Source organism: Pseudomonas sp. CCNWLW23 (genome assembly GCF_037095675.1).
GTDB lineage: Bacteria > Pseudomonadota > Gammaproteobacteria > Pseudomonadales > Pseudomonadaceae > Aquipseudomonas > Aquipseudomonas atacamensis.
The window spans coordinates 1-57,671 of the sequence record NZ_JBAWKM010000022.1 but is presented as its reverse complement, the minus strand read 5'-3'; the positions used below and the strand labels follow the sequence as shown (position 1 = coordinate 57,671).

General features: G+C 60.9%; 47 protein-coding genes and 1 pseudogene. 21 read left to right on the top strand and 27 right to left on the bottom strand.

Annotated features, from left to right (window positions below; genetic code table 11):
* Nucleotides 1-61: 61 nt before the first annotated feature.
* Both phaC and V8J63_RS23240 read left to right on the top strand, forming a co-directional pair.
* On the top strand, nucleotides 62-1,744 hold the full coding sequence (gene phaC / locus V8J63_RS23245; protein WP_258717412.1) for a class II poly(R)-hydroxyalkanoic acid synthase: 1,683 nt from the start codon (nucleotides 62-64) through the stop codon (nucleotides 1,742-1,744).
* A 30-nt stretch (nucleotides 1,745-1,774) separates the two neighbouring features.
* Complete coding sequence (locus tag V8J63_RS23240; RefSeq protein ID WP_024011259.1) at nucleotides 1,775-2,395, top strand: TetR/AcrR family transcriptional regulator; 621 nt, start codon at nucleotides 1,775-1,777, stop codon at nucleotides 2,393-2,395.
* 254 nt (nucleotides 2,396-2,649) lie between these two features.
* Here the strand turns inward: V8J63_RS23240 and V8J63_RS23235 are convergent, their stop codons facing one another.
* The 3 genes from V8J63_RS23235 to V8J63_RS23225 form a co-directional block, all read right to left on the bottom strand.
* Nucleotides 2,650-3,543: a phasin family protein gene (locus V8J63_RS23235; RefSeq protein WP_125925766.1), complete on the bottom strand. Its 894-nt coding sequence runs from the start codon at nucleotides 3,541-3,543 to the stop codon at nucleotides 2,650-2,652.
* 10 nt (nucleotides 3,544-3,553) lie between these two features.
* Nucleotides 3,554-3,976: a phasin family protein gene (locus V8J63_RS23230; RefSeq protein WP_016772067.1), complete on the bottom strand. Its 423-nt coding sequence runs from the start codon at nucleotides 3,974-3,976 to the stop codon at nucleotides 3,554-3,556.
* 229 nt (nucleotides 3,977-4,205) lie between these two features.
* Entirely contained in the window at nucleotides 4,206-4,481 is a 276-nt protein-coding gene (locus tag V8J63_RS23225) for a polyhydroxyalkanoic acid system family protein (RefSeq protein WP_130887646.1), read from the bottom strand.
* Nucleotides 4,482-4,635: 154 nt separating this feature from the next.
* Here V8J63_RS23225 and ubiE point away from each other — a divergent pair, with 154 nt between their 5' ends.
* The 11 genes and pseudogenes from ubiE (at nucleotide 4,636) to V8J63_RS27885 (ending at nucleotide 12,852) form a co-directional block, all read left to right on the top strand.
* Nucleotides 4,636-5,406 (top strand): bifunctional demethylmenaquinone methyltransferase/2-methoxy-6-polyprenyl-1,4-benzoquinol methylase UbiE, encoded by a 771-nt coding sequence (ubiE, locus tag V8J63_RS23220; RefSeq protein ID WP_016772069.1) that lies wholly within the window; start codon nucleotides 4,636-4,638, stop codon nucleotides 5,404-5,406.
* The gene (locus V8J63_RS23215; RefSeq protein WP_016772070.1) at nucleotides 5,406-6,029 is read left to right on the top strand and encodes a ubiquinone biosynthesis accessory factor UbiJ; all 624 of its coding nucleotides are present in this window, start codon (nucleotides 5,406-5,408) and stop codon (nucleotides 6,027-6,029) included. The genes ubiE and V8J63_RS23215 overlap by 1 nt, the downstream gene beginning before the upstream one ends.
* On the top strand, nucleotides 6,026-7,630 hold the full coding sequence (gene ubiB / locus V8J63_RS23210) for a ubiquinone biosynthesis regulatory protein kinase UbiB (protein WP_024011256.1): 1,605 nt from the start codon (nucleotides 6,026-6,028) through the stop codon (nucleotides 7,628-7,630). Before V8J63_RS23215 ends, ubiB begins: the two co-directional genes overlap by 4 nt.
* A 120-nt stretch (nucleotides 7,631-7,750) precedes the next feature.
* Nucleotides 7,751-8,152: a phosphoribosyl-AMP cyclohydrolase gene (gene hisI / locus V8J63_RS23205; protein ID WP_130887645.1), complete on the top strand. Its 402-nt coding sequence runs from the start codon at nucleotides 7,751-7,753 to the stop codon at nucleotides 8,150-8,152.
* Nucleotides 8,145-8,477: a phosphoribosyl-ATP diphosphatase gene (locus tag V8J63_RS23200; RefSeq protein WP_003220849.1), complete on the top strand. Its 333-nt coding sequence runs from the start codon at nucleotides 8,145-8,147 to the stop codon at nucleotides 8,475-8,477. Before hisI ends, V8J63_RS23200 begins: the two co-directional genes overlap by 8 nt.
* A 25-nt stretch (nucleotides 8,478-8,502) precedes the next feature.
* A complete protein-coding gene (locus V8J63_RS23195) occupies nucleotides 8,503-8,784 on the top strand; it encodes a twin-arginine translocase TatA/TatE family subunit (RefSeq protein ID WP_016772073.1) in 282 nt (93 codons plus the stop codon).
* Nucleotides 8,785-8,794: 10 nt separating this feature from the next.
* Nucleotides 8,795-9,238 carry a Sec-independent protein translocase protein TatB gene (gene tatB, locus V8J63_RS23190; protein WP_125925769.1) on the top strand — a complete coding sequence of 148 codons (444 nt, stop codon included), beginning with the start codon at nucleotides 8,795-8,797 and terminating at the stop codon, nucleotides 9,236-9,238.
* Nucleotides 9,235-10,026: a twin-arginine translocase subunit TatC gene (gene tatC / locus V8J63_RS23185; protein ID WP_016772075.1), complete on the top strand. Its 792-nt coding sequence runs from the start codon at nucleotides 9,235-9,237 to the stop codon at nucleotides 10,024-10,026. The genes tatB and tatC overlap by 4 nt, the downstream gene beginning before the upstream one ends.
* Nucleotides 10,023-10,730, top strand: coding sequence for a 16S rRNA (uracil(1498)-N(3))-methyltransferase (locus V8J63_RS23180; RefSeq protein ID WP_110602565.1), 708 nt, complete (start codon nucleotides 10,023-10,025; stop codon nucleotides 10,728-10,730). The genes tatC and V8J63_RS23180 overlap by 4 nt, the downstream gene beginning before the upstream one ends.
* 205 nt (nucleotides 10,731-10,935) lie before the next feature.
* Nucleotides 10,936-11,997, top strand: a pseudogene (locus tag V8J63_RS27890) (methyl-accepting chemotaxis protein); the annotation flags it as partial.
* Nucleotides 11,980-12,852, top strand: a complete 873-nt coding sequence (locus tag V8J63_RS27885; protein WP_371917811.1) for a methyl-accepting chemotaxis protein — start codon at nucleotides 11,980-11,982, stop codon at nucleotides 12,850-12,852. The pseudogene V8J63_RS27890 and the gene V8J63_RS27885, both read left to right, overlap by 18 nt.
* Before the next feature lie 250 nt (nucleotides 12,853-13,102).
* Here V8J63_RS27885 and mdoH read toward each other — a convergent pair whose 3' ends face one another.
* The 15 genes from mdoH to hutC form a co-directional block, all read right to left on the bottom strand.
* Complete coding sequence (gene mdoH / locus V8J63_RS23170) at nucleotides 13,103-15,673, bottom strand: glucans biosynthesis glucosyltransferase MdoH (RefSeq protein WP_024011251.1); 2,571 nt, start codon at nucleotides 15,671-15,673, stop codon at nucleotides 13,103-13,105.
* The gene (locus V8J63_RS23165; RefSeq protein ID WP_177433377.1) at nucleotides 15,666-17,447 is read right to left on the bottom strand and encodes a glucan biosynthesis protein G; all 1,782 of its coding nucleotides are present in this window, start codon (nucleotides 17,445-17,447) and stop codon (nucleotides 15,666-15,668) included. Before V8J63_RS23165 ends, mdoH begins: the two co-directional genes overlap by 8 nt.
* Before the next feature lie 305 nt (nucleotides 17,448-17,752).
* The gene (dtd, locus tag V8J63_RS23160; protein WP_122601419.1) at nucleotides 17,753-18,190 is read right to left on the bottom strand and encodes a D-aminoacyl-tRNA deacylase; all 438 of its coding nucleotides are present in this window, start codon (nucleotides 18,188-18,190) and stop codon (nucleotides 17,753-17,755) included.
* On the bottom strand, nucleotides 18,187-19,158 hold the full coding sequence (pip, locus tag V8J63_RS23155) for a prolyl aminopeptidase (protein WP_073471584.1): 972 nt from the start codon (nucleotides 19,156-19,158) through the stop codon (nucleotides 18,187-18,189). The genes dtd and pip overlap by 4 nt, the downstream gene beginning before the upstream one ends.
* A 243-nt stretch (nucleotides 19,159-19,401) precedes the next feature.
* Entirely contained in the window at nucleotides 19,402-20,205 is an 804-nt protein-coding gene (gene hutG, locus V8J63_RS23150; protein WP_125925772.1) for an N-formylglutamate deformylase, read from the bottom strand.
* Between the two features lie 10 nt (nucleotides 20,206-20,215).
* Nucleotides 20,216-21,421 carry an imidazolonepropionase gene (gene hutI, locus V8J63_RS23145; RefSeq protein ID WP_125925773.1) on the bottom strand — a complete coding sequence of 402 codons (1,206 nt, stop codon included), beginning with the start codon at nucleotides 21,419-21,421 and terminating at the stop codon, nucleotides 20,216-20,218.
* Between the two features lie 244 nt (nucleotides 21,422-21,665).
* Entirely contained in the window at nucleotides 21,666-23,198 is a 1,533-nt protein-coding gene (gene hutH / locus V8J63_RS23140) for a histidine ammonia-lyase (protein ID WP_336464674.1), read from the bottom strand.
* A 116-nt stretch (nucleotides 23,199-23,314) separates the two neighbouring features.
* A complete protein-coding gene (gene hutH / locus V8J63_RS23135) occupies nucleotides 23,315-24,838 on the bottom strand; it encodes a histidine ammonia-lyase (protein WP_130902928.1) in 1,524 nt (507 codons plus the stop codon).
* Between the two features lie 184 nt (nucleotides 24,839-25,022).
* On the bottom strand, nucleotides 25,023-25,853 hold the full coding sequence (locus V8J63_RS23130) for a quaternary amine ABC transporter ATP-binding protein (protein WP_076565191.1): 831 nt from the start codon (nucleotides 25,851-25,853) through the stop codon (nucleotides 25,023-25,025).
* Nucleotides 25,850-26,701, bottom strand: a complete 852-nt coding sequence (locus V8J63_RS23125; protein ID WP_016772087.1) for an ABC transporter permease — start codon at nucleotides 26,699-26,701, stop codon at nucleotides 25,850-25,852. The genes V8J63_RS23130 and V8J63_RS23125 overlap by 4 nt, the downstream gene beginning before the upstream one ends.
* A 70-nt stretch (nucleotides 26,702-26,771) precedes the next feature.
* Nucleotides 26,772-27,740: an ABC transporter substrate-binding protein gene (locus V8J63_RS23120; RefSeq protein ID WP_041477544.1), complete on the bottom strand. Its 969-nt coding sequence runs from the start codon at nucleotides 27,738-27,740 to the stop codon at nucleotides 26,772-26,774.
* Between the two features lie 71 nt (nucleotides 27,741-27,811).
* Nucleotides 27,812-29,284, bottom strand: coding sequence for a purine-cytosine permease family protein (locus tag V8J63_RS23115; RefSeq protein WP_125925776.1), 1,473 nt, complete (start codon nucleotides 29,282-29,284; stop codon nucleotides 27,812-27,814).
* A 148-nt stretch (nucleotides 29,285-29,432) separates the two neighbouring features.
* Entirely contained in the window at nucleotides 29,433-31,121 is a 1,689-nt protein-coding gene (hutU, locus tag V8J63_RS23110) for a urocanate hydratase (protein WP_016772090.1), read from the bottom strand.
* Nucleotides 31,122-31,595: 474 nt separating this feature from the next.
* Nucleotides 31,596-32,168: a HutD/Ves family protein gene (locus V8J63_RS23105; RefSeq protein ID WP_336464673.1), complete on the bottom strand. Its 573-nt coding sequence runs from the start codon at nucleotides 32,166-32,168 to the stop codon at nucleotides 31,596-31,598.
* Nucleotides 32,165-32,875, bottom strand: coding sequence for a histidine utilization repressor (gene hutC / locus V8J63_RS23100; protein WP_162999786.1), 711 nt, complete (start codon nucleotides 32,873-32,875; stop codon nucleotides 32,165-32,167). The genes V8J63_RS23105 and hutC overlap by 4 nt, the downstream gene beginning before the upstream one ends.
* A 146-nt stretch (nucleotides 32,876-33,021) precedes the next feature.
* Between hutC and V8J63_RS23095 the strand changes: the two genes are divergently transcribed.
* Nucleotides 33,022-34,386: a formimidoylglutamate deiminase gene (locus tag V8J63_RS23095; protein ID WP_130927682.1), complete on the top strand. Its 1,365-nt coding sequence runs from the start codon at nucleotides 33,022-33,024 to the stop codon at nucleotides 34,384-34,386.
* A gap of 121 nt (nucleotides 34,387-34,507) precedes the next feature.
* Here the strand turns inward: V8J63_RS23095 and V8J63_RS23090 are convergent, their stop codons facing one another.
* Nucleotides 34,508-35,077: a lipocalin family protein gene (locus V8J63_RS23090; protein WP_016772094.1), complete on the bottom strand. Its 570-nt coding sequence runs from the start codon at nucleotides 35,075-35,077 to the stop codon at nucleotides 34,508-34,510.
* Nucleotides 35,078-35,106: 29 nt separating this feature from the next.
* Nucleotides 35,107-35,361: a hypothetical protein gene (locus V8J63_RS23085; RefSeq protein WP_336464672.1), complete on the bottom strand. Its 255-nt coding sequence runs from the start codon at nucleotides 35,359-35,361 to the stop codon at nucleotides 35,107-35,109.
* A gap of 282 nt (nucleotides 35,362-35,643) precedes the next feature.
* Between V8J63_RS23085 and V8J63_RS23080 the strand changes: the two genes are divergently transcribed.
* Nucleotides 35,644-37,536 carry a methyl-accepting chemotaxis protein gene (locus V8J63_RS23080; RefSeq protein ID WP_336464671.1) on the top strand — a complete coding sequence of 631 codons (1,893 nt, stop codon included), beginning with the start codon at nucleotides 35,644-35,646 and terminating at the stop codon, nucleotides 37,534-37,536.
* A 310-nt stretch (nucleotides 37,537-37,846) separates the two neighbouring features.
* Here the strand turns inward: V8J63_RS23080 and V8J63_RS23075 are convergent, their stop codons facing one another.
* The 5 genes from V8J63_RS23075 to V8J63_RS23055 form a co-directional block, all read right to left on the bottom strand.
* Nucleotides 37,847-38,449, bottom strand: a complete 603-nt coding sequence (locus V8J63_RS23075; protein WP_130887636.1) for a DUF924 family protein — start codon at nucleotides 38,447-38,449, stop codon at nucleotides 37,847-37,849.
* Nucleotides 38,450-38,452: 3 nt separating this feature from the next.
* Nucleotides 38,453-39,463: a class 1 fructose-bisphosphatase gene (locus tag V8J63_RS23070; protein ID WP_016772098.1), complete on the bottom strand. Its 1,011-nt coding sequence runs from the start codon at nucleotides 39,461-39,463 to the stop codon at nucleotides 38,453-38,455.
* Between the two features lie 291 nt (nucleotides 39,464-39,754).
* Nucleotides 39,755-41,119: a DUF3999 domain-containing protein gene (locus tag V8J63_RS23065; RefSeq protein ID WP_336464670.1), complete on the bottom strand. Its 1,365-nt coding sequence runs from the start codon at nucleotides 41,117-41,119 to the stop codon at nucleotides 39,755-39,757.
* Nucleotides 41,116-44,697 (bottom strand): DUF2339 domain-containing protein, encoded by a 3,582-nt coding sequence (locus V8J63_RS23060; protein WP_336464669.1) that lies wholly within the window; start codon nucleotides 44,695-44,697, stop codon nucleotides 41,116-41,118. Before V8J63_RS23060 ends, V8J63_RS23065 begins: the two co-directional genes overlap by 4 nt.
* A 251-nt stretch (nucleotides 44,698-44,948) precedes the next feature.
* Nucleotides 44,949-47,399, bottom strand: coding sequence for a glycogen/starch/alpha-glucan phosphorylase (locus V8J63_RS23055; RefSeq protein WP_130902931.1), 2,451 nt, complete (start codon nucleotides 47,397-47,399; stop codon nucleotides 44,949-44,951).
* 259 nt (nucleotides 47,400-47,658) lie between these two features.
* Here V8J63_RS23055 and V8J63_RS23050 point away from each other — a divergent pair, with 259 nt between their 5' ends.
* Nucleotides 47,659-48,096, top strand: coding sequence for a YkgJ family cysteine cluster protein (locus V8J63_RS23050; protein WP_130887632.1), 438 nt, complete (start codon nucleotides 47,659-47,661; stop codon nucleotides 48,094-48,096).
* 255 nt (nucleotides 48,097-48,351) lie between these two features.
* Here V8J63_RS23050 and typA read toward each other — a convergent pair whose 3' ends face one another.
* Nucleotides 48,352-50,172, bottom strand: coding sequence for a translational GTPase TypA (gene typA / locus V8J63_RS23045; protein WP_016772102.1), 1,821 nt, complete (start codon nucleotides 50,170-50,172; stop codon nucleotides 48,352-48,354).
* Between the two features lie 139 nt (nucleotides 50,173-50,311).
* Complete coding sequence (gene thiI / locus V8J63_RS23040; protein ID WP_125925784.1) at nucleotides 50,312-51,766, bottom strand: tRNA uracil 4-sulfurtransferase ThiI; 1,455 nt, start codon at nucleotides 51,764-51,766, stop codon at nucleotides 50,312-50,314.
* A 327-nt stretch (nucleotides 51,767-52,093) separates the two neighbouring features.
* Here thiI and glnA point away from each other — a divergent pair, with 327 nt between their 5' ends.
* The 5 genes from glnA (at nucleotide 52,094) to ntrC (ending at nucleotide 57,640) form a co-directional block, all read left to right on the top strand.
* Nucleotides 52,094-53,500 carry a type I glutamate--ammonia ligase gene (gene glnA, locus V8J63_RS23035; RefSeq protein WP_016772104.1) on the top strand — a complete coding sequence of 469 codons (1,407 nt, stop codon included), beginning with the start codon at nucleotides 52,094-52,096 and terminating at the stop codon, nucleotides 53,498-53,500.
* Between the two features lie 258 nt (nucleotides 53,501-53,758).
* Nucleotides 53,759-54,271: a DUF4124 domain-containing protein gene (locus V8J63_RS23030; protein WP_110602139.1), complete on the top strand. Its 513-nt coding sequence runs from the start codon at nucleotides 53,759-53,761 to the stop codon at nucleotides 54,269-54,271.
* Nucleotides 54,272-54,303: 32 nt separating this feature from the next.
* Nucleotides 54,304-54,891: a DUF4124 domain-containing protein gene (locus V8J63_RS23025; protein WP_434093593.1), complete on the top strand. Its 588-nt coding sequence runs from the start codon at nucleotides 54,304-54,306 to the stop codon at nucleotides 54,889-54,891.
* Nucleotides 54,892-55,121: 230 nt separating this feature from the next.
* Nucleotides 55,122-56,207 (top strand): nitrogen regulation protein NR(II), encoded by a 1,086-nt coding sequence (glnL, locus tag V8J63_RS23020; RefSeq protein ID WP_024011230.1) that lies wholly within the window; start codon nucleotides 55,122-55,124, stop codon nucleotides 56,205-56,207.
* Nucleotides 56,204-57,640 carry a nitrogen regulation protein NR(I) gene (ntrC, locus tag V8J63_RS23015; RefSeq protein ID WP_016772108.1) on the top strand — a complete coding sequence of 479 codons (1,437 nt, stop codon included), beginning with the start codon at nucleotides 56,204-56,206 and terminating at the stop codon, nucleotides 57,638-57,640. Before glnL ends, ntrC begins: the two co-directional genes overlap by 4 nt.
* Nucleotides 57,641-57,671 lie beyond the last annotated feature (31 nt).

Genomic DNA, 57,671 nt, shown 5'->3' with positions numbered 1-57,671 from the left:
GTCTATGGTGTTCTGGTTCGGTGAGTGTGTTTTTGCCCTGAAGACGAAGGAGTGTTGAGTCATGCGCGAAAAACCAGCGACGGGCGTGGTGCCCAGCCCCGCCGTGTTTATCAACGCCCAAAGTGCGATCGCCGGTCTGCGTGGCAGGGATCTGCTGTCGACACTGCGCAGCGTCGCCGCCCACGGCTTGCGCAATCCGTTGCACAGCGCAAAGCATGCGCTGAAGCTTGGCGGACAGTTGGGGCGCGTGCTGCTCGGCGAAACCCTGCACCCGACCAACCCGCAAGACAGCCGCTTCGCCGATCCGGCGTGGAGCCTCAATCCGTTCTACCGGCGCAGCCTGCAGGCGTATCTGGCCTGGCAGAAACAGGTCAAGAGCTGGATCGATGAAGGCGACATGAGCCCTGAAGATCGTGCCCGTGCGCACTTCGCTTTCACTCTGCTCAATGACGCCGTAGCGCCGTCCAACACTCTGCTCAACCCGCTGGCGGTCAAGGAGTTGTTCAATTCCGGCGGGCAGAGTCTGGTGCGTGGCCTGAGCCATCTGTTCGATGATCTGTTGCACAACGACGGCCTGCCACGGCAAGTGACCAAGCAGGCGTTCGAGGTCGGCAAAACCGTAGCGACCACCAGCGGATCGGTGGTCTTTCGCAATGAAATGTTCGAGCTGATCCAGTACAAATCGATGAGCGAAAAGCAGTACGCCAAGCCGCTGCTGGTGGTGCCGCCGCAAATCAACAAGTACTACATCTTCGACCTGAGCCCGCAGAACAGCTTCGTCCAGTACGCCCTGAAAAACAGCCTGCAGACCTTCATGATCAGTTGGCGCAATCCTGATGTGCGCCATCGCGAATGGGGCCTGTCGAGTTACGTCGAAGCGGTCGAAGAAGCGATGAACATCTGCCGGGCGATTACCGGCGCGCGTGAAGTGAACCTGATGGGCGCCTGCGCCGGCGGCCTGACCATCGCCGCCCTGCAAGGGCATTTGCAGGCCAAACGGCAACTGCGCCGGGTCGCCAGCGCGACGTACCTGGTCAGTCTCCTCGACAGCCAGATCGAAACCCCGGCCACGCTGTTCGCCGATGAGCAAACACTGGAAGCGGCCAAGCGTCGCTCGTACCAGCGAGGCGTGCTCGATGGTCGCGACATGGCCAAAGTCTTCGCCTGGATGCGCCCCAACGATTTGATCTGGAGCTATTTCGTCAACAACTACTTGCTGGGCAAGGAGCCGCCCGCTTTCGACATTCTCTACTGGAACAACGACAACACCCGCCTGCCGGCGGCGCTGCACGGCGATCTGCTGGACTTCTTCAAGCACAACCCGCTGATCCACGCTGGCGGTCTCGAGGTGTGCGGTACGCCGATCGATCTGCAGAAGGTCAATGTCGACAGCTTCAGCGTCGCCGGCATGAACGACCACATCACGCCATGGGACGCGGTGTATCGCTCGACCCTGCTGCTCGGTGGCGAGCGACGTTTCGTGCTGTCCAACAGCGGCCACGTGCAGAGCATCCTCAACCCGCCGAGCAACCCGAAAGCTGCCTACGTCGAAAACGCCAAACTGAGCAGTGACCCGCGTGCCTGGTACTACGATGCCAAACACGTCGACGGCAGCTGGTGGCCGCAGTGGCTGGAATGGGTCGCGCAGCGCTCCGGCGCCCTTAACGAGACCCGCACAACACTGGGTAACCCGAACTATCCACCGATGGAAGCGGCACCCGGCACCTATGTGCATGTGCGCTGACGCTCAACCGAAATTTTCTAAGAAGACTGGATGAAAACCCGCGACCGGATTCTCGAATGTGCACTGCAACTGTTCAACGAAAAGGGTGAGCCGAACGTTTCCACCATGGAGGTGGCCAACGAAATGGGGATCAGCCCGGGCAATCTCTACTACCACTTCCACGGCAAGGAACCGCTGATTCTCGGTCTGTTCGAACGCTTCCAGCACGAACTCGCACCCCTACTCGACCCGCCGCCGGACGTGGAGCTTGCACCGGAGGATTACTGGCTGTTTCTGCATTTGATCGTCGAGCGCCTGGCGCAATACCGGTTCCTGTTCCAGGACCTGTCGAACCTCGCCGGCCGCTTGCCGAAACTGGCCAAGGGAATTCGCAATCTGCTCAATGCGCTGAAGCGCACGCTGGCGTCGTTGCTGGCGCGATTGAAGGCTTCGGGGCAACTGGTCAGCGATACTCAGGCGCTGGGGCAATTGGTCGAGCAGGTGACCATGACGCTGCTGTTCTCGCTGGATTACCAGCGGATTCTTGATCGTGAGGGAGAGGTCCGGTTGGTGGTTTATCAGATCATGATGCTGGTGGCGCCGCATTTGCTGCCGCCAGTGAAGGTGGCGACAGAGCGGATGGCGCTGCAATACCTTGAGGATCACGACTGACCCGAAAAGCCCCTCACCCTAACCCTCTCCCGGAGGGAGAGGGGACTGATTGGGGGATGTTCGCTAGCTACGCCGACCTGAGCGAGCTTCTTTGAATCGATAATCGACTCGATTTGTTCAGGTCGACGTATGACGCAGGAGACCTCGGTCGGCTCCCTCTCCTTGGGGAGAGGGCTGGGGTGAGGGGCCGCTTGGAATGCACAAACAAAAACGCCCGACCTTCACAGGCCGGGCGTTTTTGATTTGCCCTGAAATCAGGACTGACTGGATGGCGTCGACGGTGTCGATGCTGCAGTCGGAGTAGCGGCTGCCGTAGGCGCCGCAGCGGAGTTTGCCGCGTTGGCCGGAGCTGTTGGAGCAGTCGATGGTGCGGCGGCCGGTTTCGGCGCAGCGGCTTTCGGCGCGGCCGGTTTTTTCACTGCAGGCTTTTTCGCCGCAGCCGGTTTGGCCGCAGGCTTCGCAGCGGGTTTGGCGGTAGCAGTTTTCGCTGCTGGCTTGGCCGCTGGTTTCGCTGCAGCTTTAGCCGCAGGTTTTGCTGCCGCTTTGGCAGCGGCCTTGGCGGCAACAGGTTTGGCTGCCGCTTTGGCCGCAGGCTTGGCGGCTGCCGTTTTGGCCGCAGCTTTTGCAGCAGGTTTCGCCGCTGCTTTGGTCAGTGGCTTGGCTGCGGTTTTCGCCGCAGGTTTGGCCGCTGCAGTTTTAGTGGCAGGTTTCGCCGCAGCGGTTTTTGCCGCCACAGGCTGAGCTTTCAGACCGGTGAGTTTTTCGATCTGCTTGGTCAGCGTATCGACCTTGGCGTTGAGCGCCTTGACCTCATTGCGGCTCGGCACTCCCAGGCGCGAAATCGCGCTGTTCAGGCGCTTGTCGAACGCGCCTTCCAGCTCGTCCCACTTGCCCATGGCGCGGTCTTTCACGCCGCTGATGCGCGACTTGGCCGAAGAGGTCGAGTCCTCGACTTTCTTGCCGACGGCAGTCTTGGTGAGCTTCTCGGCTTTCTCGCCGTCTTTGACCAATGCATCGAAGAGTTTGCTGCCGTCAGTGTCGATCTTCGAGTACACGCCTAAACCAGCCAGCCAGATTTTGCGGGAGTAGGACTCGACCTTCCCGACCCACGAGCTGCTTTCTTTATCGGTGTTCTTTTTGCCAGCCATCCCGTTCTCCTTAAGATTTTCGCGCGACGCGTTCGAGCAATGCCGTCAGCTCATCGAGCTTAGCAGAGAGTGCCTCAACGTCATGTTTAGACGGAATGCCGATCCGATTCAAGGCGCTGGCCACACGGTTGTCGAAGGCCTTCTCAACCTTGTCGAGCTGAACTTCAACGCGACCCTTGAACGAGCTGACCTGAGTGGCCGCGTCATCGATCTCGGCGTTGGCCGCGAGGAGTTTTTCACTGACGGCTTTTTTGCCTTTCTTTTCAACGGTTTGACCGGCGGCGACGAGTTCTTGAAAGTACTCGCTGCCCTCCTGGCCAACCTTGGTGTAGGCGCCCAGGCCTGCCAGCCAGATCTTGCGGGCATAGGATTTGACGTCGCTCAGAGTGGAAGTCGGAGCGTCGATTTTTTTCTTCAAAATGACTTTGGCCATGGTGCACCTCACGCGCAGAAGGTGTGAGGAACTGCCGGACGAGTGTCGGGCTCAGGCACAAAGTAGGGAGAAAAATTAGAAAGGGCACCCTAACCAGCGGGAGCAACTCTAAACAAATGTGGGAGCGAGCCTGCTCGCGAATGCGTCATATCAGCCAACATTTCAGTCAACTGATACACCGCTTTCGCGAGCAGGCTCGCTCCCACAGGGGATTGGATTTCAACCTGAATCAGGCCAGGGCTTTATCCAACGCCTTCTCGATCTCGGCTTTGATCATGCCGCTCATGGCCGACATCATCAGGCCCAGTTCGACGTCGACCCTGATCGAATCGTCCGCCACGTGCACTTCACCTTTCACGCCGGAGCGCTTGAGGTTCAGGGTGTCGCCCGACCACTGCGGCTCAAGGCCGTATTGTTCGTTGAGCTTTTTGGCCAGTTTGTCGGCCTTGTCCCGGGCGGCGTCCTTGCCCAGGGTATGGGCGCGCTCAACACTGATTTTGGCCATGGAATGACTCCTGATGATTGAATGGCTGACGTTGAATCTTGACCGCATCTGCGGCAAATCGTCCCGAAGGTTGCCCATCTTACCTTTAGCCATTCCAAGACAAAGCATGGCTTGGGGATTAGAATGTCGCGCATTCTCTTTTGGTGACAGCGATATGACTGATCAGCGCAAAGGCAGCGATGCCGAACCCACCACTCACTTCGGCTTCAAAAACGTTCCGGAAAGCCAGAAAGCGGAAAAAGTCGCTGAGGTTTTCCATTCCGTAGCCGCTAAATACGACCTGATGAACGACCTTCTGTCGGGCGGCATGCACCGTCTGTGGAAGCGTTTCGCGATCGAGCTTTCCGGCGTGCGCAGCGGCAACCGCGTGCTCGACATCGCCGGTGGCACCGGCGACCTGACCCGCAAGTTCTCGAACCTCGTCGGCCCGACCGGCCAGGTCGTGCTGGCCGACATCAACGAGTCGATGCTCAAGGTCGGCCGTGATCGTCTGCTCGATCTGGGCGTTGCCGGCAACGTCGAATTCGTCCAGGCCGACGCGGAAAAACTGCCGTTCCCGGACAACCATTTCGACTGCGTGACCATCGCCTTCGGTCTGCGCAACGTGACGCACAAAGAGGACGCGCTGCGTTCGATGCTGCGCGTGCTCAAGCCCGGCGGACGCCTGCTGGTGCTGGAATTCTCCAAGCCGACCAACGCGCTGATGTCGAAAGCCTACGACGCCTACTCGTTCGCCTTCATGCCGCTGATGGGCAAGCTGATCACCAACGATTCGGAAAGCTATCGTTACCTGGCCGAATCGATCCGCATGCACCCGAATCAGGAAACCCTGAAGTCGATGATGGTCGAGGCCGGTTTCGACCGCGTGACCTATCACAACATGACCGCAGGCATCGTCGCCCTGCACCGCGGCATCAAACCCTGATGTTGCTCACCGGGCTGCTCGCCAGCGTCGAACTCGGCCTCAACCGGGTGCTGCGTCTCGACAGCACGGCGCTGCCGCGTCTGGCGCATCTGACCGGCAAAGTGATTGCCGTCGACTGCCGCAGCCCGGCGCTGCAACTGTTCATCCTGCCCAGCGACGAAGGCTTGATGCTCGCCTCGCAGTGGGCAGCGGACGTCGATTGCACGTTGCGTGCACCGGCCTCAAGCCTGGTGAAACTGGCCCTGAGCAAAGACAAGACCGCGGTGCTGCACGCACCCGAAGTCGAGCTCGATGGCGACAGCGGTGTGTTGCTGGAGCTGGCCGGCGTGCTGCAGGATCTTGAGCTGGACTGGGAGTACGAACTCTCGCGCTGGCTCGGCCCGGTCGCCACGCAATTGCTCGGCGGCCATCTGCGCAGCCGCGCGCGCTGGTATCAACAAGGATTTGCCAGCCTCAACCAGAATCTTGCCGAATATCTCGCCGAAGAATCGCGCACCCTCGTCGGGCAGCGCGAAGCCGAAGCGCGATTCAGCGAACTGGACCGGATCAAACTCGATCTGGAACGACTCGAGGCGCGTTTCGAGCGCCTTTCCCGATCCCTCGACCCAAGCGATAACGCATGAAGCTGCTTGCCGTCCGCCGTCTGTTGCGCATCCAGCGCGTCGTGATCCGCTACCGCCTCGATGACCTGCTGTTCGATCTGCCGCTGCCCTGGTTTCTTCTGGCCGTGCGCTTTTTGCTGCCGTGGCGCTGGCTGCCGCGCAAGCCGCTGGAGCTCAACCGTGGTGCGCGCTTGCGTCTGGCGTTGCAGGATCTGGGGCCGATCTTCATCAAGTTCGGGCAGATTCTTTCGACCCGCCGCGACCTGTTGCCCGAAGACATCGCCGATGAGCTGATGCTGCTGCAGGACCGCGTGCCGCCGTTCGATTCACAAGTGTCGATCAAGCTGATCGAAGAACAGCTGGGCAAGAAAATCAGCGAAGTGTTCAGCCGTTTCGACGTCGCCCCTCTGGCCTCGGCCTCGGTGGCGCAGGTGCATGCGGCGCAGCTGAAAAGTGGCGAAGAAGTCGTGGTCAAGGTCATTCGCCCAGGCCTGAAACCGATCATCGCGCAGGATCTGGCATGGCTGTTCATCCTCGCCCGCGCAGCGGAAAAATTCTCCGCTGACGCGCGCCTGCTGCACCCGGTCGACGTGGTGCAGGATTACGAAAAGACCATTTACGACGAACTCGATCTGTTGCGCGAGGCGGCCAACGCCAGCCAGTTGCGCCGCAACTTCGAAGGCTCGCAGCTGCTTTATGTACCGCAAGTCTATTGGGACTGGTGCCGGCCGAAAGTGCTGGTCATGGAGCGCATCTACGGCATCCAGGTCACCGATCTGGCGACCCTTGCCGACCAGCGCACCGACATGAAGATGCTCGCCGAGCGCGGCGTGGAGATTTTCTTCACTCAGGTGTTCCGCGACAGTTTCTTCCACGCCGACATGCACCCGGGCAACATCTTTGTCAGCACGGTCAATCCGTGGAGCCCGCAATACATCGCGATCGACTGCGGCATCGTCGGCAGCCTGACCCCGGAAGACCAGGATTATCTGGCGCGCAACCTGTTCGCCTTCTTCAAGCGTGACTACCGCCGTGTGGCGCAGTTGCACATCGATTCGGGCTGGGTGCCGGCGGAAACCAAACTCAACGAATTCGAAGCGGCGATCCGTACGGTGTGCGAACCGATCTTCGAAAAACCGTTAAAAGATATTTCATTTGGCCAGGTGCTGATGCGCCTGTTCCAGACCGCTCGCCGTTTCAACATGGAAGTGCAGCCGCAACTGGTGCTGTTGCAGAAGACCTTGCTGAACATCGAAGGCCTCGGGCGTCAGCTGTACCCGGATCTGGATCTGTGGAACACCGCGCAGCCGTTTCTCGAGCGCTGGATGCGCGAACGCGTCAGCCCGAAAGCCTTGCTGGGCAACGTGCAGAGCCAGCTGGAGCAGATTCCGCACCTGTCGAACATGGCCCGCGATCTGCTCGAACGCATGTCGCAACCCCACGCCAAAGACCCACCGCCGCCGTGGCGCAAACGCAAGGACGACTGGTTCCTGCGCCTGCTCGGCTGCGCGCATCTGGCCGGCGGCGCGATCCTCGCTGCGGGTGGTCCGCTGACCGAGTGGGCGCATTGGCCCGCCGGAATCATGATCGCAGTCGGTTTGTATCTGGTCGTTCGCCGATAGCACGAATCAGCTGCAAGTTATAAGCTGCCAGCTTCAAGCTTGACGACACCGGAACACCGCAACCTGCTTTTACTTGCAGCTTGAAGCTTGAAACTCGAAGCTGCTTTTCAGGAATTGAAGATGAAAAACTGGCTGGACGAGATCAAGTGGGATGCTGACGGCCTGGTGCCGGCGATTGCCCAGGATCACAGAACCGGGCGCGTATTGATGATGGCCTGGATGAACCGCGAAGCGCTCGAACTGACCGCTGCGGAGAATCGTGCAATCTACTGGTCACGTTCCCGTGGCAAGCTGTGGCGCAAGGGCGAAGAGTCCGGCCATGTGCAGACCCTGCATGAGATGCGCCTGGACTGTGATGCCGACGTGATCATTCTGATGGTTGAACAGATCGGCGACATCGCCTGCCACACCGGCCGTCAAAGCTGCTTTTACCGGGTCTTCGAAAACGGCGACTGGAAAACGGTCGACCCGGTACTGAAAGATCCGCACGCTATCTATTCCGCAGGACACACACATGAGTGACACCCTGACCCGCCTCGCTCAGGTACTTGAAGAGCGCAAAGGCGCAGCCGCCGACAGCTCGTATGTCGCCAGCCTGTATCACAAGGGGCTGAACAAGATTCTGGAGAAAGTCGGCGAAGAGTCGGTCGAAACCATTATTGCCGCCAAGGATGCCGCCATCAGCGGCGATTGCAGTGATGTGATCTACGAGACCGCCGACCTGTGGTTCCACAGCATGGTCATGCTCGCCCAACTGGGGCAGCATCCGCAGGCCGTGCTGGATGAACTGGACCGTCGCTTCGGCCTGTCCGGACACGTCGAGAAAGCCTCGCGTCCGTCCGCCTGAACAACTTTTAGAGAGGAATCGCCACATGGGCATTTTTGACTGGAAACACTGGGTCGTCATTCTGATTGTCGTGGTGCTGGTATTCGGTACCAAGAAACTGAAAAACCTCGGCACCGACGTTGGCGAATCGATCAAGGGCTTTCGCAAAGCCATGAACGACGACGAAAAACCGGCCGAGCCTAGCGTGACCCCGCCGGCCCAGCCTGTGCCACCGGTGCAGCCGCAAACCACCGCTCAGGCCAACCCGCCGCACACCATCGACGTGCAGGCGCAAAAAGTCGAAGAGCCGATCCGCAAAGACGTGTGAGCACTGACTAATGTTTGGTATCAGCTTCTCTGAACTGCTGCTCGTCGGCCTCGTCGCCCTGCTGGTGCTCGGCCCCGAGCGTCTGCCGGGCGCGGCGCGCACCGCCGGTCTGTGGGTCGGCCGCCTGAAGCGCAGCTTCAACGCGATCAAACAGGAAGTTGAACGTGAAATCGGTGCCGACGAGATCCGTCGGCAACTGCACAACGAACATATTCTGTCGCTGGAGCAAGAGGCGCGGAAGATCTTCAATCCGAACCAGCAGGAGCCGTCGCCGGTCGAGCCTGTGGGCGAGCAGACGATTCACAGCGCTGCCGCTCCGACTCCTGCACCTGTTGTAACACCGCCAGGAACCGCGCCGATTACCACAGACACATCGGTTGAACACGTAGCGCCCTCCGCCGCGCCGACTACACCAGCGCCTCAAGACCCTACACTGCCGCCGCGAGCCCCATGAGCGATCTTCCGGAAAACGACCAGCACATGCCGCTGGTTTCGCACCTCACCGAGTTGCGCACCCGCCTGCTGCGTTGCGTGGCGGCGATCTTCATTATCTTTGCCGGGCTGTTCGCGTTTACCCAGCAGATCTACACCTTCGTCTCGACGCCGCTGCGCCAGTATCTGCCGGTCGGCGCGACGATGATCGCCACCGACGTGTCGTCGCCGTTCCTGACGCCGCTGAAACTGACGATGATGGTTTCGCTGTTTCTTGCGATTCCAGTGATCCTGCATCAGATCTGGGGCTTTATCGCGCCGGGCCTGTACAAGCATGAAAAACGCGTCGCGGTACCGCTGCTGATCTCCAGCATCCTGCTCTTCTACATCGGCATGGCGTTCGCCTATTACTTCGTCTTTCCGCTGATCTTCAAGTTTTTCGCCGCTGCCACCCCGGCCGGCGTGGAAATGATGACCGACATCGCCAGCTACCTCGATTTCGTCATGACGCTGTTCTTCGCCTTCGGCGTGGCGTTCGAGATCCCCGTGGCCGTGGTCCTGCTGGTGTGGATCGGCGTGGTCGACGTCAAATACCTGAAGAAGATCCGCCCGTACGTGATCATCGGCTGCTTCGTGGTCGGCATGATCCTGACCCCGCCGGACATCTTCTCGCAGACCCTGCTGGCTGTGCCGATGTGGATGCTGTTCGAGATCGGCATCCTCTTCGGCGCGCTGGTCAGCAAGCGCGAACGCCCGGACGAAACGCCGGCCGACGACCACAACGACCAGCCGCCAGCGACTCAGGCATGAACCTGCTGCTGCTCGAAGAGGCCGACTTCATTGCGGCCGACCGCGTGATCCTGCGCGACCGGCGCCTGACCCACATGCAGGAAGTTCATCGCTCGGAAGTCGGCGACAGCCTGCGCGTCGGGCGCATCAACGGGTTGATGGGTTCGGCCGAGTTGCTGCGCCTGGAAGCGGGCGAAGCGGAGCTGCGCGTCAGCCTCGATCAGCCACCGCCGGCCAAACTGCCGCTGACCCTGGTGCTGGCCCTGCCCCGGCCGAAAATGCTCCGCCGCGTGTTCCAGACCGTCGCGACCATGGGCGTGGCCAAGGTGATTCTGGTCAACAGCTATCGCGTCGAAAAAAGCTTCTGGCAGACGCCATTTCTGGAGCCGGAAGCGATTCGTGAGCAGTTGATCCTCGGGCTCGAACAGGCTCGCGATACGGTGCTGCCAGAGATCGTCATCGAAAAGCGCTTCAAGCCTTTCGTTGAAGATCGCTTGCCGGCGATCGCCGAGGGCACACTAGGCCTGGTCGGCCACCCCGGCAACTTCCCGCCCTGCCCGCGCGCTCTGAGCGAACCGGTGACCCTGGCCATCGGCCCCGAGGGTGGCTGGATTCCCTACGAAATCGATCTGCTGGCCAAATCCGGCCTGCAACCGGTGCAACTGGGCGAGCGCATCCTGCGCGTCGAAACCGCCGTCACCGCCCTGCTTGCACGCCTGTTCTAACCCGACACCGATCCTGTGTAGGAGCTGCCGAAGGCTGCGATCTTTTGATCTTGTTTTAAAAGCAAGATCAAAGGATCGCAGCCTCGTTGCACTCGTCAGCTCCTACAAGCCCCTACTGTCGCAGACAAGTGGCGTTACAGATTGCCATCACCCAGCCGATACAGCCCCTATAAGTCCAATTAAGTGGTCCGAAGGGAGTGGTCGCATGTACCGTTGGTTAGCCGAGAGTCTTGGAAACGTCAGCGTCAAACGCAAGCTGGGCATCGGTTTCGGCCTGGTGCTGTTGCTGACGCTGTTGATCACTTTCACCGGCTGGACCGGCATGAGCGGCATCATCAGCCGTGGCGACAAGCTCGGCTTCATTTCCAGCCTCAATGAGCTGACCAAAGACCTGCGCCTGGCGCGCATGGACTACGACATGCGTCGTGGTGAACAGGGTCCGGGGGCGGTCAATGAATTGCTCAGCAAACTCGAAAGCGGTCTGCAATCGGCACGCGGCATGATCGAGCAGCCGTCCGATGTGGCGATGGTCGATCAACAGCTCGCTGCGGTCGCCGAATACAAACGCGCTTTCGGCGAAATGACCCAGGCCACCGTCCAGCGTGAAGACGCGCGCAGCAAGCTTGGCGCCAATGCCGATAATGCCGTGGCCAAGGTCGGCGAAGTCGAAAGTGCACTGCTGCAAGGTGACAGCGTTGCGCAGTACAACGCGGTGATCGAGCTGAGCAAACTGTTGCAGCAGGCGCGCTATCAGGTGCGCGGCTACACCTACAGCGGCAAGGCCGATGCCGAGCAACCGGCGCTGACCGCCATCGACAACGCCCTGAAAAACCTCGAAAGCCTGCCGACCCGCGTGCCAGAGCAGCACATCGCCAACTTGCAGCAGGCCACCGACTCGCTCAAGGCCTATCGCGCCGCCGTCGCTCAGTTCCGTGATTCACAGGTCAAGAACACCGCCGCACTGGCCAACATGTCGGCTCAGGGCGACATCCTGATCGCGGCGAGCAAGAAGCTTACTGAATCGCAAACCGTGGTGCGCGACACCGATGCTGCCCATGCCAAGAACATGCTGCTGGTCGCCACTGCGCTGGCACTGGCCTTCGGTCTGATTGCGGCTTGGGCGATCACTCGGCAAATCATCATTCCGCTGACCCAGACCCTGAAAGTCGCCGAACACGTGGCCGCCGGCGACCTGACCCACAACCTGGTTTCCCTGCGTCGCGATGAACTCGGTCAATTGCAGCGCTCGATGCAAAGCATGACCCAGGGCCTGCGCGAGTTGATCGGCGGTATCAGCGACGGCGTCACGCAGATCGCCAGCGCCGCTGAAGAGCTATCCGCGGTGACCGAGCAGACCAGCGCCGGGGTCAATAATCAGAAGATCGAGACCGATCAGGTCGCCACCGCTATGAACGAAATGGCGGCTACCGTGCAGGAAGTCGCGCGCAACGCTGAAGAAGCTTCGGAAGCCGCCGTCGCCGCCGACCAACAGGCCCGCGAAGGCGACAAGGTCGTCGGCGAAGCCATCGCCCAGATCGAACGTCTGGCGGTCGAGGTCGGCCATTCCACCGAAGCCATGGGCGAGCTCAAGCGTGAAAGCGACAAGATCGGCAGCGTCCTCGATGTGATCAAGTCGGTGGCCCAGCAAACCAACCTGCTGGCGCTCAACGCCGCCATCGAAGCGGCCCGCGCCGGTGAAGCCGGACGTGGTTTCGCCGTGGTTGCCGACGAAGTTCGCAGCCTCGCCCAGCGCACACAGAAGTCCACCGAAGAGATCGAGGAGCTGATCGTCGGTCTGCAAAACGGCACTCAGCAAGTGGCGACGATCATGGACAACAGCCGCAGCCTGACCGACAGCAGCGTCGAACTGACCCGGCGTGCCGGCGGCTCACTGGAGAGCATCACCCGCACCGTCTCGGCGATCCAGGCGATGAACCAGCAGATCGCCGCAGCCGCCGAGCAACAGAGCGCCGTGGCCGAAGAGATCAACCGCAGCGTGCTGAACGTGCGCGATGTGTCCGATCAGACCTCGGCGGCGAGCGAGGAGACTGCCGCATCCAGCGTTGAACTGGCGCGACTGGGCACGCATCTGCAGATGCTGGTAGGCCGTTTCAAAGTCTGAGTTGATGCACAACCTCGGTTCGCCTGTAACCGAGGTGATGCCATTCGCGAGCAGGCTCGCTCCCACAGGGAAACGCATTCCAAGGTGGGAGCGAGCCTGCTCGCGAAGGCAGCGGCGCGGTCTGCGCGTCGTAGATAACGGGCGCGCCAATTTGGCGACGGATGCTATGCACTGGTTTTAGGCTTTATCCGGATTTGTTCGCAAATCAGCGGACATGAAAAAACCCCGCTGAATCAGCGGGGTTTTTTTATCAGGCCGGCTGAGCCTGCAGGCTCACCGGTCGCAGCGGCAGCAACGGCGCATGCGGATCGGCTTTCACCGAAGCGCGCCAGGCGTCCAGCCACTCAGCGTGACCTTCGGCCCAGACCTGCTCGTGCAGGCGTGCCAGTGCGACAGGGTCGCTAAGCAGTTGCAGACGATCATGGTTGTTCAGCCCGGCCGGGCCGACCTTGATCGCGTGACGCACGCGTTCCTGACGCAGCCACTCGATCGGCTCGGCCTGGCCGTGACGCGAGGTCGCCAGCGAGCACGCCAGGGCATTCTGCTGAGGATCGACCACGGCGCGGACGAAGCCGTCGTTGAGGGCGTGATAGCGGTTCTCGTGGGTGTACTGATCGGTTGCCAGCAAGGCCTGTGGCGGATTGTATTCCTCGGGGATGAGGAACAGGCTCTCGTCACGGGTCTTCAGACCAAGGCCGACACGGCTGGAGATCACCGATACCGGGATCGACAGCATCAGCGAACCGACGATCGGCACCAGCCACCAGAGGAAGCTCGGGTTCAGCCAGATCACCAGCAGCGCCCACAAGAAGCCCAGCAACGTCTGCGGACCGTGGCGCTTGACCGCCTCGCTCCACGGCGTCGAGTCGTCGTCACGCTGCGGCGAGTTCCAGGTCGCGGCCCAGCCGAGGAACGCGGCGAGGACGAAGCGGGTGTGGAAAATCATCCGCACCGGCGCCAGCAGCATGGAGAACAGCATCTCCAGCAGCATCGACAGGGTCACCTTGAACTTGCCGCCGAACTCTTTCGCGCCCTTGGCCCAGATCAGGATGATGCTCAACAGCTTCGGCAGGAACAGCAGCACGATGGTCGTCGAGAACAGCGCGATGGCCTTGTCCGGATGCCATTGTGGCCACAGCGGATAGAGCTGACGCGGCTCGAGGAAGTACTGCGGCTCCATCAGCGTGTTCACCGCCAGCAGCGCGGTCGACAACACCAGGAAGAAGAACCACAACGGCGCCGACAGGTAAGACATCACGCCGGTGAGGAACACCGCGCGGTGCACCGGGTGCATGCCCTTGACCAGGAACAGGCGGAAGTTCATCAGGTTGCCGTGGCACCAGCGGCGGTCACGCTTGAGCTCATCGAGCAGGTTCGGCGGCAGCTCTTCGTAACTGCCCGGCAGGTCGTAGGCAATCCACACGCCCCAGCCGGCCCGACGCATCAGCGCAGCTTCGACGAAGTCGTGGGACAGGATCGCACCGGAGAACGCGCCCTTGCCCGGCAACGGCGCCAAGGCGCAGTGGTCGATAAACGGCTTCATGCGGATGATCGCGTTGTGACCCCAGTAGTGGGATTCACCCAACTGCCAGAAGTGCAGACCGGCGGTAAACAGCGGGCCGTACACGCGGGTCGCAAACTGCTGCATCCGCGCATACAGGGTGTCCATGCCCGACGCACGTGGCGCGGTCTGGATGATCCCGGCGTCCGGCGTGGCTTCCATCAGGCGCACCAGACTGGTCAGGCACTCGCCGCTCATCACCGAGTCGGCGTCGAGCACGACCATGTACTTGTAGTCACCGCCCCAACGACGGCAGAAGTCGTCGAGGTTGCCGCTCTTGCGTTTCACACGACGGCGACGACGGCGATAGAAGATCTTGCCGAAGCCCTTGGCCTCGCGGCAGACATCCAGCCAGGCCTGTTGCTCGGCGACGCAGATATCGGTGTCGTTACTGTCGCTGAGGACGAAAAAGTCGAAGCGATCCAGATCACCGGTGGCCGCGACCGATTCGAACGTCGCACGCAGACCGGCGAATACACGCGGCACGTCTTCGTTGCAGATCGGCATCACCAGCGCAGTACGCGCATCTTTGGGAATCGGCTCGTTACCAGCGCTTTTCCCGGAGATACGGTATTTATCGTGGCCGGTGAGCAACTCGAGGAAGCCCATCAGCGCGGTCCAGAAGCCGGCCGAGACCCAGCAGAACAGAATCCCGAACAGAATCAGGATGCTGGTTTGCAGCGCGTACGGCAGCACTTGCGTGGCGGTTTGCAGCAGCGGCTGATGCAGGACTTCTTCCAGATCGACGAACGACCAGCCCTGGTACGGCATGATGCCTTTCATGTACCAGCCGGCAACGATGGTCTGGCCGAGCATCAGCAGCAACAGAATGTAGCGGCGGATCGAACCGACGGTGCGCCAGCGCGCGGCCGGCAGGACATTGGCGTCCTTCGGCGGCTGCGGCGGGTTGGTGCGCCCGGTCAGACGGCGCCAGCCACGCACCAGGATATTGGTGCGCCATGGCTCCGGCACGACCTTGGTGCGGCGGATCGGCGGGGTCGCCTTGAGGCTGACCCGACCACTGGCGTCGAGCATCAGCATTTCCGCTTCAGCCAGTTCTTCGGCAGTGCTCAGGGTCAGACGCTTGCCCACCGAAGCCTGGGCGGCTTCGGCAGGGGCGTCGAATGTCGAGGACGACAGGCGTTCATGCAGCTCGCTGAACGACTGGCAACCCGCGAGTTCCGCGCGTTGCTCGTCGGTCATCGGCAGATGCGCCAGATACTCGGACAGAGTCTCTGGCTGTACTGGTGAATTACTCATCGGCAGGCAACTGATAGCTCCAGGTCTCGGTCAGGACTTCTTCAGTCGGCGCCGATTCCGGTGTGGCTGGGACCGCGTCGGCAGCGACTGGCTGCTTGGCGTCTTTGTTGGCCTTGTCCTTGGCGTCGGCTGCAGGCTTGGCTTCAGCCTGTTTGGCTTCGGCGGCCTTGGCTTCCTTGTCGAGTTTTTCCTGTTGCTTGGCGGCAACCTTGTCAGCCTTGGCGACCGACGAATTGGACGCCGGCACCGATTTGCCCAGATCTGCGGTGACCACTGGCTGAACCAGGGCGGCACGCATTTCGGTCGCTTTGCTCGGATCCTTGATCTTCATCCGCAGGGTCAGGCGCCAGCCCTTGGTTTCCGGGTTGTAGCGCACGCTGTTCTCGACCAGTTCGGCGTTGTCACCGACGCTGACCTGACTGCGCACGTCGGCATCCGGCGTCAGGGCCGCCAGCGATGGACCTTCGAAGTCGACCAGATAGGCCACGCTGCCATCGGGCTGACGGATCAGGTTCGATTGTTTGACGTCACCGGTCGAACGCAGGGTCTGTGCCACCCAGGCGCTGTCCGGCGCGTGGAGTGCTGCTTCGTCCATGGTCCAGTGCATACGGTAGGCGAAGTCCAGCGGCTGGCCTGGCTCCGGCATTTTTTCCGGGCTCCAGAACGCAACGATGTTGTCGTTGGTTTCGTCAGCGGTCGGAATCTCTACCAGATCGACAGTGCCCTTGCCCCACTCGCCCTTCGGCTCGATCCAGGCACTCGGGCGCTTGTCGTAGCGGTCGTCGAGGTCTTCGTAGTGGCTGAAGTCACGGCCACGCTGCAGCAGACCGAAACCACGCGGATTCTCGACGCTGAAGTTGCTCACGGCCAGATGTTTCGGGTTGTTCAGTGGGCGCCAGATCCACTCACCGTTGCCGGCATGGATCGACAGACCGCTGGAGTCGTGCAGTTCACGACGGTAGTTGAGCACTTTCGACGGCTGGTTGGCGCCGAACAGGAACATGCTGGTCAGCGGCGCGATACCCAGTTTGCCAACCTTGTCACGCAGGAACATCTGCGCCTTGACGTCGACGATGGTGTCGCTGCCCGGACGCAGGATCAGGCGGTAGGCACCAGTGGCACGCGGCGAGTCGAGCAGAGCGAAGATCACCAGGTGCTTGTCGCCCGGCTTGGGCTGCTGAATCCAGAACTCGCGGAAACGCGGGAATTCTTCACCCGACGGCAGCGCGGTATCGATCGCCAGACCACGGGCCGACAGACCATAGGTGTGGCCCTTGCCGACGACGCGGAAGTAACTCGCGCCGAGCATGGTCATGATCTCGTCTTGCTTGTCGGCCTTGTTGATCGGGTACAGCACACGGAAACCGGCATAGCCCAGTTGTTCGGTGGCTTTCGGATCGAATTTCAGGTCGCCGAAATCGAAGCGGCTCGGATCGTATTTGATCTCCGAGACGGTATTGGTGGTGATTTCGTTGATTTTCACCGGTGTATCGAAGTGCATACCCTGGTGATAGAAGGAGAGCTTGAACGGCGTCTTCTGATCGGCCCACTCAGCCTTTTCGGTGAGGAAGCGGATCTTCTGGTAGTCCGCGAACTTCATTTCGCGGAATTCGTTCGGCAGGTTGCTGCGCGGGGCTTCGAACTTCTGCCCGGCCAGCTCTTTGGCCTTGGCCGATACGTCGTCAAGATTGAACGCCCAAAGCTGACCGGCGCTGAGCAGGCACAGGAGCGCCGAACCCGCTACCAGAGCACTTCGCAGGCGTTTGGCAGACATTTTTGCTGCATTACAGGGACTAACAATCACGAGCAACCCTCGCCGAAAACAGATCAATAAACCAACGGCCAGCTATCTTTATGCCAGGTTGGCGAGCATTGTTCCGACTCCGCCGGGGCAAAATGATTCCCCAATCGGATCCAGACAAGTCTCTACCTAAGTCAAAACGGATCAACGAATGTCGATCCCCGCAGCGCGCGATTATCTAGTAGCCCGGATGACAACGCATCAGGGGTAACAAAGTATTTATCGCGAAAACAGCCTAAAAACAGTCGAAATTGCCGAAAAACATGTTTCAGGCACTGTCAGGTCTGTAACAGGAAGGTTACCGGGCCATCGTTGACCAGGTGCACCTGCATATCGGCGCCGAATCTACCTGATGCCACAGTGCCATGCACCTGTTTCGCCTGACTCAATAAATAGTCGAACAATTCTTCACCCAGCGCCGGCGGTGCGGCCGTAGAAAAGCTCGGACGCAGGCCGCTTTTGGTGTCGGCGGCGAGGGTGAACTGAGAGACCAGCAGCAACCCGCCACCCACATCCGCCAGGGACAGATTCATCTTGCCCTCGGCGTCACTGAATACCCGATAGTTAAGCAGCTTATGCAGAAGTTTGTCGGCGCTGGTACGCGTGTCGTCGGGTTCTACCGCCACCAGCACCAGCAAACCCTGATCGACCGCGCCGACTACCTCGCCGGCGACTTCAACCCGCGCACCGCGTACGCGTTGCAACAGCGCCTTCATGCTTCTTCGAGCGGCAGGTCGAGCAGGCGCTGGGCCATTTTGCTCGCCGCGCGCACCAGCGCATCGGTGATGCCCGGCTCGGACGCGGCGTGGCCGGCGTCGCGGATCACCTGCAATTCGCTGTTCGGCCAGGCCTGGTGCAATTCCCAGGCGTTGTCGAGCGGGCAGATCACGTCGTAACGACCGTGAATGATCACGCCGGGCAGATGAGCGATCTTGCCCATGTCGCGAATCAGCTGGTTAGGTTCAAGGAAGGCATTGTTGGTGAAGTAGTGGCATTCGATCCGCGCGATCGACAGCGCGCGCTGCGGCTCGGAGAAACGATCGACCACCAGCGGGTTCGGGCGCAGGGTCGCGGTGCGCCCTTCCCAGGTCGACCACGCCTTCGCCGCATGCATCTGGGCGATCTGATCGTTGCCGGTCAGGCGTTTGTGGAAAGCGTTGAGCAGGTCGTCGCGCTCGTCCAGCGGGATCGGCGCGATGTAGTCCTGCCAGTAATCGGGGAACAGACGGCTGGCGCCGGCCTGATAGAACCATTCGATTTCCTGCGGACGGCACAGGAAAATCCCGCGCAGAATCAGACCATGGACCCGCTCCGGGTGGGTTTGCGCGTAGGCCAGCGCCAGGGTCGAACCCCAGGAGCCGCCGAACAGCACCCATTTTTCAATGCCCAAGTGTTTGCGGATGCGCTCCAGGTCCTCGACCAGATCCCAGGTGGTGTTGTTTTCCAGGCTGGCGTGCGGGGTGGAACGACCGCAGCCGCGCTGGTCGAAGGTGACAATGCGATACAGATTCGGATCGAAATAGCGTCGGCTCTGGGCGTCACAGCCGGCGCCGGGGCCACCGTGGATGAACACCACCGGTAAACCCTCCGGCGAGCCGCTTTCATCGACGTACAGCGTATGGGTGTCATCGACAGCCAGATCGTGCCGGGCGTGGGGTTTGATCTGCGGAAACAAAGTCTGCATTGCGCGCTCCGTAAGGGGTCGAGGTCATCCCTGAGGGGACTCGTATTATTCTGCCGTTGGGCATCATAAACCCGATTTGCGTCAATGAGCATGCTCCGGGGCCTGATCGTTCCCACGCTCTGCGTGGGAACGCCTCTTGGGACGCTCCGCGTCCAGTGACGCGGAGCGTCACGGGCTGGATTCCCACGCAGAGCGTGGGAACGATCAAAGATTGCAGCCTTCGGCAGCTCCTGCAGGGGTGCTTCAGGCGTTGTGGTGTTTTTCACCCCAAGCGAGCAGTCCCTGCAGCAATTCCCTGAGCACCACCCGCGTCGGTTCGGCCAGATCGGCGCGGTAGCGGAACGGGTCGAACTCTTCCATGTAGGTGGACTGGCACAGTTCCAGCTGCACGGCGTGGATGCTCTGCGCCGGATCGCCGTACTGGCGGGTGATGTGCCCGCCTTTGAAGCGACCGTTGAGCACATGAGTAAACTGCTCGTGCCGCGCGCAGATCACTTCCAGTTCAGCAGCCAGTTGCGGATCACAACTGGCGCCATTGAAGGTGCCGAGGTTGAAGTCCGGCAGTTTGCCGTCGAACAGGTGCGGGATGATCGAGCGGATCGAGTGCGCATCGAACAACAGCGCGTAGCCGAATTCAGCCTTCAGCCGCGTCAGTTCTTGCTGCAAGGTGCGGTGATACGGCGTCCAGATCTGCTCCAGGTAAGTCGCGCGCTCCTCTTTCGACGGTTCCAGACCTTCCTGAAACAACGGAATGCCGTCGAACAACGTCGCCGGATACAACCCGGTGGTCGCCCCGGCATACAACGGCTTGTCGTCGGACGGCCGGTTGAGGTCGATGACGAAGCGCGAATACTCTGCCGCCAGGGTACTCGCGCCCAGTTCCTCGGCAAAATCGTAGAGCTGCGGGATATGCCAGTCGGTGTCCGGCAAACTCTTCGCGGCGGGGATCAACCCGACTTCGACCGCCGGGGTCAGACGCACGCCGGCGTGGGGCATGCTGATCAGCAGCGGCACGCGGCCTTGTTTGAAACTCAGAACCTTGTCCACAACCGTTCTCCTACAGATTCGATTCGACGCCGTGACGCACGACGCGCTTGTCCAGATCGCCACCGAGCCAATAGGCCAGATCCGCCGGACGCTCGATGTCCCACGCCACGAAATCGGCGACCTTGCCGACCTCCAGCGAGCCATGGGTCTGCGCCATGCCCAACGCCTGCGCGGCATGGATGGTCGCTCCGGCCAGAGCTTCTTCCGGGGTCATGCGGAAACAGGTGCAGGCCATGTTCAGCATCAGGCGCAACGACAGCGCTGGCGAGGTGCCGGGATTGAGGTCGCTGGCGATGGCGATTTTCACCTTGTGTTTGCGCAGCGCGTCCATCGGCGGCAATTGGGTTTCGCGCAGGAAGTAGAACGCGCCTGGCAGCAGCACGGCGACGGTGTCGGCAGCGGCCATGGCGATGGCATCGTCCTCGTCCATGAACTCTAGGTGATCGGCGGACAAGGCTTTGTAGCGCGCGGCGAGGCTGGAGCCGTGCAGCGAGGACAACTGCTCGGCGTGCAGCTTTACCGGCAGTCCGAGTTGTTGCGCGGCGACGAACACCCGCTCGACCTGCTCCGGCGAAAACGCCAGGTATTCGCAGAACGCATCCACGGCATCGACCAGACCTTCGGCGGCAAGGGCCGGGAGCATCTGCTCGCAGACCAGATCGATGTAATCGTCGGCGCGATCCTTGTACTCCGGCGGCAACGCGTGCGCCGCCAGGCAAGTGCTGCGCACGCTGATCGGCAGCTCTTCGGCCAGGCGCCGGATGACCCGCAGCAGCTTGCGCTCGTTGGCCAGATCGAGACCGTAGCCGGATTTCATTTCCACCGTGGTCACGCCGTCGCGCATCAGGCTTTTCAGGCGTTTGGCGGCGCTGGCGAACAGCTCGTCCTCAGTGGCTTCGCGAGTGGCGCGCACGGTGCTGGCGATGCCGCCGCCCTGCGCGGCGATCTCGGCATAGCTGACGCCTTGCAGACGCTGCTCGAATTCGCCGCTGCGGTTGCCGCCGAACACGGTGTGGGTGTGGCAGTCGATCAGACCGGGGGTGACCCACGCACCCTGCAAATCATTGACCGCCGGGTATTCGCCGGACGGCAATTGAGTGCGTGGGCCGATCCACTCGATGAGCGCGCCGGACGTGACGATCGCGGCATCCTCGATGATCGAATAGGCGCCGTTGGCCATGGTTGCGACGTGGCAGTGTTGCCAGAGGGTTTTCACTGTTGGCCTCCGTTTGGGTTTGTATGGTGAGCCGCCTCAAAAGCCCCTCACCCTAGCCCTCTCCCAGAGGGAGAGGGGACTGACCGGGTTGTTCTGTCGAGAGATGTCGACCTGAAATTTCTCAGCCGAACTCACGTTGCGAAAACAATGAAGATCGGCTCCCTTCCCCCTCTCCCCCTTGGGGGAGAGGGCTGGGGTGAGGGGGATCGATTTCACTAACAATACAAATCTCCCCGTAAAGCGCTTACAAACTAGGCAACAACTGCCCAGCAACAAGCTCGGTCAAACACCGCGACGCCAGCAATTGCGTCGCAGCATTGATGTCCGGCGCAAAGAAGCGGTCCTTTTCATAGAACGGCACTTCCTTGCGCAAAATCGCCCGTGCCTGTTCAAGCTTCGGCGAGGTCTTCAGACCGTTGCGCAGATCCAGGCCCTGCACCGCCGCCAGCCATTCCACAGCGAGAATGCCGCGAGTGTTCTCGGCCATTTCCCACAGACGCTTGCCCGCCGCCGGGGCCATCGATACGTGATCTTCCTGGTTGGCCGAGGTCGGCAGGCTGTCCACCGAATGTGGATGGGACAGCGCCTTGTTTTCACTGGCCAACGCCGCAGCGGTGACCTGGGCGATCATGAAACCGGAGTTCACCCCGCCATTGGCCACCAGGAATGGCGGCAGTTGCGACATGTGCTTGTCCATCATCAGCGAGATGCGCCGCTCGCTCAGCGAGCCGATTTCAGCGATGGCCAGGGCCATGTTGTCAGCGGCCATGGCCACTGGTTCGGCGTGGAAGTTGCCGCCGGAAATCACGTCGCCTTCAGCGGCGAATACCAGCGGGTTGTCGGAAACCGCGTTGGCTTCGACCGCCAGCACTTCAGCGGCCTGACGGAACTGGGTCAGGCAGGCGCCCATGACTTGCGGCTGGCAGCGCAGCGAGTACGGGTCCTGGACCTTGTCGCAATTCTGGTGCGAGGCGGAGACTTCGCTGCGCTCACCGAGCAGATCGCGGTACGCGGCAGCGGCGTCGATCTGACCTTTCTGCCCGCGTGCGGCATGAATGCGCGCGTCGAACGGCGAGCGCGAACCGAGCACGGCTTCAACAGTAAGACTGCCCAGCGCCACTGCACCGGCAAACAGATCCTCGCCTTCGAACAAACCGCGCAGGGCAAACGCTGTGGAAACCTGAGTACCGTTGAGCAACGCCAGACCTTCTTTAGCCGCTAACGTCAGCGGCGCCAGGCCGGCGACTTTCAGCGCTTCGGTGGCCTCAAGCCATTCGCCCTTGTAGCGGGCCTTGCCCTCGCCCAGCAGCACCAGCGACATGTGCGCCAACGGCGCCAGATCCCCCGACGCACCGACCGAACCTTTCAGCGGAATGTGCGGATAGACCTCGGCATTTATCAGCGCGATCAGCGCATCGATCACCTGCCGACGGATGCCGGAGAAACCCCGGCTGAGGCTGTTGACCTTGAGCACCATGATCAGTCGTACAAGGTCATCGCTGATCGGCTGGCCGACGCCGGCCGCGTGCGAGAGCACCAGCGAACGCTGCAGGTTTTCCAGGTCTTCACTGGCGATGCGCGTCGAGGCCAGCAGGCCGAAACCGGTGTTGATGCCGTAGGCGGTGCGGTTCTCCGCGAGGATCTGCTCGACGCAGGCGACGCTGGCCTCGATCTGCGCGCTGGCGCTGTTGTCGAGAGTCAAGGTTACGGGATGCTGGTAGACGTCACGCAGTTGGGCCAGGCTCAGTTGGCCGGGGATCAGATTCAACGCAGTCATTAAAATGCTCCTGTCAGGCATTGTTATTAACTACCAGTCGCTCCGGAGCATTCCGTTATCCGTCGCTTCTCGTCTTGTGAACGATCCACGCCTTGGCACGCTGGTATGGGTAGTAGTCAGTGCAAATTCGGTAGAACGTTGTGCGGCAGATTCGGGTCTTTCAGCACGGTCGCAGCGGCGGCGATATCCGGCGCCAGCCAGCGGTCCTGATCGTAGGCCGGGACCGTTTCGCGCAGCAGTTTCCACGCGCAGTCAGTGCCCACGCCAAAGCGCTGTTCCTTGAGGAATTCAAACGCCTGCGCCGCCAGCAGGTATTCAATCGCGAGGATCTGCGTGCAGTTTTCCAGCGCGCGATGCAGCTTCAGCGCGGCGTTGGTGCCCATGCTCAGGTGATCTTCCTGTAGGCCCGAGGTGATGTAGTTGTCGAGTACCGCCGGTTGCGCCAATTGGCGGTTTTCCGCACACAGCGATGCGGCGACGTATTGCACGATCATCATTCCCGAGTTGACCCCGGGATTGGCCACCAGAAACGCCGGCAGACCGCTGACGTGCGGGTTGACCAAACGGTCCAGACGGCGCTCGGCAATCGAGCCGATTTCGGCCATGGCAATCGCCAGCAGATCCGCCGCCATCGCCACGGATTGACCGTGCGGGTTGGCCTGCGACATCACCCGGAAATTGTCCGGCGTGCCGAGCAGTAACGGGTTGTCGGTGCAGCCGTTGAGTTCGGCTTCGACCTGTTTGATCGCATGCTCCAGTTGATCACGGGCGGCGCCGTGAACCTGCGGGATCGAACGAATGCTCAGCGCATCCTGAGTGCGAATGCCTTTGCTCGCAGCGATCACTTCGCTGCCATCGAGCAAGGCGCGCAGGTTGTTGCCGACCTGCTGCATGCCCGGATGCGGCTTGAGCGCAATGATTTCGGCATCGAACGCATCGATCTGGCCGCGCTGGGCTTCGAAACTCATCGCGCCGATGACGTCGGCCCATTGCAACAGCCGCGTAGCGTCGGCAATCGCCAGGCAACTGAGGCCAGTCATGCACGGCGTGCCGTTGACCAGACACAAGCCATCCTTCGCACCGAGTTGCACTGGTTGCAGGCCTTCTTCGGCCAACGCCTGTTGCGCCGAGGTGATCTGCCCGCGATAGCTGACATTACCGACGCCGAGCAGCGCGATGCCGATGTGCGCCATGTGCGTCAGATAACCCACCGAACCCTGCGACGGCACCTGCGGGGTGATGCCGCGATTGAGCAGCGCCAGCAGCCCTTCGACGACACGCCGATGCAGGCCGGACTTGCCGTGGCTGTAGTTGTGGATCGCAGCGCAGATGATTGCGCGGGTCTGCTCGTCGCTGAGCACCGGGCCGACACCGCAGGCATGGCTGAGCAAGGTGTTGCGCGAGAGTTGGCTGAGCTGTTCGTCTTGCAGCGAAACGTTGGACAGACCGCCGAGACCGGTGTTGACGCCATAGGCGCGCTCGCCGCTGGCGACGATGCGCTGAACGATGGCCTGAGCATTGTCGATGCGCGCCCAGATGTCGCTGGACAGTTCCAGCGGCGCACCGTGACGGGCGACAGCGACCACGTCCTGCCAACGCAGAGGGCTGCCTGTGATAACGATTTTTTCAGCCTGGGACATCTCTAACCTCATACCAATTCTGTTGATGCCGGGAACCCTGTGGTGAGGGGATTTATCCCCGTTGGGTGGCGAAGCCGCCCCAAACCATGCCCGCAAATCCGTCAGACAGACCGCAGTGGCCGGTTTTACGACTGCTTCGCAGCCGAACGGGGATAAATCCCCTCACCACAACGGCCACTCAGCGTCACACCACCGCCGCCCGCCGCTGTACGAACCGGTCGACATACTCATCCGCCGGCGAATGCAGGATCTCTCTTGGCGTGCCCACCTGGATCAACCGGCCATCCTTGAGAATCGCGATGCGATTGCCGATGCGCACGGCTTCGTCGAGGTCGTGGGTGATGAAGACGATGGTTTTATGCAGGGTCTTTTGCAGTTCCAGCAACTGGTCCTGCATTTCGGCGCGGATCAGCGGGTCCAGCGCACTGAACGCTTCGTCCATGAGGATGATGTCGGTGTCCGCCGCCAATGCACGGGCGAGGCCGACGCGCTGACGCATGCCGCCGGAGAGCTGGTGCGGGTATTTGTTTTCGTAGCCTTTGAGGCCGACGGTGTTGATCCAGTGCAGCGCGCGTTCGGCGCAGACCTGCTTGCTTTCGCCGCGCACTTTCAGGCCGTAGGCGACGTTATCGAGCACGGTTTTGTGCGGCAGCAGACCGAAGCTCTGGAACACCATGCTGATCTTGTGTCGACGAAATTCGCGCAGGGCGTCCATGTCGTACTGCAGGATGTCCTCGCCATCGACCAGAATCGCCCCGCTGGTGGGGTCGATCAGCCGATTGAAGTGCCGTACCAGGGTGGATTTGCCCGAGCCGGACAGGCCCATGATCACAAAGATTTCGCCGGTGCCGATACTCAGCGACAAGTCGTTCACGCCGACCACGCAACCGGTTTCGCTGAGCACCTGGTCCTTGCTCTTGCCCTGGCCGACCATGGCCAGCGCATCCTTGGCGCGGTTGCCGAAAATCTTGAAGACGTTGCGCACTTCGATCTTGCTCACGCTTGCGTTACTCATTTGCTCACCTCGTGGCGTGGCCGACCGTACGCTTGAGTAATGCGGTCGATGACCACCGCGAGAATCACGATCGCCAGCCCGGCTTCGAGACCTCGGCCGACGTTAAGGGTCTGAATCCCCACCAGCACGTCTTCACCGAGGCCACGGGCGCCGATCATCGAAGCGATCACCACCATCGACAGGGCCATCATCGTGGTCTGGTTGATCCCGGCCATGATGCTCGGCAGCGCCAGCGGCAGTTGCACGCCGAACAGTTGCTGCCAGCGGTTGGCGCCGAAGGCGTTGATCGCCTCCATGACTTCACCGTCGACCTGACGAATACCGAGGTCGGTCAGGCGAATCAGCGGCGGCGCGGCGTAGATCACCGTGGCGAAAATCGCCGGCACCTTGCCCAGGCCGAACAGCATCAGCACCGGAATCAGGTACACGAAACTCGGCATGGTCTGCATGATGTCGAGCAGCGGCATCAGCACCGAACGCAGGCGATTGCTGCGCGCCGAGAGGATCCCCAGCGGGATGCCGATCAGCACCGAAATGATCGTCGCGACCATCATCAGCGCCAGGGTCTGCATGAGCTTGTCCCACAGGCCGACCGCACCCACCAGAAACAGCAAGCCGACAATCACGGCGGTGGTCACGACCTTGCGCGTGGCGTGCCAGGCGATGACACCGACGATTGCCAGCATCAACCACCACGGCGCCGCACGCAGCAAACCTTCGAGGCTGACAATGGCCCACAGCAGCGTGTCGGAGATATGCCGGAACACGTCGCCGTAGTTGGTCACCAGCGAATCGACCCAACCGTTGACCCAGTCGGCGATGGAAAAGGTAAAGCTTTCGGGAAACATAAGGGACTCTCAATCAAGGGGTTGCGATCAAGCGTCCGGCTGCCGTGGCTGGCAGCCGGGGAAACCTGACCTACAAGGCCGCGTCGATTTTCTTGGCTGCGTCGTCGCTCACCCATGCGTGCCAGACTTCAGGATGTTCCTTGAGGAAGATTTTCGCCAGTTTTGCCGACTCGATACGTTCCTTGGCCATGCGCCCAAGGTTCTGATTGAGCAGGTCGATCGGCAGGTTGACCTTTTCCAGCACGGCGACCAGTTCCGGGGCTTCGTCGTGGAAGGTTTTCGACAGGCCGACCTTGATGCTGACGGTCTTGTCGACGCCGGGTTTCTCTTCCAGTTTGACCGCGTCGATCTGGCCCATCAGCGGCGTCGGCGACCAGTAGTAGAAGAGGATCGGCTCGCCACGCTTGTAGCTCGACAGCACCGCCGCATCCAGCGCAGGTCCTGTGCCTGGGCGGAAGTTGGTGTAGCTGTTTTCCAGGCCATAACTCTTGAGCATTTCGCTGTTGTCGAGCTCGCAGGTCCAGCCGGCCGGGCAGTTATAGAAGCGGCCCTTGGACGGCTCTTCGGCGTCCTTGAATACGGCGGAATACTTGCCCAGATCAGCGATGTTTTTCAGGTCCGGGGCTTTTGCCTCGAGCTTGCGCTTGGCGTCGCCTTCGATCACGTAACGCGGCACGTACCAGCCTTCGACCGCGCCCACCACCGGTGCGCCGACACCGACGACCTTGCCGGCCTTCTCGGCCTTGTTCCAGACCTCGCTGCGGCCGACCCACTCTTCGGCGAACACTTGAATATCGTTGCTGCTCAGGGCGTTTTCCATGGTGATGGAATTGCCCGGCAGGCTGTCGGTCTTGCAGCCGTAACCTTTCTCCAGCACCACTTGCATAACGTCGGTCAGGAGCATGCCGCTCTCCCAGTTCAGCCCGGCGAATTTCACCGGTTTGCCCGATTCGCACCAGCCGGCGGCTTGCGTCGCACCGGCACTGGCCAACAGGCCCATGGACAGCAATGTGGTCAGCAGGGTCTTGTTCGATTTCATTGTCGTGACGCTCCTAATCATGAATGGGCTTACGGCAGTTCAAGAGGCATCCAGCCTGGTCCACGTCCAGATCAGGCCTGCGCCGCAGCGCGACCGGTCCCGCTCGTTTTTGCTTGTCGGGTGCTGTTCTGCTCGACCGGCAGAATCAGGCGATCGGGCACTGCGCTGTGCCATTTCTTTGCGCAGAAGTAATAGACGGCGGCCGGGAGAACCAGACCGATGATCCAGGAAATGTCCACATCACCGAGGGCGGCCACCAGCGGCCCGGTGTAGAACTTGGTCGAGATGAACGGCAGCTGCACCAGTACACCGAACACATAGACGCTGATGCCGAGCAGGTTCCAGCGTCCGTAGCGACCGTTCGGATCGGCCAGCGCCGGCACGTCGTAACGCTCGCGGGTTATGCAGTAGTAGTCGACCAGATTGATCGCGCTCCACGGGGTGAAGAAGGCGAGCAGAAACAGGATGAACGACTTGAACGCACCGAGGAACGAGTGCTGCCCGAGCAGGGCAATAAGGGTTGCCGCGCCGACGATGAACAGCACGAAGATCAGCCGCTGCATGCGAGTAACCGTCAGGTGCCCTTTGAAACCACTGATGATGGTGGCGATGCACATGAAGCTGCCGTAGGAGTTCAGCGTCGAAATGGTCACCTTGCCGAACGCGATGCTGAAATACAGCAGCGCGGCAGTGGCGCCGGTACCGCCGAGCCCGACGATGTAGGCGACTTCATGGCCAGCGAATTGACCGTTGGCTGAAGCGGCGGCAAACACACCGAGGATCATCGCCACCTGGGCGCCGATCACCGAACCTGCGCCAGCGGCGAAAAAGGTTTTCACCGATGAAGTGGCGCTCGGCAGGTAGCGCGAGTAGTCCGCCACGTACGGGCCGAAGGCGATCTGCCAGGACGCCGCCAGCGACACCGCCAACAGGAAACTGCTCCAGCTGAAATGACGAATCTGCAGGAGCGCACCGACGTCGGTCTGGCTCATCAGCCGCCAGAACAGGAACACGAAAGCGATCACGCCAATCACACTGGCGACGCGGCCGATCCAGTGGATTACACGGTAGCCAAGCACTGTGACCAGCACGATGACGCTGGCGAAAATAAGGATGCCAAAGCTGTCGCTGACGTTGAACAGCTGCCCCAGCGCCTGCCCGGAGAGCACTGTCCCGGTGGCGGTGAAACCCAGGTACATCAGGCACACCAGCACGATCGGAATCGCTGCGCCATAAACGCCGAATTGCACACGGCTGGAGATCATCTGCGGCAAGCCCAGTTTCGGTCCCTGCGCGGCATGCAGCGCCATCACACCACCGCCGAGCAACTGACCGATCAATAGACCGATCAACGACCAGAACACATCACCGCCAAGTACCACCGCCAAGGCCCCGGTGACGATCGCGGTGATCTGCAGGTTGGCGCCCATCCACAGGGTGAACTGGCTGAACAGACGACCGTGTCTTTCCGCTTCCGGGATGTAGTCGATCGAACGCCTTTCGATCAACGGTGTACTGCCTGCACGTTCGTTGTTAACCGCCATGATTCAACCTCTGTGGATTGCTATTCGGGTTCACTGAAATTCCTCTGTGGGAGCGAGCCTGCTCGCGAATCGGGTGTATCAGGCACAGCAGTAGCGACTGACACGACGCCTTCGCGAGCAGGCTCGCTCCCACATAAACCAGAGCGTGTTACCCGCCAGTGATCATCGGCAGATTCAGCCCCTGCTCTTTCGCGCAGTCGATGGCAATCTGGTAACCGGCATCGGCATGGCGCATGACGCCAGTCGCCGGGTCGTTATGCAGCACGCGAGCGATGCGTTCGGCAGCCTCATCGGTACCGTCGCAGACGATCACCATCCCCGAATGCTGCGAGAAGCCCATGCCGACACCGCCGCCGTGGTGCAAGGAGACCCAGGTCGCGCCGCTGGCGGTGTTCAGCAGTGCGTTGAGCAGCGGCCAATCGGAGACGGCGTCGGAACCGTCCTGCATCGATTCGGTTTCGCGGTTGGGACTGGCCACCGAGCCGGAGTCGAGGTGGTCGCGACCGATCACCACCGGGGCCGACAGCTCACCGCTACGGACCATTTCGTTGAAGGCCAGACCGAGCTTGGCGCGCTGGCCCAGACCGACCCAGCAGATACGCGCCGGCAGACCCTGGAAGCTGATGCGCTCGCGGGCCATGTCCAGCCAGTTGTGCAAATGCGCGTCGTCGGGGATCAGCTCTTTGACCTTGGCGTCGGTTTTGTAGATGTCCTGTGGATCACCCGACAGCGCCGCCCAGCGGAACGGGCCGATGCCACGGCAGAACAGCGGACGGATGTAGGCCGGCACGAAGCCCGGGAAATCGAAAGCGTTTTCGACGCCTTCTTCCTGAGCCATCTGACGGATGTTGTTGCCGTAGTCGAAGGTCGGAATGCCTTGCTTCTGGAACTCCAGCATGGCTTTGACGTGCACCGCCATCGACTGCTTGGCTGCCTTGATCACAGCGGCTGGTTCGGTCTTGGCGCGGGCGCGGTATTCGTCCCAGCTCCAGCCAGCCGGCAGGTAGCCGTTGAGCGGATCGTGGGCGCTGGTCTGGTCGGTGACCATGTCCGGGCGCACGCCGCGCTTGACCAGTTCCGGCAGGATTTCCGCCGCGTTGCCGAGCAGGGCGATGGAAATCGCTTTGCCTTCTTTGGTGTATTTGTCGATGCGCGCCAGTGCGTCGTCGAGGTCTTTGGCTTGCTCATCGACGTAACGGCTTTTCAGGCGGAAATCGATGCTGACCTGTTGGCACTCGATGTTCAGCGAGCAGGCGCCGGCCAGGGTGGCGGCCAGCGGTTGTGCGCCGCCCATGCCACCGAGGCCTGCGGTCAACACCCAGCGACCCTTCAGGTCAGCGTTGTAATGCTGGCGCCCGGCTTCAACGAAGGTTTCGTAGGTGCCCTGAACGATGCCCTGGCTGCCGATGTAGATCCAGCTGCCGGCGGTCATTTGGCCGTACATGGCCAGGCCTTTGGCGTCGAGTTCGTTGAAGTGTTCCCAGCTCGCCCAGTGCGGCACCAGGTTGGAGTTGGCGATCAGCACGCGCGGCGCGTTGCTATGAGTCTTGAATACGCCGACCGGCTTGCCCGACTGCACCAGCAGGGTTTCGTCGTCATTCAGGTTGGTCAGGCTCTCGACGATCTTGTCGTAGCACTCCCAGTTCCGCGCAGCGCGGCCGATGCCACCATAGACCACCAGTTCTTTCGGGTTCTCGGCGACTTCCGGGTCGAGGTTGTTCATCAACATGCGCAGCGGCGCTTCGGTCAGCCAGCTCTTGGCGGTCAGCGTGTTACCGCGGGCGGCGCGGATCTGCACGTCACGAAACTTGTTGCTGTTCTGGGTATTGTCAGTCACGAAAAAGACTCCTCAGCGATCAATTCAAACCAACCCTGGCAGTGGGCCGCAGCCTGCGCGCTGTGCTGCGCGACAAGCGAATCAGTGGACGCTGCGGAGAGTCTCGACCGACTCATACGCATACGTCTTTACTTGTACATACAAGCATATGCAATCAAGCGGCCAACTTGTTGGAGGCGTGTTCAGGAAAAATCACGGGCATGGCTGGAGAGCGCCTGAATCGAGGGTTCTGGCGTGGATGAAATTTTCCGGGAGGAGATTCTGAGCAGATGCGGCTAGGCCAAGTGAGCGTGGTTTTGCGCCACGCTGGGGCGTTCGGTAACAAGTTGGTGCGTGGAGGGAAACAAGAGTGGGGTTGGCTTTTGTGGCGAGGGGATCTATCCCCGCTGGGTCGCGAAGCGGCCCCATTCTTGATTAAAAAGGCGGTCTGCTGCGCAGCCCAGCGGGGATGAATCCCCTCGCCACAGGGGGTGTTCAGTTGTGGAGGAGTTCGATCACGCAGCATGCGGCGTTGGTAGAGACTTCGACCAGCCCGCTGTTACCGTCCAGTTGCAGACAATCATGCCGCCCGAGCTGCGAAACGCCGTCGCCAACACGCACGTCCATCCGCTCACTGACACTGAACACCAGCACCGTCGATGCCGAGCTGAAAAACCGCTGCTCACCGGCCAACCACTGCAACCGTGCGCTGTAACGTTGCGGCGCGTAGATCAGATTGAAGTCGCGAATCGCACCGCCGAGCAAGGTGCAGGACACCTGACTTTCGCCGCTGAAAGCAAACGGGTCCAAGGGTAACAGTGGGCGGGTAGCGTCACCGTCGACGCACAAGGTCATGCCGTCGCCCTGCAACACGGTGATCACTCGCTGGTAACCGGCGAATGTCGAGAAACCGCCCGATTCGGTGATGTCGGCAATCGACAGACGCCAGCCGAAACCGTCCAAGCCAACGCCGGCATCACGGGTGATTTCCTCGGTGCTGCCGCCGCCGTTTTTCCACGGCATGCGCGGGTAGCCTTCAGCGCGTAGAACCTTCACTTGATAATTCATTTATGAAAGCGCCCTTCCAGACGATGGCGGGAACCGGGGTGGATCAAACGCGCCGCCGTCACCGGTTGACGCCCCGACCAGGTTCGCCGGCGAATCAGCAGGCACGGCTCGCCCTTTTCGATCTGCAGCAGCTTGCACTCCGACGGCTCGGCAAGAATCGCTTCGACCACGTGCTCGCCCTCGGTCAGCGGCGCGACCTGGTTGAGATAGGCATAAGGCGTTTGCAGGGTGAAATCCTGCTTGAGGTATTCCGGCGCGACCAGGGCGTTGACGAAACGGTCTTCGATTTGCACCGGAATGCCGTTTTCGTAATGCACGATCAGCGAGTGGAAGACCTTCTGACCTTCGCGCATGTCCAGCGCCAGCGCGCGTTCGGAGCCGGCAGCTTCTTCTTCGAGGGTGATGACCTGGCAGGTGTGGCGATGGCCGCGCGAGGCGATTTCATCGGCGATGTTGTGCACTTCGAACAGCGCAGACTGGCTCTTCGGTTCGGCGACAAACGTGCCCACGCCTTGCATGCGCACCAGCAGGCCGTCGGCGGTCATCTCGCGCAGGGCGCGGTTGATGGTCATGCGGCTGAAGCCGAGCTGGCTGACCAGTTCGCTTTCCGACGGCACGCGGTAGTGCGGCGGCCAGTTACCGCTGTCGATCTGCTGGGTGATCATCTGTTTGACGCGGGCGTACAAAGGCGCCGGACTGTCGCCCATGTTCGCGGCCAACGGAGAAACTGGAGGCGGAGTCGGCACGGTTGATCCCTGTTCATTGGATGAAAGTGACTAGCTTGCCGGAGTTTACCGGGCAGGCAAACGTCTGTATATGTATATACAAATAACACACGATGGGGTGCCGAACGATGTCCGCCTTCTTTGCCGAACGCGCACTGCTGCCTGAGGGATGGGCCAACAATGTACGTCTCGAGGTCAGCGCCGATGGCTTGTTGACCCGAATCCAGGCCGACTCAAGCGCAGACGGCGCCGAACGCCTGCGCGGGCCGTTGCTGCCGGGAATGCCCAACCTGCACTCTCACGCCTTCCAGCGCGCCATGGCTGGATTGGCCGAAGTGGCCGGCAACCCCAACGACAGTTTCTGGACCTGGCGCGATCTGATGTACCGCCTCGTCGGAAAAATCAGCCCCGATCAGCTCGGCATCATCGCCCGTCAGCTGTACATCGAAATGCTCAAGGCCGGTTACACCTCGGTTGCCGAATTTCACTACGTGCACCACGACAGCAACGGCCAGCCGTACGCCGATCCGGCGGAACTGGCGTTGCGCATCAGCCAGGCCGCCAGCGAAAGCGGCATCGGTCTGACCCTGCTACCGGTCCTCTACAGTCATTCCGGTTTCGGCGGCCAGACGCCCAACGATGGTCAGCGTCGCTTTATCAACAGCACTGAAAACTATCTGAATCTGCAAGCGCGGTTGCAGCCGTTACTGGCGCAGCAAAAGGCGCAATCGCTGGGCCTGTGTTTCCACTCGTTGCGTGCGGTGACGCCGCAGCAGATCAGCGAAGTGTTGGCGGCCAGCGACAAACAATGCCCGGTGCACATCCACATCGCCGAGCAGCAGAAAGAAGTCGACGATTGCCTGAGCTGGAGCGGTCGCCGTCCGTTGCAATGGCTCTACGAGAACGCTGAAGTCGATCAGCGCTGGTGTCTGGTCCACGCCACCCACGCCAACCCGCAAGAAGTCACGCTGATGGCCAACAGTCGCGCAATCGCCGGGCTGTGCCTGACCACTGAAGCGAATCTGGGCGACGGGATTTTCCCGGCGGTGGACTTTCTTGCCCAGGGCGGGCGCATGGGCATTGGCTCCGACAGCCATGTGTCGCTGAGCGTGGTGGAAGAGTTGCGCTGGCTTGAATATGGCCAGCGCCTGCGCGATCAGCGGCGCAATCGCTTGTATGGCGCGCAGCAGCCGATGGTCGGTCGCACCCTGTATGACGCGGCGCTGGACGGCGGTGCACAGGCACTGGGGCAGCCGATTGGCGCGTTGGAAGTGGGCAAGCGCGCGGACTGGATTGTCCTGGATGGCAACGATCCGTATCTGGCGACGGCTTCGGGGGACGGGATTCTCAATCGCTGGCTGTTCGCCGGCGGCGATCGCCAGGTGCGCGATGTGCTGGTCAATGGTCAGTGGGTGGTGCGCGATGGCCGGCATGCCGACGAAGAGCAAAGCGCCCGAGCCTTCACCCAGGTCCTGCGCGATCTCTTGGGCTGACCCAAAACCAAACTGTGGGAGCGAGCCTGCTCGCGAAAGCGGTGTATCAGTCCATATTCATGTCGACTGATACACCCTTTTCGCGAGCAGGCTCGCTCCCACAGTTGATTTGTATCGAGGCTTAATTGGATGTCTTGGCCATCTGCCGATCCGACGCCCGCCAGATCAGGCGTGTGGTGTCGTAACCCTGTTGACGCGCCTTGCTCAGCAATTCTTCACGCACTACACCGTTGACGGTCGGCGTGCGTGACAGCAGCCACAGGTACTTGCGACTCGGATCGCCGACGATGGCGGTCTTGTAATCGTCGCTGACGTACAACACCCAGTACTCGCCCTTCGCCACACCCGGCACCAGGCGCGAGAACCAGTTATCGAATTCGACCCAGAGCTTGTCGGTCTTGCCCGGCACTTGTGGATAAGCCGTGCCCTTGGCTTCTTCCCACTGCCACTCCGGGGTCAGGCAACGGTTGAGCACGCCGACGTTACCGTCAGGCTTGAGGGTGTAATGGGCTTCGGATTGCGCGCAGTGGCGCTGGAAGTACATCGGCAAGCGTGCCAGTTCATACCAGGTGCCCTGATAACGCTTGAGATTGACGCTGTTGACGGTCTTGGGCGCCAACGGGTCGACGCCGGAAGTGGCGCAGCCAGCCAGTACCAGGCCAGCAAAAAGGATCAGCAATAACCGCTTCATTTTTTTCTCCGTGGGCGCGAAGCCCCGGTTTACTTCAGGCCTTGGCCGGAAAACATCAGCACTTTGTCACCGGCGTATTGCACGCTGATAAAGCTGTTCTTGTCGCCCCAGGTACAGCTGGACATACCGAGCGCGCCCGAGCAATCAGTGGGCTTGCCGAGAAGGGTTTCCACTTCGGACTTGGCCATGCCGGCCGAGAGCTTGGAGTAGTTTTCCTGCTTGACCTTGCTGCATGCGGCCAATAGCACGCAAAACGACAGCAGGGCGATAGATCGCAGCGACATGGTGAAACTCCTGGAACGAGGGGGGATGGCATGGTGCCAACCAGAAGCTTAGAAGAGAAAAGTGTCATCTGGTTCCGTGACCGAACGCCTATTTATCTGCCCGCCCGTCCGGCTTTTGCCGGTAAATCAAAAACTTTGTGAAGCCGTCGAGCATTTCGTCGACTTTCCCTGCAAACGCCTAATCTTTGGCGCGGCGCGGTCGAAAATAAGAGCAGCGCAACGCTGCCGAATATGGCAAATTGCCGCCCTTTCCTGACCAGCCCCCTCGCGGTAGTTCATTCGATGACCAGAAACATGAAATTCAGCCACAAGATTCTGCTGGCTGCTGCCCTTGTGGTGGCCGTAGCGTTCGCCTGTTTCATCTTCTTCAACGACTATCGCCAGCGTCAGGCCTTGAGCAGCAGCACCGAAGCGACCATGCAGGAGCTGGGCAGCCTGACCACCAGCAACATCCAGACCTGGCTGGAAAGCCGCATTCAGCTGCTGCAATCGCTGTCGCAGCAAGTCGCCGTTGACGGCAACGCGCCCGCCAGCCTCAAACGCATCATTGACCTGCCCGCCTACACCGGCAATTTCCAGCTCAGCTATTTTGGCGGTGCCGACGGCGTGATGTTCTCGGTGCCGGCCGGCAACCGCGCGCCGGACTACGATCCACGGGCGCGCGGCTGGTACAAAGCGGCCAACAGCGCGCAGCAGACCATCGTCACCGAACCGTACATTGCCGCTTCGTCGGGCAAGCTGGTGATCACCGTCGCCACCCCGGTACAGCGTCAGGGCCAGATGCTCGGCGTGGCCGGAGCCGACATCGATCTGACCAGCGTCAGCGCGATCATCAACTCGTTGAACTTCGGCGGCCACGGTCATGCGTTCATCGTCAGCGCCGAAGGCAAGATCCTGATTCACCCGGACAGCAAACTGGTGCTCAAGACCCTCGCCGAGGCCTATCCGAACGGCGCGCCTCAAGTCAGCCCGGGCCTGAAAGAAGTCGAGTTCGACGGCAAGACCCAGTTGATTTCCTTCACTCGCGTCAACGGAGTGCCATCGGCTGACTGGTACGTGGCGCTGGTGCTCGATAAAGACACCGCGTTCTCGATGCTCAGCGAATTCCGCACCTCGGCGCTGATCGCCATGGTCATCGCCGTGCTGATCATCATCGGCCTGCTTGGCATGCTGATTCGCGTGCTGATGCAGCCACTGCTGACCATGGGCCGCGCGATGCATGACATCGCTGAAGGCGAAGGCGACCTGACCAAGCGTCTGGTGATTCACGGCAACGATGAATTCGGCGCGCTGGGTACGTCGTTCAACCGCTTCGTCGAACGCATTCATACGTCGATCCGCGAAGTGTCCTCGGCGACCGGCCAGGTCAACGAAGTCGCCCTGCGTGTGGTCGCTGCCTCGAACTCGTCGATGTACAACTCAGACCAGCAGGCCAGCCGCACCAACAGCGTCGCCGCCGCGATCAATCAGCTCGGCGCCGCCGCTCAGGAAATCGCCCAGAACGCCGCCCTCGCCTCGCAGCATTCCAGCGATGCGCGCAGCCTCGCGGTCGACGGCCAGCAGGTGGTGGATAAAACCATCCACGCCATGCAACAGCTGTCGGCAAAGATCAGCGATTCCTGCGGCAACATCGAAACCCTTAACAGCAACACGGTGAACATCGGTCAGATTCTCGAAGTAATCACCAGCATCTCCCAGCAGACCAACCTGCTCGCACTCAACGCCGCCATCGAAGCCGCGCGCGCCGGTGAAGCCGGACGCGGTTTCGCCGTGGTTGCCGACGAGGTGCGCAACCTCGCGCACCGCACCCAGGATTCGGCGCAGCAAGTGCAGAAGATGATCGAAGAGTTGCAGGTCGGCGCACGTCAGGCAGTAACCATCATGACCGAGAGCCAGCGCGAGAGCGAAAGCAGCGTCGGCATCGCCAACCAGGCCGGCGAGCGTCTGGGCAGCGTGACCCAGCGCATCGGCGAAATCGACGGCATGAACCAGTCGGTGGCCACCGCGACCGAAGAACAGACAGCCGTGGTCGAGTCGATCAACATTGATATCAACGAGATCAACACGCTGAATCAGGAAGGCGTAGAGAACTTGCAGGCGACATTGCGAGCCTGTTCGGACCTTGAGCAGCAGGCGGCGCGGTTGAAGCATCTGGTCGGCAGCTTCAGGATCTAAGCTGCAGCCTCAGGCCTCTTCGCGAGCAGGCTCGCTCCCAAAGGGATCTCCGGTGGTTACACAATTTGAGTGCACCACCAGATCCTGTGGGAGCGAGCCTGCTCGCGAAAGCGGCCTGCATCACGCAAAATGTCTTCAATATAAACATCGGGAATTTGCCAGATGAACAAGAAACACAACGGGGTTCATCCAGATCAAATCACATTATTGGCAATCCTTGCGCTGGGTAGCGAGGAAATCGATCGAGGAAACTATACAAACGCTGAAGACGTATTTCTTGAGCTAGATGAACTGGATCCAGCCCAGCAAACTAGAACCGTGATCCAGGTTTGGAAAGAAATACCAACTCTTCAGCCGTAGACTCCCGCCCCAACACCGCATTGCGATGCGGAAACCGGCCAAACCGCGCAATCACTTTCTGATGCCGCTCGGCATAGTCCAGGTTATCGGCAAACACGGCCCGCTCCGACTCTGGCTGTTCAGCCACCAATTCAATAAATCTGGAAACGGCTTCGTTCTGCACTGCGAGATTTTCGCAGTGTTCGAACACCAGATAAATGAACACACGCTGAATCGGTTTCAACTGCCGATCGAAATCCGCTGCAATGCCTTGGGCGACGAGCTTCTGTGCGCGCAGATCACCGGAAAACGCTTTGGGGGTGTCGCGATAGATCATGCGTGGCAGTTGATCGAGCAACAGCACCACCGCCAGCCAGCCTTCGGGACATTGCGTCCACTCGGTCAATTCGCCGGCCAGGGCCTGATCGACAAAGACCCCGAAACGCGTCTGCGCTTCGAGGTCTTGGCTGTTTCGCTTGCCGAACCACAACTTGCCCTTTTCGGCCGCTACTTCGCTGGCTGATTCGGCGTGTCCGAACCACCAGTCGAGCAACGGCTGCCAGGGCGCGTGCATGGTTTATTCCTTGTGGTAGGCCGTGGCGCGGGCGACTTCTTCTTTCGAACCGAGGAACACTGCAACGCGCTGGTGCAGGCCTTCCGGCTGGATGTCGAGAATACGCTGGTGACCGTCAGTGGACGCGCCGCCGGCTTGTTCGACGAGGAACGACATCGGGTTGGCTTCATACATCAGGCGCAGCTTGCCCGGTTTCGACGGCTCGCGGCTGTCGCGCGGGTACATGAACAGACCGCCACGGGTCAGGATGCGGTGGACGTCGGCAACCATCGCCGCGACCCAACGCATGTTGTAGTTCTTCTTCAACGGGCCTTCTTCACCAGCCAGCAGCTCGCCGACATAGCGCTGCACCGGGGCTTCCCAGTGACGCTGGTTGGACATGTTGATGGCGAATTCCTGGGTGGTTTCCGGGATGGTGATGTCTTCGTGAGTCAGGACGAAGCTGCCCATTTCGCGGTCCAGGGTGAAGCCTTTGACGCCGTCGCCCAAGGTCAGCACCAGCATGGTCTGCGGGCCGTAGATGGCGTAACCGGCGGCCACTTGCTGGGTGCCTGGCTGCAGGAAAGCTTTTTCGTTCAGCGGCTCGTTCTGGCTCAGGTATTCGTTCGGGCAACGCAGTACCGAGAAGATCGTGCCGACCGGGGCGTTGATGTCGATGTTCGACGAGCCGTCCAGTGGGTCGAAGACCAGCAGGTATGCGCCTTTCGGGTATTTGCCCGGGATCTGGTAGGCGTTGTCCATTTCTTCGGACGCCATGCCGGCCAGGTGCCCGCCCCATTCGTTGGCTTCGAGCAGGATCTCGTTAGAGATCACGTCGAGCTTCTTCTGCACTTCGCCTTGCACGTTCTCGGTGCCCATGCTGCCCAGAACACCACCCAGGGCGCCTTTGGACACGGCGTGGCTGATCTCCTTGCAGGCACGCGCTACCACTTCGATCAAAAAGCGCAGATCGGCAGGAGTGTTGTTGCTGCGGGTCTGCTCAATCAAATAGCGACTCAAGGTAACGCGGGACATGGACGGCTCCGGTGGAATGGGGGGCGGAAAACCCGCGCAGTTTACAGGGAGTCTGAAAACCTAGCGAGCGAAGACGCCGGCTAACGTGCGCCTGGGTGTATTTGCCTGTATGAGACGTGATTGTTGGTGGAGAGTTCAGGTGTCGGATTGAGCGTAGTTCGGTTCGGCATGAGCGATTGAAGATTTTCAGTGTCTGCCCGGGCGCTTTCGCGAGCAGGCTCGCTCCCACAGGGCAATGCATTCCATTGTGGGAGCGAGCCCGCTCGCGAATGGCGCAAAGCGCCGCCATGCTTAGGTATTGGCTGGCGGTTTGCGCAACAGGCTGAACGCCATCGCCCCGAGAAACACCACACTGAGCAGCAACACCGCCCACAAGCCGAACTTCTTCCAATTGGTCCCGGCCACCGCAGCCGTCGTCGCCGTTGAGGTTTGCGTGGCCACTGCTTCGTCCTGCACCGTCGCCTTGCCCAGGCTCGCCAGCTTCTCTGGCTTGAAATCCGGAATCAACGTTGCCAGCGGCAGGTTCGCGGTTTTCACCGTGGCATTGCCCAAGGCCAGGCTGTAAGGCCCTTCGCCCCGGGCGAGGAAAATCACCTGCGTGGCGCGCACCGCATATTTCAGGTCCGGCGCCTGCTCACCCAGACCGCCGCCGCGCTCATCCACGGTCAGCTTGAGTTGCTGCACGGTCTGCCCGGACAGCGGGATTTCGTTCTGCACCACGTCCTGATTGTTCTGGCTCAGGCGATACAGCAAACCGCTGCTCAGCGTCTGCCACGGCAAGTTGCTTTCACGTCGGCCGGCCAACGTCACCGGCGCCAGACTGTTCGGCTGTTTCAGCTCGATCTGCACCCGCTCGACATTCAGCCCCATCGGCAGCTGCCAGATGTATTCCCCGGACTTGGTGCTGCTGCCGGCCACCCTGGGCGACCAGACCAAGGGCAGCGGCAGGTTGCGCGGGTCGCTGCTTTTCAATTGTGCCGACGTCAGGACGGGCGCCGAACCCGGCGACTCCCACAGCAGGCGCACATAGCGCGCGGTCTGCCCCGGCAGGGTCACTTCATGCTGTTCGATGCGCTCATCGGAAAAGGTCAGCCGTGCCACTTGGCCCTCGCCCCAGGATTGCCAGTGCTGCAGATCGTCGCTGGCCTCGATACTGAAACGCTGGAAACCGTCGCGCTCGCTGGTCCAGTCGAGGATCAACTGCTGCAGCGGCGCCTTGATCGCGCTGGCATCGAGCAGCCAGCCGCGCAGCACTTCTTCGCCCGCCTCCAGTTGCGAGGATGGTTGCACTTCGACCAGAGTGCCGTTGGTGGTCGACTGCACGCGCACATTCGGCGCGCGCTCGCTGGCGTCGGCGGCGTTGTACAGCGGGAACCATTTGACCTCGTGCAGCTTGCCGTCGTCGCGGGTCTGCGCCGATTCGCGAGCCAAGGCATAGGCCTGCGCTTCGCCGGCGGCGTTGAACACACGCAGGTCGCTGAGATCGGTCTGGCGCGCCTGCAATTGCGCGCTCAGCGGCAAGTCGAGGCGATACCACGGGCCATTGCCGCTCACCGTCAACGGCACTTGCGTGGCGAAGTCCGCCGGTTTTTCCTGAGCACCAGCGACCAACACCACGCCCAGCGCCAACCACCCCAGATTCAGCATGCGACTCAAGATGCAACTCCTTCGGTATCCGGCGCGGATTTGTCCGCCACCGGTTCAGCCTCGACGCGTTTGGGTGGCAGCGGCGCGAAGTAGCCAACCACCAGCAGCAATACGCCGACACCGATAAACGAGACGATCCGGGCGAGACCGCCACGGTTGCTCAGTTCGACAAAAATCAGCTTGGCCACCACCAGCGCAATCAGCGCCGCGCCGATCAGCCACACTTCGCGGCGATGGCGCAGATGGCCGCCGATCATCAGTCCCAGCGCCATCAACGTCCAGACGATCGACAGGCCGGCCTGCACCAGCATCGACGCGAGCAGTTGATCGAGCTCGAACGGAATGCCGGCCCAGTGATGCGCCGCGCGGGTGACCAGTGCAGTACAGAAGGCGAACAGCGAAACGCCGGCGATCAGTTGCGTGGCGTGGTCGGCGTAGTCCTGGCGGATCGACAACTGCGCAACCGCGCTGCGCGACCAGACGTATACGCCGAACAGCGCAAACAGCAGCCCCAACTCCAACGGATTAAGCAGCGGCACGTAAGGCAATGGTTCGGCATTGCCATCGCTGACGCCATTGGCCAGCCAGAACCACGCCAGCATCAGCACCGCCAGCGGTGCCGCCGCATACAAGCGGTACTCACGAGCAAATGCGGCCACCGGCCACGGCCACGTTCGGGGTACAGCCATCAGCAACAGATAGAGGCTCGGCAGAATCGCCCAGCCCAGCCAGCGCCACGCGTTGTACTGCTCGGACAACAACAGCAGGCCGTAACGCAACTCCAGCGCCAGCACGCCAATCAGCAGCCAGCAACCGAGCACATGGGCCACGCTCAATGCGCGCGCCGGCAACATCGACGCCAAGCGGCGCAGGCTGAAGAAGTGCACCACGAACAGCGCCGGCCACGCCAGCCAGCCGAAGTCGGCGGCCGGGTGGTAGCGCGAATGCCAAGCGCCGAGCAAAACCAGCGCCGCCGCAGGAATCAGTAAGGTGCAGAGCAACCCCAGCGCCGGCCATTTCAAGCGCAGTGACAACAGCGTCCACAGCGCCACACTGATCGCAGCGACCAGCAGCAACAATGTGCCTTGCAGGTTCGGCGAGGCGAAACGCAGGATTTCGCTGACCCACGCCAGCGTCCACCAACCGGCGCCCCAGACCAGCAGCACTTGCGACAAGCGCTGCAAACTCAACGCATCAAAAGCCGTGGCATGGTTGCCCAATTGCAAGCGCCACGCTCCGATCAGCGCGGCCAGCCCCAGCACCAGCGGTGTCCAGAAGCCGCCATGGGCCAATGGTTTCAATCCTTCGCTAGACAATGGCCCGAGCCATTCAGGCCCGGCGAGCAGAAACGCCGCGCCGCCGACCACCTGCAACAGCAGCCCGAAAACGAAACTCAGACGCTGTTGCAGATACAGGCTCAGCCAGATGATCAGCAAACCGCTGGCCGCCCACACTGCACTCGCGGTTTGCCACGGCAGCACGAACAGCACCGCCAGATTGATCAGCACCAAGCCGGCCAGCAGCACCACCGACAAGCCGCGCAGCAGGCGCACATCGCCGCGCACCATCTCGGCCCGCGCCGCCAGCAGCATGCCGCCAATCAAGGCCAGACCGATCAAGGACGCACTGAGCAAGCCGCTCCAGCCAGCGCTGAACACCGCCGCCGAATCTTCACCGGCCGTTTGCAGGCGCAACAGGAACAACGCGCCGCCCAGCAACTGCACGGCGAACGCGGTGAACAGGAATGTGCGTGATTGAATCCGCAAGCCGACAAACAACGTTGCCAAACCCGCCAAGGCCCAACTGATCGCCGTGCCCTGGATGAACAGGAACAACGGCGCCAGCAGATACAGGAACGTCAGGCCCAGACACGCCAGCAGCGGCATTCCTTGCCTTTCCCACGGCAATGTTTGCTCGGGCGTAGCCTTGCGCAGTTGGAAGAAACTGAACAGCAGCGCGGCGCCAAGCATCAGCGCGCCCAGCGGTGCGCCGTCGAGCAGGCTGCTCTCGCCGGGCTGCAACTGGCTGAGAAACGCCAGTGCCGAACCCAGTTGCAGCAGTAAGGCAAAGGCCCGGGCAAACGGTCGATGCTGACGCAACCCGAGCCAGAAAATTCCCGCGCCTTCCACGGCCCACGCCGCAGAAGTCCAGCGCGCATCGAGCCCCAGCGGAATCGCCAGGCTGGTGAAAATCACTCCCAGCGCCAGGCAGGTTTCGCCCAGGAGCATCGCGCGCCCGCCCATCAAAACTTTGGCCAGCGCCATATAGATCATGCCCAGCGCCAACGCACTGAACGCCGCCGCGAATTCGAGGTGCTGGACCAACGCAAACTGCAAACCGAAGCCAATGATCGGCGGGCCGAACAGCATGGTGCCGTCGACATAATCACCCTTGCGTGCCGACCATTGCAGCAGCGCCTCGCGATCAGCCTCCGCCGGAGCATCCTGCAGGTCGCGCAATTTGCGCCGGGCGAACAGCAGGCCGATGGCGAGGTACATGAGGAAAAACACAATCAGGAACGGCTCGGTGCTCCACAGCAATTCCGGTGTGTAGGAGCGCAGGCCCCAGGCGAATCCGATACCGAAGGTGCCGACAAAACCGATCAGGTTGAGCAGGCGCCAGGCCTTGAACCAGGCGATGGCGAGAATGCCTGCGTTGAGCAAGGCGAAATAACTGAACAGAGCGACGTGATTGCCTTCGCCTGTAGAGGTGAGAATCGGCGCGGCGAAACCGCCCAACGCTGCCGCTGCGGCCAACCCCAGCGCGTCCTGGGTAATCGCCAGAATGGCCGAGAACACCGTCACCGCGACCAGCAAACCGAGTGCAGCGGACGGATCAAGCAACGGATGCAAACGCATCGCCGCAAACACCGTCAGGTACAACACCGCGATCCCGGTGCCTTGCAGCATCAATGCATAGTTGCTGTTGCGTCGGCGCAACCACCAGCCCAGCGCAAGCAGAGCCAACGCCGCTGCCGCGACGCCGGCGTACCGCAACTCGATCGGCACCACCATGCCTTCGGTGGCGTAACGCAGTAAAAATGCCAGACCGAAAAACAGCAGCACCACACCGACGCGCAGCACCGTGTTGCCGCCGAACAGCCAATTGCGCGCAGCGCTGATGCCGCGTTCGATCAGGTTCGGGCCACGGGGTTCGGCGGGTTTTTGCGGTGGTGCAACGGGAGCCGGTTCGGCGCGCCAGACATCGGCCGGCAGCGGCTGGCTGGGTTCGCGGGCGACGGTGGAGATCGGTTCGACTTCGGGGGGCAGTTCCCAGATCAGTTCAGGGGTCGGGGCAGCCTGCTCAGCCACGTCGACGGGTGCGGCGACTGGCTCGGCTTCAGGTGGCGGCACGGGCGCATGCGAGGGCGAACCCTCCAGCACAAACAGCCGCTGAGCCACGCCTTGCAATGCTTCGCGCACTTGCTCGAGTTGACGCTGTTGCTCCGCCGCCTGCGAGCCAAGACGCGCAATGCGCAGCGCCTGGCCAATGACCAGCCCCAGCAGCGCACCCAGCAGCGCGCCACTGAACGACTCATCGAGCAGTCCACCGAGCACCAGCCCGATCAACATGAACATCCATTGCATGGTCGATATCCCTAAGCAGCCCCGGGGCGGGGCGAGTCCGGCGATGGCTTCAGTCTAGGCACAAACCGTGTGGGAGCGAGCCTGCTCGCGAAGCCGGATTGTCAGCCAACATTTCTGTTTAAGTCGACGATCGCTTCGCGAGCAGGCTCGCCCCCACAGGGTACGGCGGTGATTGATGCCTTTTAACCGGCGCTCAGTATATCGATCCGGCCCAACAAACGTTGGGCCTTGCGCAGATTTGTCGGGGAAAGTTACTCCAACGCTTTCCAGATATCCGTGGCGTACTCGCGAATCGTCCGGTCGGAAGAGAACCAGCCCATCCGCGAGGTGTTGAGCACCGCCGAACGCCACCAGTTCTGCGAGTCATGCCAGTGCGCATCGACGCGCTTCTGCGCCTCCCAGTAGGAGTCGAAGTCGGCGCAGACCAGGAAGCGGTCATAGTCGATCAACGAGTCGATCAGGCCGGTGTAACGCGAGGTATCGTCCGGCGAGAACACACCGCTGCGAATCGCTTGCAGCACATCGTTCAAACGATGGGAGGCGGCGATGTCGGGTACGGCGCTGAACTCGTGGTTCTGCTTGCGCGCTTCAACCTGTTGCGCACTGAGACCGAAGATGAACATGTGCTCGGCACCGATGCGCTCGCACATTTCCACGTTGGCACCGTCGAGGGTGCCGATGGTCAACGCGCCGTTGAGGCCGAACTTCATGTTACTGGTGCCCGACGCCTCGAAACCGGCGGTGGAAATCTGCTCGGACAAGTCCGCCGCCGGGATGATGCTCTCGGCCAGGCTGACGTTGTAGTTGGGCAGGAACACCACTTTCAGCAGGCCACGCACGGTCGGGTCGTTGTTCACTACGCGTGCGATGTCATTGGTCAGCTTGATGATCAGCTTGGCCTGGTGATAACTCGCCGCCGCTTTACCGGCGAAGATCTTCACCCGTGGCACCCAGTCGACTTCCGGTTCGGCACGAATCGCCTGGTACAACGCTACGGTGTGCATCAGGTTGAGCAACTGACGCTTGTATTCGTGAATACGTTTGACCTGCACGTCGAACATCGCCGCCGGGTTGACCGCGATCCCGAGGCGCTCGTGAATCAGATAGGCCAGCGCCTTCTTGCTGTGCAAACGCTGCTCGGCGAAGGCTTTGCGGAACGCGGTTTTCTCGGCGAACGGTTCGAGTTCGAGCAGGCGCTCTTCGGGATGATCAAGCACGTCCGGGCCGAGAGCGTCGGTCAGCATTGAGGTCAGTTCCGGGTTGGCCTGATACAACCAGCGGCGGAAGGTGATGCCGTTGGTTTTGTTGTTGATCCGCTCCGGATAGAGCTTGTGCAGTTCGGCGAATACGGTTTTGCGCATCAGCTGCGTATGCAGACCGGACACGCCGTTGACGCTGTGCGAACCGAGGAACGCGAGGTTGCCCATGCGCACCCGGCGGCCGTTGTCTTCTTCGATCAGCGACACCGCGCGCAACACGTCGAAGTCATGAATGCCCTTGGCCCGCAACGAATCGATGTGCTGTGCGTTGATCAGGTAAATGATCTGCATGTGCCGTGGCAGCATGCGTTCCATCAGCCCGACCGGCCAGGTTTCCAGCGCTTCCGGCAGCAGCGTGTGATTGGTGTACGACAGCGTGTCGACGGTGACTTGCCATGCTGCGTCCCACGCGACGTCGTAGACGTCGACCAGTTGGCGCATCAGCTCGGCCACTGCAATCGAGGGGTGAGTGTCGTTGAGCTGGATCGCCGCGTGGTCACCGAGGGTCAGAACCGAGGTGTGCATGTTGCGGTGACGGCGCAGCAGATCCTGCAGCGAAGCGGCGACGAAGAAGTATTCCTGACGCAGGCGCAGTTCTTGCCCGGCTTCGGTGCTGTCGGCCGGATAAAGGACGCGGGAGATACTTTCGGCGCGGGCCACTTCCGCCACGGCGCCCAGGTGGTCACCGGCGTTGAAGCGCTCCAGGTGCAGGTCTTCCATGGCGCGGGCACGCCACAGGCGCAGGGTGTTGACGCTCGCTCCGCGCCAGCCGACCACCGGCGTGTCATAAGCAATGGCGCGCACGGTTTCCGCCGGCGACCAGACCTGACGAGTCTTGCCGGAGGCATCGGTGACGGTTTCGACGCTGCCGCCGAAGCCGATCGGGTACGCCACTTCCGGCCGTTCGAATTCCCAAGGGTTGCCGAAATCCAGCCAGTGTTCGGTCTGCTCCTGTTGCCAGCCATCGACAATCGCCTGACGGAACAAGCCATGCTCATAACGAATGCCATAGCCATGGCCGGCGATGCCAAGGGTCGACATGCTTTCCATGAAGCACGCCGCGAGACGACCGAGGCCGCCATTGCCCAGCGCTGCATCGGGCTCCAGCAGGCGGATGCGCTCCAGATCGACGCCCAGTTCGGTCAGCGCTTCACGGGCGACGTCGAGCAGGCCGAGGTTGCTCAGGCTGTCGTAGAGCAAACGGCCGATGAGAAATTCCAGCGAGAGGTAATAAACCCGCTTCTGGCCTTTGCGATAGATCTGTCGGGTGTGGTCCATCCAGTGTTCGACCATGTGATCACGCGCAGCCAGGGCGATGGCTTCGAACCAGTCATGGTCGAAGGCGTGATCGGGGTCTTTGCCCACGGCGTAGGTGAGTTTGGTCAGGACGGCGTCGCGGAATGCGGCCACCTCTGCTTCGCGAACTAGTGGTTCTTGAGTCATCAACAGGACCTCGAGCGAGCGGGAATTTTCTGAGCCTAGACGGTCTGACCGGCGGTAACGGCTCTGGTTCGGCAGTATTTGCGCGGACTGTGCGCCAGTGCGACATAACCCTGGCGGATGAGCCAATGAATGCAGGGGCCGTGCCGTCCTGTCGGGCAAAATGCGGCCGCTGTGAAAATATCCGGCGAAAGGTTGTTCAAAATTCCACCGCTCCCGGTATGATCGCGCGCCCTGATGCATACACGCCTGGTAACTCCCGATGATGAAGCCCAACCTGATCGCCGCCGCCGAGATTGATCGTCTCGATACGTGGGCCAAATATTCGGCGCCGATGTGCGGCTCGTGCATGTCCAGCTGCTGCACGTTGCCGGTCGAAGTGAAGATCAAGGATCTGGTGCGCATCGGTGTGGTCGACGAGTTCGAACTGGGCGATCCGCCAAAGAACATCGCCAAGCGTCTGCAAAAGGAAGGTCTGGTTGAGCGCTTCAATCAGAAGTCGGGAATCTTCACCCTCCAGCGCATGAGCAACAACGACTGCTATTACCTGGATCGTAAAACCCGCCTGTGCACCATTTATGACAAGCGCCCGGACACCTGCCGCAACCACCCCAAGATCGGGCCGCGGCCGGGGTATTGCGCTTATAAGCCGAAAGAAGTCGAGCGGGTGCAGAATTTCCGATCAATTGAGCGCTTCTGAGCGACGCTGAGCTCTTGGGTAGCCGTTAAACCCCAGCCCCTCACCCCAGCCCTCTCCCGAGGGAGAGGGAGCCGATCTCTGTCGGCTTCCAAACCTGAGTTCGACTCGATTACTCAGGTCGATGCAAAATCAAAGAACAACTCGGTCAGTCCCCTCTCCCTCCGGGAGAGGGCTAGGGTGAGGGACTTTTGAGCCCGGACAAACAAAAACGCCCCCGGTCTCGCGACCGGGGGCGTTTTCTATTCCAGGGCTGGATTACGCCTTGGCTTTCTTCGCAGCGCGGGTACGCTCGCTTTCGTCGAGGATCTTCTTGCGAAGACGGATCGACTTAGGCGTAACTTCGCACAGCTCGTCTTCCTGGATGTATTCCAGAGCCTGTTCCAGGGTGAAGCGAACAGGTGGGACCAGAGCGATGGTTTCGTCTTTACCCGAAGCACGCATGTTGTCGAGCTTCTTGCCTTTGGTTGGGTTGACACCCAGGTCGTTGTCGCGGCTGTTCTGACCAACGATCTGACCGTTGTAGATCTCCTGGCCGTGTTCTACGAACAGCTTGCCACGAGCCTGCAGGGTTTCCAGCGAGTAGGTCAGAGCCTTGCCGGTTTCAACCGAAACCAGAACGCCGTTCTGACGGCCGGACATGTGGCCCGACTTCACTGGAGCGTAACGGTCGAAGATCGAGGTCAGGATGCCAGCACCGTTGGTCAGGGTCAGGAACTGGTTACGGAAACCGATCAGACCGCGAGCAGGGATGTTGTATTCCAGACGAACACGGCCCTTGCCATCCGGCACCATGTTGCTCAGGTCGCCCTTACGCAGACCCATCTCTTCCATGACCTTGCCCTGGGATTCTTCAGGGATGTCGATGGTGACGTTTTCGAACGGTTCCTGCTTCACGCCGTCAACTTCACGGATGATCACTTCAGGACGGCCCAGGGCCAGCTCGAAGCCTTCGCGACGCATGGTTTCGATCAGTACCGAGAGGTGCAGCTCACCACGGCCGGAAACCTTGAACTTGTCAGCCGAGTCGCCTTCTTCAACGCGCAGTGCAACGTTGTACAGCAGCTCTTTGTCCAGACGATCCTTGATGTTACGGGAGGTCACGAACTTGCCTTCTTTACCGCAGAATGGCGAGTCGTTTACCTGGAAGGTCATGGAAACGGTTGGCTCGTCAACGGTCAGCGGCTTCATCGCCTCGACGGTGTTGATGTCGCACAGAGTGTCGGAGATGAACAGCTCGTCGAAGCCGCTGATGCAGACGATGTCGCCGGCTGCTGCTTCGTCAACGTCGATGCGGTGCAGACCGTGGTGACCCATCAGCTTCAGGATACGACCGTTGCGGCGCTTGCCGTCGGCGCTGATAGCGACAACCGGGGTGTTCGGCTTGACGCGACCGCGAGCGATACGGCCAACACCGATAACACCCAGGAAGCTGTTGTAGTCCAGAGCGGAGATCTGCATCTGGAACGGACCGTCACGGTCAACAGCCGGAGGCGGAACGTGGTCGACTACCGCCTGGTACAGCGGAGTCATGTCTTCCGCCATGGCGGTGTGGTCCAGACCGGCAATACCGTTCAGGGCCGAAGCGTAAACAACCTGGAAGTCCAGTTGTTCTTCGGTAGCACCGAGGTTGTCGAACAGGTCGAAGATCTGATCCAGAACCCAGTCCGGACGCGCGCCTGGACGGTCAACCTTGTTGATCACCACGATAGGACGCAGGCCGGCTTCGAAAGCCTTCTTGGTCACGAAACGGGTTTGCGGCATAGGGCCGTCTTGAGCGTCAACCAGCAGCAGAACGGAGTCGACCATCGACATTACGCGTTCAACTTCGCCGCCGAAGTCGGCGTGGCCCGGGGTGTCCACGATGTTGATGTGGTAGCCGTTCCAGTTGATGGCGGTGTTCTTCGCCAGAATGGTAATACCGCGCTCTTTTTCCTGGTCGTTGGAGTCCATCACGCGCTCATCGTTGAGCTCGTTGCGCTCCAGGGTGCCGGATTGACGCAGGAGTTTGTCTACCAGGGTGGTTTTACCGTGGTCAACGTGGGCAATGATGGCGATGTTGCGTAGATTTTCGATCACTTGTGTATCTCGATCAGAGGATTCGGTTTGCTGACAAGTCATGGCAGCGATTAGCAGTAGTGTCCGGCATGGCCGTTACAGCTTGACGGCGGTGTCGGGGGGCCGGTGACGCAGGCCACAGGCAAACAGCCCCGGGCACTTAGCTCGGTCGATAAACGCGCACATTGGCATGCCCCTCACTGAGCAAATGGTGGGCATGCAGGCGACTCATCACGCCTTTGTCGCAATACAGCAGGTACTGGCGAGTAGGGTCCAGTTCCTTGAAACGTGCGTTCACTGCATAGAACGGCATCGTCTGTACCTCTATGCCGGCGAGCTCCAGCGGGTCATCCTCGGCGGCATCCGGGTGGCGGATGTCGATGACGATCTGACCGGCCAGCGCTTCGCTGACTTCTTCAATTTGCAAATCCTGGCCCAACTCGTCGATTACCCGATCGATCGGCACCAGTTTGGCGTTGGCGAGCGCACGCTCGAGTACCGCCATGTCGAATTCTTTCTCTTCGTGCTCAACCCGGCCCCGCTTGGCGGCAGTCTTGGGGTTGACCGAAATCACGCCGCAATATTCCGGCATGTGCCGGGCGAAATCGGCGGTGCCGATCTCGTTGGCCGTGTCGATGATGTCCTGCTTGTGCGCGACGATCAGCGGCCGCAGCACCAGCTTGTCGGTCACGCAGTCGATCACCGACAGGTTCGGCAGCGTCTGGCTCGACACCTGGGAGATCGCTTCACCGGTCACCAGTGCATCGATGTGCAGGCGTTCGGCGATCTCGGCCGAGGCGCGCAACATCATACGCTTCAAAACCACGCCCATATGACTGTTATCGACTTTGCCGAGAATTTCGCCCAGCACTTCCTCGAACGGCACACTGACAAATAGCACGCGTTGCGAGCTGCCGTACTTCTTCCAGATGAAGTGCGCGACTTCCATCACGCCCAATTCGTGGGCACGCCCGCCGAGATTGAAGAAGCAGAAGTGCGCCATCAGGCCGCGACGCATTATCTGGTAAGCCGCCACGGTCGAATCGAAGCCGCCGGACATCAACACCAGCGTCTGCTCCAACGCGCCGAGCGGATAGCCGCCGATGCCGTTGTGCTGGCTGTGAATCACGAACAACCGTTTGTCGCGAACTTCGATACGGACTTCGATTTGCGGCGCTTTAAGGTCGATTCCGGCCGCACCGCACTCGCGACGCAGCTTGCTGCCGACGTATTTTTCCACGTCCATCGAGCTGAACGCATGCTTGCCTGCGCGCTTGCAGCGTACCGAGAAAATCTTCCCGGCCAGCGCATCGCCGTAGTGCTGTTTGCACTTCTCGGTGATGTCGTCGAAGTCGCCCAGCGGGTACTCGTCGATCTGCAGAAAGTGCGCGATACCCGGCATGCAGGTCAGGCGCTCGCCCATCTCCTTCAAGGCTTTGGGGTCGGTAACGCGGGTTTCCAGCTCGAGATTGTCCCACACGCCGTTCACCACCACGGCCGGGTCCAGGTCACGGAGCACGGTGCGGATGTTCTTGGCCAACTGGCGGATGAATTTCGTCCGGACAGGTCGGCTTTTGATGGTGATCTCGGGGAAGACTTTTACGATAAGTTTCATGAAAACAGCGCGCGAACGGCCAGCCGAAAAAGGGGGGCGCGGATTATAGCGGAAATTGCTCAAGGTTTAACCAGTTAATGTGCAGAAGGTTTTGCTTGCACCAAAACAGGTCATTTCTGAATTTAAACGCAACATTAAGGGGCGGGATTTGTCGATTCAGTACCTCGCACGCCTTAATAAGCGTGAATTTGGCGCAAAAAACCCATGCTGGGGCACTGGCATGCAATTTGCTCCCTTGTGAGGCAGGTTGCCTTGGCAGAGTATTCGCGCCGGCATCACCATTATTAAGGGCATCCACTACCCGCCCTAATTCACCCGGAGGACACTATGTCGAAGTCGGTTCAACTCATCAAAGATCATGACGTCAAGTGGATTGATCTGCGCTTCACGGACACCAAAGGCACTCAGCACCACGTGACCATGCCGGCTCGCGATGCGCTGGATGACGACTTCTTCGAAGTCGGCAAGATGTTCGACGGTTCCTCCATCTCCGGCTGGAAAGGCATCGAAGCCTCCGACATGATCCTGATGCCGGTCGACGAAACTGCCGTACTCGATCCGTTCACCGAAGACCCAACCCTGATTCTGGTGTGCGACATCATCGAGCCTTCGAGCATGCAGGGCTACGATCGCGACCCACGTGCGATCGCCAAGCGCGCCGAAGAGCACCTGAAAGCCACCGGTATCGGTGACACCGTATTCGCCGGTCCGGAGCCTGAGTTCTTCATTTTTGACTCGGTGAAATTCAAGTCGGACATCTCCGGCTCGATGTTCAAGATCTACTCCGAGCAAGGTTCGTGGATGTCCGACCAGGACATCGAAGGCGGCAACAAGGGTCACCGTCCAGGCGTGAAAGGCGGCTACTTCCCGGTTCCACCGTTCGACCACGACCACGAAATCCGTACCGCCATGTGCAACGCACTGGAAGAAATGGGTCAGTCGGTTGAAGTTCACCACCACGAAGTGGCGACTGCCGGCCAGAACGAAATCGGCGTCAAGTTCAACACCCTGGTGAAGAAAGCTGACGAAGTTCAGACCCTGAAATACGTTGTGCACAACGTTGCCGACGCTTACGGCCGCACCGCGACCTTCATGCCGAAGCCACTGTACGGCGACAACGGTTCGGGCATGCACGTACACATGTCGATCTGGAAAGACGGCAAGAACACCTTCGCAGGTGAAGGCTATGCCGGCCTGTCCGATACCGCTCTGTACTTCATCGGCGGCATCATCAAGCACGGTAAGGCCCTGAACGGCTTCACCAACCCGGCGACCAACTCCTACAAGCGTCTGGTGCCAGGCTTCGAAGCGCCAGTAATGCTGGCCTACTCGGCGCGCAACCGTTCCGCTTCGATCCGTATTCCTTACGTGTCGAGCCCGAAAGCCCGCCGTATCGAAGCACGCTTCCCGGATCCGGCTGCCAACCCGTACCTGGCCTTCGCAGCACTGCTGATGGCCGGTCTGGACGGTATCCAGAACAAGATCCACCCAGGCGATGCTGCCGACAAAAACCTGTACGACCTGCCGCCTGAAGAGGCGAAAGAGATTCCACAGGTTTGCGGCAGCCTGAAAGAAGCCCTGGAAGAGCTGGACAAGGGCCGCGCCTTCCTGACCAAGGGCGGCGTGTTCTCCGACGACTTCATCGACGCTTACATCGCGCTGAAATCGGAAGAAGAAATCAAGGTTCGCACCTTCGTACACCCACTGGAATATGAGCTGTACTACAGCTGCTGATCCGGTAGCGCTGCGTAAAGCGGCGTGACAAAAGAGGCCTCCTTCGGGAGGCCTTTTTTATTGCCCGGCGCAGCGCATTTTCAGTGTGGGAGCGAGCCTGCTCGCGAAAGCGGTGTGTCATTGATCGTTCCCACGCTTCGCGTGGGAACGATCCGTGTTTTGGCTACCAGTCTTTTCAATTCCAGTTATTAACGGTTTTGGCCAACCGCCCCACCTGTCCTATGCTGCTACCCATCGTTTCCAATCCCGGTCGATTTCATGGGTCGCACGTTTCTCTACATTCTGCTGCTGATCGCCCTGCCCGCCGCCGCGCAGATCTACAAGTACACCGACGCCAACGGCAACACGGCGTACAGCAATCAGCCGCCGGACGGCGTGCAGGCGCAACCGGTCGAGCTGCCACCGCTCAATCGGGTCGAGCCGCAAGCACCGAGTGCGCCGCAAGCACCCACCGCAGAACAACCGCAACCAGCGCGCAACGCCTATGAAATCCTCGAACTCGCCGGTCTGCCCACTGACGAGGCCCTGCGCGCCAACAACGGCACCTTCACCGTCAACGTCCTGATCAAACCGCGCCTGCAACCGCCGCATCAATTAAGGCTGCTACTCGACGACCAGCCCTATGGCCAGCCGAGCAACGTGCCGGTCCTGCAATTGATCAACATTGATCGCGGCGAGCATCGCCTGGCCGTGCAAGTGATCGACGGCCAGACTGTCATCCAGCAGAGCCCGCCAGCGGTCTTCACCGTGCAACGGGTGCATACGCCGTGATTCGCGCGGGGCTGGTACTCGTCCTGGCACTGATGTCGACCTCCGCCTCGGCGGAGGTCTTCACCTATCTCGACGCGCAGGGCAACCGCGTCTACACCGACCAGCCACGCGCCAATGCCAAACGAGTGCCGATCGCGACAAGCAATCGCATGGCTGTCCCTGCCAGCACCGCAGCGCCGATCACCACAGCGAAAAAATCTGCCGAACCAGCGCCCTTTCACTACGACATGCTGCGCATTCTGATCCCGGAGCCCGATGCTACTTTGCGCAACAGCGCCGGCGAGCTGATCGTCAGCGTCACCAGCGAGCCCGGCCTGCAAAGCGGCCATCGTTATCGCTTGCTGCTGGATGGCAAGGCCACTGGCGAGCCCGGCGTCAGCCCGGTGTTTGCGCTGAGCAACATCGATCGCGGCAGCCACAGCCTTTCGATCGAAATCCTCGACGCCGCCGGGCGTACCGTGGAACGCACCGCCAATCAGCCCTTCCACATGCTGCGCATTTCCCTGGCGCAGAAACGTCAGGTCAAACCCTGTGTCGCCGACGATTACGGCGTGCGCCCGGAATGCCCGCTCAAGGACAAACCTGAAGAACCGAAAAATCCCTTCCTGCGCTTCTTTTAACGCCTGCCGGGCACACGCACCTTATTGGTGCACTAAACTGCATCTCGCCCACAACCCAACCCATTTTGGTTCGAAACTTCCCGTTTGAGCTGGCTTCGTGCCATACAAACGCGCGTCAAACGCCTGTTTCAGGGGATAAACGCTTCTTTTCGGAGCCTTGGTTTGGTTTTTGCATTTTCCCGACATCAGCGCTTTGTTCTCGCGCACGCCTTGCTCCAAAAGGGGTCCAGATGACCATAAGCGACGCCATTCACCGTTTGCTGCTCGACAACCTGACCACGGCGACCATCCTGCTCGACGCCGAGCTGCGCCTGGAGTACATGAATCCGGCGGCGGAAATGCTGCTGGCGGTCAGCGGTCAGCGCAGTCACGGCCAGTTCATCAGCGAGCTGTTCACCGAATCCCCCGAGGCGCTCAATTCCCTGCGCCAGGCGGTCGAGCAGGCGCACCCGTTCACCAAGCGTGAAGCGATGCTCACCGCCCTCACCGGCCAGACGCTGACCGTGGATTACGCGGTCACGCCAATCCTCAGCAACGGCGAGACTTTGCTTTTGCTTGAAGTGCACCCGCGTGATCGGCTGTTGCGGATCACCAAGGAAGAGGCCCAGTTGTCCAAGCAGGAAACCAGCAAGATGCTGGTGCGCGGCCTCGCTCACGAGATCAAGAATCCCCTCGGTGGCATCCGCGGCGCTGCGCAATTGCTCGCTCGCGAATTGCCCGAAGAAAGCCTGCGTGACTACACCAATGTGATCATCGAAGAGGCCGACCGCCTGCGCAATCTGGTCGATCGCATGCTCGGCTCGAATAAGTTGCCGTCGCTGGCCATGTGCAACGTCCACGAAGTGCTCGAACGCGTCTGCCATCTGGTCGAGGCCGAAAGCCAGGGCTGCATCACCCTGGTGCGTGATTACGACCCGAGCATTCCCGACGTCCTGATCGACCGCGAGCAAATGATTCAGGCGGTGCTGAACATCGTGCGCAACGCGATGCAGGCCATCAGCAGCCAGAATGAGCTGCGTCTGGGCCGCATCAGCCTGCGCACCCGCGCCATGCGCCAGTTCACCATCGGCCACATCCGCCATCGTCTGGTGACCAAGATCGAGATCATCGACAACGGCCCGGGCATCCCTGCGGAACTGCAGGAAACCATTTTCTTTCCCATGGTCAGCGGCCGCCCGGACGGTACCGGGCTGGGCCTGGCCATTACCCAGAACATCATCAGTCAGCACCAGGGTCTGATCGAGTGTGAGAGCCATCCAGGCCACACCACCTTCTCGATCTTCCTGCCACTGGAACAAGGAGCCACATCGACATGAGCCGTAGTGAAACCGTGTGGATCGTCGATGACGACCGTTCTATCCGTTGGGTCTTGGAAAAGGCCTTGCAGCAGGAAGGCATGACCACCCAGAGCTTCGACAGCGCCGATGGCGTGATGAGTCGTCTGGCCCGGCAGCAGCCGGACGTGATCATTTCCGATATCCGCATGCCGGGCGCCAGTGGCCTGGATCTGCTGGCGCGGATTCGCGAACAGCACCCACGGCTGCCGGTCATCATCATGACCGCTCACTCCGACCTGGACAGCGCTGTCGCCTCCTATCAGGGCGGTGCTTTCGAGTACCTGCCCAAGCCTTTCGACGTCGATGAGGCGGTATCGCTGGTCAAACGCGCCAACCAGCATGCGCAGGAACAGCAAGGCCTGGAAGTGGTGCCTGCGCTGACGCGCACCCCGGAAATCATCGGCGAAGCGCCGGCGATGCAGGAAGTGTTTCGTGCCATCGGGCGCCTGAGCCACTCCAACATCACCGTGCTGATCAACGGCGAATCCGGTACCGGTAAAGAACTGGTCGCCCACGCCCTGCACCGCCACAGCCCACGCGCGGCTTCGCCGTTCATTGCCCTGAACATGGCGGCGATTCCCAAGGATCTGATGGAATCGGAACTGTTCGGCCACGAGAAAGGCGCGTTCACCGGCGCGGCGAATTTGCGTCGCGGTCGTTTTGAACAGGCGGACGGCGGCACGCTGTTTCTCGATGAAATCGGCGACATGCCGGCGGACACCCAGACTCGCCTGCTGCGCGTGTTGGCCGATGGCGAGTTCTACCGCGTCGGCGGCCATGTGCCGGTGAAAGTCGATGTACGCATCATCGCCGCGACCCACCAGAATCTCGAAACGCTCGTTCACGCCGGCAAATTCCGTGAGGACTTGTTCCACCGCCTCAACGTGATCCGCATCCACATCCCGCGCCTGTCGGATCGTCGTGAAGACATCCCGACCCTGGCCCGGCACTTCCTCAGCCGCGCCGCGCAGGAACTGGCGGTCGAGCCAAAGCTGCTGAAAAGCGAAACCGAGGAATACCTGAAAAACCTGCCGTGGCCGGGCAACGTGCGCCAGCTGGAGAACACCTGCCGCTGGATCACCGTCATGGCCTCCGGCCGTGAAGTGCACATCAGTGACTTGCCACCGGAACTGCTCAACCTGCCGCAGGATTCGGCGCCAGTGACCAACTGGGAACAGGCCCTGCGCCAGTGGGCCGATCAGGCCCTGGCCCGTGGCCAGTCGAGCCTGCTCGACAGCGCAGTGCCGGCGTTCGAGCGGATCATGATCGAGACTGCTTTGAAGCACACCGCAGGACGTCGGCGTGATGCGGCGGTGCTGCTGGGTTGGGGGCGCAATACCCTGACGCGCAAGATCAAGGAACTGGGGATGAAGGTTGATGGTGGGGATGATGATGAGGGGGAAGAGGGTTAACGCTTAAGGGTTGTCGTGTACTCAGGATCGA

Coding starts and splice junctions, on each gene's coding strand:
- phaC (WP_258717412.1), top strand. CDS start 62: ATGCGCGAAAAACCAGCGACGGGCGTGGTGCCCAGCCCCGCCGTGTTT.
- V8J63_RS23240 (WP_024011259.1), top strand. CDS start 1,775: ATGAAAACCCGCGACCGGATTCTCGAATGTGCACTGCAACTGTTCAAC.
- V8J63_RS23235 (WP_125925766.1), bottom strand. CDS start 3,543: ATGGCTGGCAAAAAGAACACCGATAAAGAAAGCAGCTCGTGGGTCGGG.
- V8J63_RS23230 (WP_016772067.1), bottom strand. CDS start 3,976: ATGGCCAAAGTCATTTTGAAGAAAAAAATCGACGCTCCGACTTCCACT.
- V8J63_RS23225 (WP_130887646.1), bottom strand. CDS start 4,481: ATGGCCAAAATCAGTGTTGAGCGCGCCCATACCCTGGGCAAGGACGCC.
- ubiE (WP_016772069.1), top strand. CDS start 4,636: ATGACTGATCAGCGCAAAGGCAGCGATGCCGAACCCACCACTCACTTC.
- V8J63_RS23215 (WP_016772070.1), top strand. CDS start 5,406: ATGTTGCTCACCGGGCTGCTCGCCAGCGTCGAACTCGGCCTCAACCGG.
- ubiB (WP_024011256.1), top strand. CDS start 6,026: ATGAAGCTGCTTGCCGTCCGCCGTCTGTTGCGCATCCAGCGCGTCGTG.
- hisI (WP_130887645.1), top strand. CDS start 7,751: ATGAAAAACTGGCTGGACGAGATCAAGTGGGATGCTGACGGCCTGGTG.
- V8J63_RS23200 (WP_003220849.1), top strand. CDS start 8,145: ATGAGTGACACCCTGACCCGCCTCGCTCAGGTACTTGAAGAGCGCAAA.
- V8J63_RS23195 (WP_016772073.1), top strand. CDS start 8,503: ATGGGCATTTTTGACTGGAAACACTGGGTCGTCATTCTGATTGTCGTG.
- tatB (WP_125925769.1), top strand. CDS start 8,795: ATGTTTGGTATCAGCTTCTCTGAACTGCTGCTCGTCGGCCTCGTCGCC.
- tatC (WP_016772075.1), top strand. CDS start 9,235: ATGAGCGATCTTCCGGAAAACGACCAGCACATGCCGCTGGTTTCGCAC.
- V8J63_RS23180 (WP_110602565.1), top strand. CDS start 10,023: ATGAACCTGCTGCTGCTCGAAGAGGCCGACTTCATTGCGGCCGACCGC.
- V8J63_RS27885 (WP_371917811.1), top strand. CDS start 11,980: ATGCAAAGCATGACCCAGGGCCTGCGCGAGTTGATCGGCGGTATCAGC.
- mdoH (WP_024011251.1), bottom strand. CDS start 15,673: ATGAGTAATTCACCAGTACAGCCAGAGACTCTGTCCGAGTATCTGGCG.
- V8J63_RS23165 (WP_177433377.1), bottom strand. CDS start 17,447: ATGTCTGCCAAACGCCTGCGAAGTGCTCTGGTAGCGGGTTCGGCGCTC.
- dtd (WP_122601419.1), bottom strand. CDS start 18,190: ATGAAGGCGCTGTTGCAACGCGTACGCGGTGCGCGGGTTGAAGTCGCC.
- pip (WP_073471584.1), bottom strand. CDS start 19,158: ATGCAGACTTTGTTTCCGCAGATCAAACCCCACGCCCGGCACGATCTG.
- hutH (WP_336464674.1), bottom strand. CDS start 23,198: ATGACTGCGTTGAATCTGATCCCCGGCCAACTGAGCCTGGCCCAACTG.
- hutH (WP_130902928.1), bottom strand. CDS start 24,838: ATGTCCCAGGCTGAAAAAATCGTTATCACAGGCAGCCCTCTGCGTTGG.
- V8J63_RS23130 (WP_076565191.1), bottom strand. CDS start 25,853: ATGAGTAACGCAAGCGTGAGCAAGATCGAAGTGCGCAACGTCTTCAAG.
- V8J63_RS23125 (WP_016772087.1), bottom strand. CDS start 26,701: ATGTTTCCCGAAAGCTTTACCTTTTCCATCGCCGACTGGGTCAACGGT.
- V8J63_RS23120 (WP_041477544.1), bottom strand. CDS start 27,740: ATGAAATCGAACAAGACCCTGCTGACCACATTGCTGTCCATGGGCCTG.
- V8J63_RS23115 (WP_125925776.1), bottom strand. CDS start 29,284: ATGGCGGTTAACAACGAACGTGCAGGCAGTACACCGTTGATCGAAAGG.
- V8J63_RS23105 (WP_336464673.1), bottom strand. CDS start 32,168: ATGAATTATCAAGTGAAGGTTCTACGCGCTGAAGGCTACCCGCGCATG.
- hutC (WP_162999786.1), bottom strand. CDS start 32,875: ATGGGCGACAGTCCGGCGCCTTTGTACGCCCGCGTCAAACAGATGATC.
- V8J63_RS23095 (WP_130927682.1), top strand. CDS start 33,022: ATGTCCGCCTTCTTTGCCGAACGCGCACTGCTGCCTGAGGGATGGGCC.
- V8J63_RS23090 (WP_016772094.1), bottom strand. CDS start 35,077: ATGAAGCGGTTATTGCTGATCCTTTTTGCTGGCCTGGTACTGGCTGGC.
- V8J63_RS23085 (WP_336464672.1), bottom strand. CDS start 35,361: ATGTCGCTGCGATCTATCGCCCTGCTGTCGTTTTGCGTGCTATTGGCC.
- V8J63_RS23080 (WP_336464671.1), top strand. CDS start 35,644: ATGACCAGAAACATGAAATTCAGCCACAAGATTCTGCTGGCTGCTGCC.
- V8J63_RS23075 (WP_130887636.1), bottom strand. CDS start 38,449: ATGCACGCGCCCTGGCAGCCGTTGCTCGACTGGTGGTTCGGACACGCC.
- V8J63_RS23070 (WP_016772098.1), bottom strand. CDS start 39,463: ATGTCCCGCGTTACCTTGAGTCGCTATTTGATTGAGCAGACCCGCAGC.
- V8J63_RS23060 (WP_336464669.1), bottom strand. CDS start 44,697: ATGCAATGGATGTTCATGTTGATCGGGCTGGTGCTCGGTGGACTGCTC.
- V8J63_RS23055 (WP_130902931.1), bottom strand. CDS start 47,399: ATGACTCAAGAACCACTAGTTCGCGAAGCAGAGGTGGCCGCATTCCGC.
- V8J63_RS23050 (WP_130887632.1), top strand. CDS start 47,659: ATGATGAAGCCCAACCTGATCGCCGCCGCCGAGATTGATCGTCTCGAT.
- thiI (WP_125925784.1), bottom strand. CDS start 51,766: ATGAAACTTATCGTAAAAGTCTTCCCCGAGATCACCATCAAAAGCCGA.
- glnA (WP_016772104.1), top strand. CDS start 52,094: ATGTCGAAGTCGGTTCAACTCATCAAAGATCATGACGTCAAGTGGATT.
- V8J63_RS23030 (WP_110602139.1), top strand. CDS start 53,759: ATGGGTCGCACGTTTCTCTACATTCTGCTGCTGATCGCCCTGCCCGCC.
- V8J63_RS23025 (WP_434093593.1), top strand. CDS start 54,304: ATGTCGACCTCCGCCTCGGCGGAGGTCTTCACCTATCTCGACGCGCAG.
- glnL (WP_024011230.1), top strand. CDS start 55,122: ATGACCATAAGCGACGCCATTCACCGTTTGCTGCTCGACAACCTGACC.
- ntrC (WP_016772108.1), top strand. CDS start 56,204: ATGAGCCGTAGTGAAACCGTGTGGATCGTCGATGACGACCGTTCTATC.